A 55,566-nucleotide genomic window follows, 5' to 3' on the forward strand; every position below is an offset into this window, starting at 1 on the left:
CACGGGCCGGTGGCAGGTGTCCGGAGGCGATCCGGTGGAACTGCCCGAGAGCCTGCGCTGTGGTCGCCGCATCCAGGTTCTGCAGGTCGATGATCTCGGCGGCGACGGCCTCCGCCTCGGACTCGGAGAGGTGCTTCATCACCTCGATGGCCTGTGCGCGATCGAGGTTCATGAGCACGACGGCCGCCGTCTGCCGATCGGTCAGTCCGGTCATACCTGCTGCCTGTCGTCGATGAGGGTGCGCAGCAGGTCGGCGGTGCGCTTCGGGTCCTGCCGGGTGAGGGAGTCGATCTCCGCGCGGCGGCGCTCGAGACTCACCTGCGCGGGCTCGGGCGCCGGTTCCGGTTCGGGGTCGGGCGCCGTCTCGAGGAACGCCAGCGGCGTGGTCGGCGACTGATCGATCGCCGCGGTCGCCCCGGCGTCGAGGGCGGAGAGCGCGGGCGGGCGGGCGCCGAAGAGCTGCTCGAACTCGCTGTCGGCGCTGCTGCGTCGGCGGGCACGCATGATCAGGGCGGCGAGGGCGGCGAGCAGCGGGATGGCGATCGCGGCGGCGATGATGAGGGTGTTCAGCAGCACGGCCTGGCGTTCGGCGCCCTCGGCGTCCTTCGCGGCCTGGAGGGCGGCCTGCGCCGCTTCGGAGCTGGTCTGGTTGAACGAGACGAGCTCGACGGCGATCGAGTCGCCGCGGTCGGTGTCGATCCCGGCCGCGGTCTCGACGAGGTCGCTGAGCTGCGCCGTGCTCAGATCGCCGCCCGCCCCCGCATCGACCGCGACCGAGACCGACTGACGAAGCAGGGATCCGGCCGGCGTGGAGGTGCTCTGCGTGCTCTTGTTGACCGCGTTGGTCTTCGACGTCTCCGTGGACTCGGAAGTGCCGTCGCCGTCGGCCGACGGAACCGCGATGTTGTCGGGCCCGAGCACTCCGGCATTCGAGCTGGAGCCGTTCTGCGTGTCGGTCCTGGTCTGCTCGGTGAGCGGGGGAGCGCCCTCGGCCGGGGTGTAGGTCTCTTCGACGCGCTCGTTGACGGAGTGGTCGATCTCGGCGACGACGGTCACCTTGGCGTTGCCCGGTCCGACGACGGTGTCCAGCATCTGCTGCACGTTCGCCGTCACGCGCGCCTCGTAGTCGCTCGCCTGCTGGTCGATGCCGCCGGTGGTCCCGACTCCCGCGGCCGAGAGGGTCTGACCGCTCTGGTCCACGACGGCGACGTTCTCCGGCTTCATGCCGCTCACCGCTGCGGAGGTCAGATGCACGATCGCCTCGACCTGCTTCGGCGAGAGCGTCGAGCTGCCGGAGGTCTCCACGAACACGGAGGCGGTGGGGTCGACGGTCTCCGAGACGAAGACGCTCTCCTCGGGGATCGCGAGCTGGACCGATGCCGCCGTCACGCCCTTGATCGATGAGATCGTCGCGGCGAGTTCCCCCTCGATCGCGCGCTTGAAGGTCACGGACTGCTGGAACTCGCTCGTGGTGACGCCCATCTTGTCCAGCAGCGAATAGCCGCCGGAGCTGGTGCCCGGGAGTCCTGCCGAAGCGGCGGCGAGTCGCTGGTCGTAGACGTCCTTCTCGGGCACGAGCACCGTCGCACCGCCGTCGGCCAGTTCGTAGGGCACCGACGAGGACCGCAGCTGCTCGACCACGGCGTTCGCATCCGAGGCGCTCATCCCGGAGAACAGCGGCGTGTACGTCGGGCGGCTGAGCCAGCTGGAGAGGGCGACGATCCCGAGCGCGAGCACGGCGACGCCGATGATGGCGATCGTGCGCTGCGCGAGCGAGAAGCCCGCGATCACGCGCCCGATCCGCTGGAACACGTTGGTGACGGCCTGGGGCATCAGGCTTGCATCCGCATGATCTCGTTGAACGCGTCGACGCCCTTGTTGCGCACGGCGGCGACGAGTTCGAGGGTGACCGCCGCGCGGGAGGACGCGATCATCGCGGAGTGGATGTCATCGAGGTCGCCGGTGACCGCGGCGACCTTGAGCGTGTCCGACTCGGACTGCAGCGACCTCAGCTCGTCGATGGCACCGGTCACGCTGCTCGCGAAGGCGCTGTCGTCGGTGGCCTTCGCCGATGCGGGGGCGGGCGCGGCGAGCGTGAACCCGGAGGAGATGGCTTCGATGCCGGCGAGTGAGGCCATCAGCTGCGTCCGATCTGCAGGGCGGATTCGTAGGAGTTGCGTGCGCGGTCCACGATGGCCGCGCTGGCCTGGTAGCCGCGCTGGGCGAGGATGAGCTGGCTCATCTGGTCACCGAGATCGATGTCGGGGTAGCGCACGTAGCCGTCCGCGTCTGCGAGGGGATGGTCGGGCTGGTGCACGAGCCGTCCCTGCGCGCTGCCCTGCGCGGTGCCGGCCACGTAGACGCCGGGGGACTGATCGCTCGTCTGGGCGAGGATGTACCGGGCACGGAACGCCGCACCGTCGCTCGGAGCGGCGGTGTTGATGTTGGCGATGTTGTCGCTGATGGCGTCGAGCCATTTGCGGTGCACCGTCAGTCCGGTGCCGGCGATGCCGATCGCGTCGAAGGTCATGAGGTCCTCATCGCGGTGCGCATCGATGTGAACGAGCCGTTCACGGCCTGCGTCGCGAACTGGTAGCGCAGCATCGTGTCGATGCTGGAAAGCGTCTCGGTGTCGAGGTTGACGTTGTTGCCGTTCAGGCGTGTGGGCTCGAGCGAGGTGCCGACCGTCGCCGCGACCCGACCGTCCCCCGCATCGATCGAGCGTGCGAGCGCCTCTTCGAACTGCACACGCTTGGCGTGGTAGTTCGGGGTGTTGATGTTGGCGATGTTGTCGGAGATCGCGCGCTGGCGCTGCGCGAGGCCGTCGAGCGCGCTCGTCAGCGCGTTGATGGTCACAGAATCGAACACGAACCGGCTCCCCGTGTGTGGCTGGTGTGGCCGATCCATGGCCGAGTCTTGCGAGCCATCCGTGCTCTCCCTGCTCTATCGGCAGGATCTTCCGCGATGTTAGAGAGCGGTCTCACCCGTCGACGTCGAGATAGGCGGGCTCCTCCGGGCGGCGGGTGCTCGGGATCCGGCTCACGGCGCCCAGATGCTGACGCAGGCCGTCGAGGTCGGCCCGCGTGCGCTCCATCGCCGCACGCTGGAGCTCGACGACGTGCCTGGCGCGGTCGGCGAGAGCGGCGGGCAGCGGTGTGGTCGGCGGGGTCCACGGGGCGATGTCGGTGTCGGCAGCGGTCCCGGGGGCGGCGGCGAGGATCCGTCCGGCGTCCTGTTCCAGCCGGTCGAGCATCGCCGTCCACTCGTCGAGGCTCATGATCGCGCCTCGGCGACCGTGCGGGCGGCCTCGTGCCACGCCTCCCGCAGGGGGGCGATGATCTCGTGACAGGCACGTGTGCGCTCGGGGTCGCGACCGATGTTCGCTCCGATGAGGGTCTGCGAGAGGAACACGTACAGCGAGCGCAGGCCGGCGCTGCCGCTCCACTCGTCGGTGAGCGACGACGACAGTTCCGAGACGATCGCCTGTGCATGCTGGAGCTGGGCGTTGGCTTCCTCCCAGTCCTCGGAGCGCTGCGCGCTCTCCCCGCGCTCGATGTCGAGCAGGAGACGGTCGTAGAGCATCGTCACCAGGCGCTCGGGCGGTGCGGACAGCACGGCGTCGTCGCGGTAGCGCTGTTGGGCGCGCAGGGCGGCGTTCATGCTCACTTCCCCGAGTTCGAGCTCGAGCCCGGCAGGGCGGCGATCTGCGACGACAGGTAGGAGGACTGCGACTGCAGCTGCGACAGCATGACCTCGAGGCGCGCGTAGGTGCGCTCGAGAGTGGACTTGCGCTGCGCGAGACGTACGTCCCACCGCTCCATCTGCTCGCCGAGACCCTTGACCTCGCTCTCCTGCCCGGTGATGCGTGTGGTGAGCAGGCCGTCGTACTTGTCGGAGTAGACCTTCGAGGTGTCCTGCACCCGCGCGGCGATGTCGGAGAACAACCCGGCGACGGCGTCCGGGTCCTTCGCGAGCGCCTCGGCGAACTTCTCCTCATCGAAGCTCAGCACGCCGTACATGTCGGTCGAGATGCCGATCGTCGAGGGGGAGACACCGTTCACCGGGTGCTGCACCGCGTCGGCGAGGGCCGTCCGGAGCCCGCGGACCGCGCTGTCGCCGGTGAAGACGCCCAGCGTGGTCTTGTCTCCCTGTTTCGCGGCGACGGTGGCCTTCGAGCCGTTGTCGATCCGGGTCAGGATGTCCTTGACCGCGGCGACGAAGTCGGCGGAGGCCTTGGTGCGCGCAGCGGTGTCGACCGCGACGCCGATGGTGACGGGGGCGGTCGAGACAGCGGAGACGGTCACGTCGACACCGTCGAACAGGTCGGTGAAGGTGTTGCTCGATGAGGTCAGCACCTGCTCGGCGCTGGTGCCGGCCCACAGCCGCACCTGGGCGTCGGCGCCGACATCGATCACGGCTGCTCCCGCTTCGGCGGAGATGTCGGAGGCTGTGCCCGCCGCGACGGCGGCGATGTCTGCGCTGTAGGCGCGGAACTGTCCGGCTTCTCCGGAATCGGCGGCGCGCAGTTGCAGGCGGTGCTGCATGTTCCCGGCAGCATCGCGCCCGGCGGGAACGGCGGTGGCGACGATCCCGAAGCCGGCTTCGTTCACCGCGCGTGCGACGTCCTGCATCGAGGAGGAGTCGGCCGTCACCTGCCGGCGCTCGCCCTTCGCGTTCTCCAGGGTGATCACGGGAGGGTCTGCGGGCCAGCCGGTGGAGACGGCGGAGACGATGGTGTGGTTCTTGGCGACCTTGTCGACGACGATGTCGGCGGAGAGCGCAGCGGCGCCGGTGCGGGTGGCGACGGTGACGGTGGGGGACGACGACGTGGTCGTGAAGCGGGCCAGCCCGTCGCGCGTCGCGGCCTTCTCTGCGGCCGTGGCGAGGTTCTGCACCGCGGTGTTCAGCGTCCGGAGCTGGGTGACGACGCCGTTCTTGTCGTCCATCTTCGCCTTGAGCAGCGAACGGGGGATGGCCGCGACATCCATCAGCGCCTTGATGACCTCGGTGGTCTTCAGGCCGGAGACGAGTCCGTCGAGCGAGAGGGACATGATCGCCTTTCCGTGTCGGGGGCGGACAGGGTCCGGGCGCCGGTGGGCGCCCGGACCCTATGGCGTGGTTCAGCGCAGGAGCTGGAGCACGCCCTGGTTGGCCTGGTTGGCCTGGGCCAGCATCGCCGTACCTGCCTGGGACAGGATGTTCTTCGACGTGAACTTGACCATCTCGGACGCCATGTCGGTGTCGCGGATCCGGCTCTCGGCGGCGGCGAGGTTCTCCGCCGACACGTTGAGGCTGTTGATGGTCGACTCGAAGCGGTTCTGCAGCGCACCGTAGCCGGCACGTGCGGTCGAGACCGCCTGGATCTGCGTGTCGATACCGGCCAGCGCGGTGCCGTACGTCGCCGCGTCCGTCATGGTCGCCGCGAGCGTCTTGATGTCGGCACCGAGGGTGGCGAAGTCGGTCAGGGCGACCGAGATCTGGTCCTCGGCGGCGACGGAGCCCGCACCGACCTGGAACGTCAGCGTGTCGCCGCCCGAGAGCAGCTTGATGCCGTTGAAGTTCGTGCTGCCGGCGATCCGGGTGAGCTCATCACCGAGGGTGTTGATCTCCTTCTGGATCGCGTCGCGCGACTTCGCGTTGTTCGAGTCGTTCGCACCCTGAGCGGTCAGGTCGCGAACGCGCTGCAGGATCGAGTGGACCTCGGTCAGGGCGCCTTCCGCGGTCTGGATGACCGAGATGCCGTCCTGGGCGTTGCGTGCCGCGACGTTCAGGCCGTTGACCTGCGAGCGCAGGCCCTCGGAGATCGCGAGGCCTGCCGCGTCGTCGGCCGCGCGGTTGATGCGGAAGCCGCTGGACAGCTTCTCGAGCGACTTCGACACGTCGTTCTGCGTGTTGGACAGGTTGCGGTAGGCGTTGAGTGCCGACACGTTCGTGCTGATCTGCATACCCATAAGGGTTCTCCTCCGTGAATGGTGTTGTGCGGGAGACCATCCGTGGTCTCCCGGTCACACCTATCGGCGGAGGGTGAGCTCGCGTTAGCCGTGCGCGCCGGTGATCGTTTCAGACGGCGGCCGATTCGCGGAAGGCGCCGGCGATCCGGGAACCGGCGCCGTCGGCGATCCGTGTGAAGTACGCTTCACGGGCGCCGGGGGAGACCCGGGTCGTGGCAGCCGGTGTCGGGCCCTCGGCGAAGTATCGATCCAGGGCGTCGCGCAGGAGTCGGATCGCCTCCGAACGCTGCTGCGACACCGCGGAGTGCGTCACCCCCAGCTCCTCGGCGATCTCCTTGACGGGGCGTTCGTCGAAGTAGACGGCCAGAACGATGCGGCGCATGCGCTCGGGAAGGGCGGCGACGGCCTGTTCGAGCACTTCGCGCCGTTCGCCGACCAGCGCCGATTCCTCGGGGAGGGGGATCTCCGCGGCGACATCGCGTGCCGAAGGCTCATCGAGCGTCGTCAGGGTCCTGGCGGCATCGCCGAGCGCTTCGACGACGACGTCTTTCGGCACACCCATCGCCGTGGCGACCTCGGCGGCCGTCGCTGTCCTGCCGAAGCCGGCGGTCAGGGCGTCGCGCACGGCGACGGTCTCCTTGATGCGCTTGCGGATGCCGCGTGACGCCCAGTCCATCGAGCGCATCTCGTCGGCGAACGCCCCGAGGATGCGGCGGCGGGCGTAGGCGCCGAAGGGCACGCCGAGTTCGGGATCGAAGGCTTCGGCGGCGGTCACGAGCGCGAGCGCTCCGACGGCGGCGAGTTCGTCGCGGGGGATGTGGGTGGCTCGGGAGTGGGTCTCGGCGGCGAGGTATCCGACCAGAGGGAGGTTGCTCTCGATGAGCAGATTGCGCTCAGCGCGCGACGACATGGGGGATGATCCACCTCTCTGGATGCACTCCGGAAGTTCCAAGGAGACGGACAGATGCGCATATCACACTTATTGTGATCTGTACATGGGGAGAACTGCCTATCGCCGTTCCACATAGTAACGTTAGGCAAGCGCTGGCCGATAGTGACCTTTGGCCGCGTGGTCACGCGTGGCGATCACTGGGGAAAAGGGGATCATGGGAGCCAACGAACTATCGATACAGCTGTGGCGCGAGCGTGAACTGCTCGAGATGCTGCTGTTCAAACTCGACGAGCAGCAGCTTCTTCTCGCCGCAGGTCGATCCCAATGGATCCAGTTTGCCGCGCGGGAGATCGATCAGGTCCTCGACAGGCTGCGCGGCGCGGGACTCGCCCGCACCGTCGAGGTCGTGACCGTCGCGGAGGAGTGGGGAGCTAAGGAGGCCTCGACCATCCGTGAACTGATCGAGCACGCGCCCGAGGGGGCATGGCAGGAGGTCTTCGCCGACCATCTGCGTGCGCTCACCAAGCTCGCCGCCGAGGTCGAGCAGATGCGCGACGCCAACGCGGAGCAGCTCAGTGGAGTGCTCCGCGCCACGCAGGAGACGATCGCCGCACTCGGGCACGACACCGGCGAGTACACGACCAAGGGTGACCGCGCCCGCGACGACGCCGCGCGCATCATCGACACCGAGATGTGACCGAGAGGGGATCATGTCGACCTTCAGTGGACTGAACACGGCGGCCAGCGCCCTGGCCGCCGCGCGGCGCGGGATGGACGTGGTCGGGCAGAACATCGCCAACCAGAAGACCGAGGGGTACACGCGTCAGCGTGTGACGACCTCGGCGGTCGCCGCGATCGCGCAGACCGGACGGTTCAGCGTCGGCGCCCTGCCAGGGCACGGCGTCTCGATCGACGGCGTCGCGCGACTCGGCGACGCACTGCTCGATGCCAGGGTGCGCGACGCCCTCGGCGCCTCGGGCTACTGGTCCACGAGGGCGCTCGCGGCGACCACCGTCGAGGCGTCGCTGGCCGAGCCCACGGCGAACGGGCTCGCAGCCCGGCTGTCGAAGTTCTGGTCCGGCTGGCAGGATCTCGCGAACACCCCTGATTCGGGGGCCGCGGCATCGAGCATCCTGGAATCGGCGAAAGAGCTCGCCTCCCACATCGCCGGCGGATACCGCAACGTCGCCACGCAGTGGACCAACGCGCGTGACTCCGCCGACCGCACGGTCTCGCAGGTGAATGCGACCGCCGACCAGATCGCGGTGCTCAACGACGAGATCCGCGACGCCCTCGCGTCCGGCCGCTCGGCGAACGAGCTGATGGACCAGCGCAGCGTCCTCGCGCAGAACGTCGCCAGGATGTCGGGCGCGGCGGCCACGATCGAGAGCGACGGCACCATGACCGTCCGCCTCGGCGGCAACGCGCTCGTCTCCGGTTCCGATTCCCGTCATCTCGTGCTCACAGGGCCGGCGTCCATCGACTCGGGCCAGCGCTTCCGCCTCTCCTGGGCATCCGCACCGGATCTTCCCGTCTCGATCGACGGCGGTGAGCTCGGCGCTTCACTCTCGGTTCTCGCACCGGCAGCCGACGGCGGCATGCTCGCGGGGCTCGCGGGCACCTACGACAAGGTGGCGACGGCGCTCGCGGAGGCGATGAACGCCCAGCACCGCGCTGGCGTCACCTCCACCGGCCAGGCCGGCGGGGACTTCTTCACCGTCCCGGTCACCGGGTCGGCAGCGCTCGGTCTCCAGGTCGCCGTCGCCACGGCGGCCGAGCTCGCGCTCGCCGCACCGGGGGCGGGACCGCTGGATGCGACGAATGCCGACCTGATCTCCCAGATCGGCCGGCGTGCAGGCTCTCCCGATGCGCTCTGGTCTGATCAGGTCACCCGGTTCGGGGTCGCGACGGCGGCCGATGTGCAGCGCGCGAAGCTCTCCGATTCCGCAGCGGTCGCCGCCGTCGGTGCACAGCAGTCGGTCGCCGCCGTCGACGGCGACGAGGAGACGATCAGCCTGCTCACCTACCAGACCGCCTACCAGGCCGCAGCCCGAGTGATGACGGCGGTGGATGAGGCGCTCGACGTGCTCATCAACCGCACGGGTCTCGTCGGACGCTGAGCGAAGGAGCCTCATGATCTCTCGAGTGACCTCGTCCGCGATGACGCAGACGGCCATGCGCCAACTGCAGTCCAACCTCTCCGAGCTGGCGCGTCTGCAGGAGCAGGCGACATCTCAACGTGCGTTCGCCGCTCCGTCGGACGACCCCGCAGCAGCCGCAGCGGCCCTCGCGCTGCATGCCGAGCAGCGCCGCACCGAGCAGTACGCCCGCAACATCGACGACGGTCTGGCCTGGGTCACCGCAGCCGACACCGCGATCACCGCGAGCACGGCCCTGCTGGGGCGGATTCGCGACCTGACCGCGCAGGGCGCGAACGACGGCGCTCTCGACGCCACCGCCAAGGAGGCTCTGGCGGTCGAGCTCGAAGGCATCGGCCGGGAGCTTCTCGCCCAGGCGAACACGCGGCTGCTCGGCCGCTCCGTGTTCGCCGGCACGTCCGACACGGCGGCCTTCGCCGCGGACTACAGCCACAGCGGTGTGCCAGGAGCCGAGGTCACCCGCCGTGTCTCCGATGCGGCATCCGTCCGTGTCGACACCGACGGTGCCGCGGTCTTCGGCACCGGAGACGACTCGGTCTTCGCGCTCGTGGACAAGATCGTCGCCGACCTCCGCTCCGGCACCAACGTCGGCCCCCGTCTGGGCGAGATCGACAGCCGCCGCACGGCCATGCTCGGCGTGCAGGGCTCGGTGGGAACCAGACAGTCGCAGATCGAACGCGCCAAGGAGGCGGCAGTGCACAATTCCGTGTCCCTCGAGTCCCGCAGGACGGCGGTGGAGGACGTCGATTCGATCGAGGTGCTCGTGCGCCTGCAGGCGCAGGAGCTCGTGTACCGCTCCGCGCTCGCGGTGAATGCGCGCGTGCTCCAGCCCTCACTCATGGACTTCCTCCGATGACCGCCGCACTGACCTTCCTCGCCCCGCCGCCAGGACTCGCCCCCCACGTCGATTTCGCTCTGACCCCCGTCGACGGTGCCGACGGGCTGTTCTCGCTGCGGGCCGTGGACGACGCCGAGCTGCGTCTGTACCTGGTGGATCCTCGAACGGTGCTGAGCGCGTACGCGCCGACCCTCACCGACGAGCAGGCAGACGGTCTGGCGCTCGCATCGCCGGACGACGCGCTGATCCTCGTCGTCGCCCATCCGTCCTCCGAGGGCGTGAGCGTGAACCTCCTCGCCCCCGTGATCGTCAACCAGACGACGGGAGCCGCCTCGCAGGTGATCCTGGAGGATCAGGACTACCCGCTGCGCGCTCCGCTCGGCTGACCCCGGGGCCTCCAGCGCCTGCGGGGAGCTCCCTGGCGGGACGGCGGCTAATCTGGAGTCGTGATCCTTGCCGTCGACACTTCCCTGGGCACGGCTGTCGCCCTCATCGATGCCGACGGGGAGCGACGCGCCGAAGCCGGTGCCGTCGACCCTCTCGGCCACGCCGAGGTCATCGGCGACCTCCTCGTCGACGTGCTCCGCGAGGTGGGTGACGCGAAGATCACCCACGTCGTCGCCGGCATGGGGCCCGGCCCCTTCACCGGCTTGCGTATCGGCATCGCCGCGGCGCGTGCCTTCGCACTCGGACGCGGCCTTCCCGTCGTCCCCGTCCCCAGCCACTTCGGCGCGGCTCTGACGGCGCTGGAGAGCGAGACCGCTCCCTTCGCGATCGTCACCGACGCCCGTCGGCGCGAGGTCGCCATCACCGTGTTCGACGGTCTCGACGACGACGGCATCCCGGTCGTCGTCGCCGACACCGTGCTCGTGCGGGCCGCCGACGCCGACGCGCATCTCGACGGCATCCGACGCATCGATGTGACGACGCTCTCCGCATCGGATCTCGCGCGGGTCGGGGTCCGTGCGCTCGCCGCCGGTCGTACGCTCGCCGGCGAGGAACCTCTCTACATGCGTCACCCCGATGTGACGCTTCCCGGTGCGCCGAAGAAGGTGGGGACATGACCCTCCGCGACGCGACGGTCGAAGACCTCGACGCGATCATGGCGATCGAGAACCGGTCCTTCCCGACAGACGCCTGGAGCGCGGAGACCATGGCCGCCGAGCTCGCGAGCCCACACGGCCGCTACCTCGTGGACGAGCACGACGGTGCGGTGATCGGATACGGCGGAGTGCGCGCCCTCCACGGCAGCGCCGACGCCGACATCCAGACCATCGCCCTGCTCGCCGAGCACCGCGGCCAGGGGCGGGGCAGGATCCTGCTGCGCGCGCTGCTCGCGGCGGCCGCAGCACGCGGTGCACGAGAGGTGTTCCTCGAGGTGCGCGCCGACAACCCTTCGGCCGAGGGACTCTACCTCGCCGAGGGATTCGAGGAGATCGCCCGCCGTCCCCACTACTATCAGCCCGACGACGTCGACGCGATCGTGATGCGTCTGGATCTGCGCCGTCGCACGGTGCCCGTCACCGCCACCGAGGAGGCGAAGGCATGAGCGAGCCGCTGGTTCTGGGCATCGAGACGAGTTGCGACGAGACGGGCATCGGCATCGTGCGCGGACGCACCCTGCTGTCGAACACCATCGCGTCGAGCATGGACGAGCACGCCAGGTACGGCGGGGTCGTACCGGAGGTCGCCGCCAGGGCACACCTGGAGGCGCTGCAGCCCGCGATCGATGCCGCCCTCGCCGAGGCGGGTGTGCGCCTGGACGATCTCGATGCCGTCGCGGTCACGAGCGGCCCAGGACTCGCCGGAGCACTGATGGTCGGCGTGGGGGCGGCGAAGGGCCTCGCCGTCTCGATCGACAAGCCCCTCTACGCCGTGAACCACCTCGTCGGCCACATCGCCGCCGACATCCTCACCGCCGACTCCGCTCCGCTCGAGTACCCCACGATCGCCCTGCTCGTATCCGGCGGTCACACCTCGCTGCTTCATGTGCGCGACCTCACCACCGACGTCGAACTGCTGGGGGAGACGATGGACGACGCCGCGGGCGAGGCCTTCGACAAGGTCGCCCGCCTTCTGTCGTTGCCGTACCCGGGTGGTCCGGAGATCGACCGTGCAGCCGCCGACGGCGACCCGGAGGCGATCCGGTTCCCCCGTGGCCTGTCCCGTGCTTCCGATCTGGCGAAGCACCGCTACGACTTCTCGTTCTCGGGGCTGAAGACGGCCGTGGCCCGCTGGGTCGAGCGCTGCGAAGCCGAGGGGGTCGAGGTTCCCCTCGCCGATGTCGCCGCGAGCTTCCGTGAGGCGGTCGTCGACGTTCTGGTCACGAAGGCGCTCGCCGCCTGTGCCGACCTCGGTGTGCCGCGACTGCTGCTCGGCGGGGGAGTCATCGCGAACCGGCGTCTGCGCGAGGTCGCTCTGGAGCGCGCCGAGGCTGCAGGCGTCACGGTGCGCATCCCGCCGTTGTCGCTGTGCACCGACAACGGCGCGATGATCGCCGCCCTCGCATCCGAGCTCATCTCCTCCGGCCGGCGCCCATCCACCCTGGCGTTCGGCGCGGACTCGACGCTGCCCGTGACCGAGATCCAGATCGCGCAAGCGGTGTCGGTATGAGCGACGTCCCCGGTACTCCCGAGGCGCGGTCCTCGGCGACGCCGGCGGCGCGTATCGAGGGCCCCAGCGACGAGGTCGAGCACCCGGCAGGGTCCGCCCGTCTTCCCGGTGCCCGCCGAGACGGATACACCAGGCTGCCGACGGGTCCGGTCGGCATCGAGCCGGTCGTCGCGACCGGTCCCGACATCGATGCTCCCGACGACACGGAGTGGGAGCCGTCGACGGGATCCATGCCGGTCGACGACACCCGATTGGCGCCGTGGGCGCTGCTGGCGGCGATCGTCGCGCTCGGGGCGTCGTTCTTCGTCGGCTGGGGCATCCCGGTCGCCGTGGTCGCGGTCGTCGCAGCGATCATGTCTCTGCGTCGCCCTGTCGAGAGTCGCGCGATCGCCCGCTGGGCGCTCGTGCTCGGACTCTGCGCGACGGTCTACAGCCTGGGCTGGCTGGTCTGGGCCGGCATGCAGTTCGAGAGGCTCGGCTGAGCCGATGCTGGACGCGGACGAGCTCGAGGAACTGCGCTCCCTGCAGGCGCGGGCCTACGGCCGCGAGGCGTCGCTCAGCGATGCCGACGCCGTGCGACTGCGCGTGCTGGAGGAGCGCCGTGTCGCCCCGGGTGTCGAACCCGTGGGGCTCGACTTCGCCCCGACCGCCGATGCGGTGTCCCCTCCCGACTCCGGGGAGTCGCCGGATGACGCTGATTCCGCGAGCGCTGAGGCTGGGCATCAGGGCGTCGAGGCCGCGGCACTCGATGCTGCGGAGCCGCGCCCGTCGCCTGTCGCAGAGGGCTCACCGGGGACCGGGGAGTCCGTGAGATCCCTGTGGCGCGCGCATTGGCGGCCCGCCGTGCTCGCCGTCGCGGCATTGCTCATCGTCGGGGTCGGCGTGGGCTGGCTGCTGTTCGGCCGGTCGGCTGCGACCTCGGTCGCCCTGAGCGCGCAGCAGCAGGAATGGCAGAGCGCGTTGATCGCCGGAGGGCGCTACGACCCGGGATCGGTGCGCGCCCTCGCCGTCGAGCAGGGGGCGGTCATCTCCGCGGCGACCAAGGACGACGGCGCGATCACCTGCCTGCTCGTGGCGACCTCCGCGTCGGCGCTGCCCAACTGCGAGCGCACGCAGACCGTCGAGGGCTCGGGGCTCTTCGGGGCGGTCACGGTGGAGTCGAAGGACGACATCCGGCGCGAGCTCAACGTGCAGATGATGTTCACCGCGTCCGGCGAACCCGCCGTATCCACCCACACGGCGGAGTACGGACCCGGTACCACCAACGGTGTGACATACGCGAACGCCGGTGAGGCGGAGAAGGCGAAGCGCATCGCGGCGCAGGGGTTCGAGATCAACTCGCTCTGGGTCATCGGCTACGACGGTGAGGTGCCGGTGTGGACGGGGATGGCGCTCGATTCGTTTCAGACCTGTCTGATCTACGACGGCTCGGATGACCGGTTCCCTCGGGTCTGCGCCGATGCGCTCACCCTGCAGGAGCAGCGCGCCACGCTGGTGCTGAACGTGGTCGATGAGGAGAGCGGCGAGGTCGCACGCCTGGAGGTTCCGACCTGGAGCGACGGGAGCTCCTCGCTCATGATCACACGTGAGGGGGGTGCCGACGGTGCCGGCGGAGACGGACGCTGACGAGCTGCGGGCGCTCCAGCGCCGCGCCTATGGCCGTGACGGCATCCTCACGGCTGCCGAGACCCGGCGGCTGCGGGAGCTGGAGGATGCGAGACGGTCGTCGGCGACGCCTTCCGCTGTCGAGACCCGTGTGGAATCGTCGCCAGAGCAGTCGTCCCCCGCTCCGGCCGATGTTCCCGATGATGATGGCGAGCCCGCCTTCGTCGACGCTCCCGAGCCTGAGGAGATCACCGAGGATCGGCGCTCGCTCCGCGCCTTTCGTCGTGTCCTGCGGAGGTACCGGGTGGGCGTGTCGGCGCTCGCGGTGGTGACGGTGGCACTCGGCATCGGCATCGGCGGAGCGCTGTTCGCGACACGCGCCGACGGCATCGCCCTGTCCGCCGCGCAGCAGGAGCGCCGTGATGCGCTCGCCGCCGCCGACTTCGACAGCGGATCACTCCTTGCGGTCGCCCAGGACGAGGATGCGGTGGCCTGGTACGCGACCAAGGACGATGGCGGCGTCGTGTGCCTGATCCTCGACATCGGCGACCGTTCGCAGTCGAACTGCCTTCCCACCGGCGACATCGGGCGTGGCCTGAGCGTGTCCTTCCCCGTTCCGATCGACGATCCTGAAGGCGACACCCAGGGTCTGGGGGGTGTGAGCGCGACGATGCTCGTGTCGACAGCGGGGGAGCCGATGGTCGCTCTCCAGCGGTGGTCGATGTCGTCGGCCCTGTCCTCGCAGTACGCCGGCGCAGAGCGCGCACGGGCCGAGGAACTGGCCGACGACGGTTTCGCCTTCTCCCTCACGATCGTCGGATCATTCCGGACGCAGCCGGTATGGGTCGGCGACCGCGTGTCGGAGCAGGGCGAGGTCGAGAAGTGCCTCATCGTCGACGCCGGTGATCTGACGACGTGCGAGTCTCCCAGCGATGCGGGGGAGTCGGGGATCGAAGCGCGGATCGACGGCGTCGGTGGCGCGGAGGTCGGCTCGACGGTGGTCGAGGCGCGATTCACGAGGTGGCAGACGCCGTATCTGGTCATCCGCGAGGCGCCAGCCTCCTCAGGAGTGCCGCAGGAGACCGTACGGGTCGAAGCGCCTCCGGGTGACCCGATCGTGGTCGAGCCGCCGGGCCGCGACCCCGACGGCTGAGCGGATCTCAGCCCGCCGCGGGTACCCGGTCGGCGAGGATCGCGCGACGCTGATCGCCGATACGGGCGAGGATCAGCGTCGCCTCCTGGTCGCCGCGCAGCGTCAGCTTCTTGCGGAAGGCCGCGGGATCGACGTCGACGCCGCGCTTCTTGATCTCCAGGCGTCCGATGCCGTGCGCCTTGAGAGCGGCGCTGATCGCTTTCGGGTTCGCCGGCAGGGTCTCCCGCACGCGGAAGGACTGCACGAACGGGCTCGTCAGCGCGGCATCCGAGGTCAGGTAGGCGATGTGCTCGTCGAGCATCCCCGCGTCGAGACTTCGAGCGACCTCGCCGATCAGACGCGCACGGATCACGGCGCCATCTGGTTCGTGCAGGAAGGCGCCGAGCTCGCGCACCGGCTCGTCGGCGGCGTCCGCCGGGGCGGTGAGCTCGTGCGAGCGCTCGTCGCGGATCACCAGGGCCGCGCGGCGGACCCCTTCTCGGGTGAGCGCGCCGCTCCAGACGACGAGTTCGACGACGCTGCCGTCGGCGCTCACCCACTGCGCTTCGGCGTCGGCCGGCAGCGCGTCGCGGTCGTGCGCGGGTCCGAGTTTGATGCCGGTCGGATGGCTCGCTGCCACATCGAACGCCCAGTCCAGCGAGGGGGAGTAGTCGTCGGCGGAGACTCGTCGTGTCTCGCTGTGCCCCGAGGTGCGTCGGGCCGGATCCATCCAGATCGCACTTCCCGCTTCCACCGACGAGAGGGCGTCTTCCGCCGTGAGGTGGCCCACCGCGGCGCTGTCGCCGAAGGGCGCCAGGTTGTAGGCGGCGATGGCCGAGGTGACCTCATCGGCGTCGACGGCGTGCACGTCGAGCGCCGCTCCGGCAAAGGCGAGCGCGTCGCCGCCGATGCCGCAGCCGAGGTCGGCGACGCGGGTGAATCCGGCGTGCCGGATCCGCTGCGCGTGACGGGCTGCGACCCCGAGTCTCGTCGCCTGCTCGAGCCCGGCGCGGGTGAACAGCATGCGTGCGGCGAAGGGCCCGAACTTCGCTGCGGCCCTGGATCGCAGGTGCGCCTGTCCGACGACGGCGGAGACGAGCTCGGGGGAGTGGCCGGCCGCGCGCAGCCGCGAGACGGTGCGGGCCACGTCGGCGGTCGATTCGATGGGCCCGACCGCGTCGAGCAGCTCGAGACCGTCGGGGGTCAGCAGGGCGCGCAGCTCGGACATCTCCACGTGCTCAGCCTAATTGCCCGTCCGGCGGGACTGCCCGCGCCGCACGCTGGCACTCGCATTGCGTGAGTGCCAGCCGAGCGCCTAGACTGGATTAGCACTCTCGGGTTGAGAGTGCGAACAAGTCTTTCGTGTCAGCGTCAAGAAAGAAGAGGTAGACCGTGTCGGTTTCCATCAAGCCGCTCGAGGACCGCATCGTCATCAAGCAGGTCGAGGCCGAGCAGACCACCGCGAGTGGCCTGGTCATCCCCGACACCGCCAAGGAGAAGCCCCAGGAGGGCGAGGTCGTGGCGGTCGGCCCCGGCCGCATCGACGACAACGGCAACCGTGTTCCGCTCGACGTCGCCGTCGGCGACCGTGTGCTCTACAGCAAGTACGGCGGCACCGAGGTGAAGTTCGGCGCAGACGAGTTCCTCGTCCTGTCGGCTCGCGACGTCCTGGCGGTCGTCGTCCGCTGATCTGCGGAATCTGATTCGCACCCCTCGTGCAGGGGTGAGGTCAACGTCCTCGAAGGGGCCCGGATGCGCTTCGCATCCGGGCCCCTTCTGCGTCCGCCACCGGGCATCGGTTTCCTGCCGAACTCTGCCCCAGCGGCCGGCGGCCGAGGGCACGATGCCGCCGCGGGCGTAGGGTTGTGCGGTGCCCCCAGAGACGACTCGTGCCACGCAGACCGCCGGAGTGGCCTATGCCGGTGCCGCGTACCTCCTCTGGGGAGTGCTTCCGCTCTACTTCCTGCTCCTCGTTCCGACGGGGCCGTGGGAGGTCGTGGCCTGGCGCGTGCTGCTGTCGTTCGTGTTCTGCCTCCTGCTGCTCACGTTCACGCGCGGCTGGGCGGCATTCGGCGTCATCCTCCGACAGCCGAAGCTGCTGGGGTGGACGGCCCTGGCCGGTCTTCTGATCTACGTCAACTGGCAGGTGTTCCTGATCGGAACCCTCAGCGAGAACGTCGTCGAGACGAGCCTGGGCTACTTCATCAATCCGATCACGACCGTGCTGCTGGGCGTCTTCGTGCTGAAGGAGCGCATCCGCAGGTTGCAGTGGGCCGCGATCGCGATCGCGGCGATCGCGGTCGTCGTCATCGTCGTCGCCTACGGCGATTTCCCCTGGATCGCCCTGTCGTTGACGGCGTCCTTCGGGGTCTACGGGCTCATCAAGAAGAAGATCGGTCCCGCCGTCGATGCGGTCAGCGGTCTGACGCTGGAGTCCTTCTGGCTCATCCCGATCGCCGTGGTGCAGCTGATCGTCGTCGCCCAGACGACGGGGATCACGATGGGGGCGAACGGGTGGCCGCACGCGCTGCTGCTGGCATTCGCCGGCGTCGCCACAGCGGTGCCCCTGCTGCTCTTCGCCGCAGGAACCCGACGCATCCACCTCACCGTGATCGGAATGATCCAGTTCATCACCCCCGTGATGCAGTTCCTCATCGGCGTCGTCGTCCTGCACGAGCCGATGCCCCCGGAGCGTTGGGCGGGCTTCATCATCGTGTGGATCGCGATCGGGGTGTTCGTCGTCGACCTGCTGCTCGCCGCGCGTCGGGGGCGCAGGATTCCGCGTGTCGAAGCGGCCTGAGCCCGAGGGTCATCCGTCGGGGAACCCGGTGTCGGATCGTTAACGCACCGAGATACTTGCGACCCCTGCGCGCAGGACTCACGGCCTAGTGTTAGAGCACCCGATTGTGGCCCGAATCCAGGTTCGGTCGCAATCCACGTTCAGTTACGCAAGGGAGCATCATGAACGCATTGAAGGGCTCGCGCACAGCGAAGGTCTTCGCCGGGATCGCACTGATCAGTGCATCCGCCATCGTCATCGCCGGCTGCAGCAGTACTCCGAGCTCGGAGAGCGGCGGCAGCGACAAGCCCGCAGCCGATCTGACGCTCAAGCTCGGATCGCTGCTTCCGCAGACGGGGTCGCTGGCATTCCTCGGCCCGCCCATGGAATCCGGCGTCGGACTCGCGGTCCAGGAGGTCAACGACGCCGCTGCCGGTGTCACGATCGACCTGACGGCCGAGGACGAGGGCGACACCGACACCAAGGCCTACGAGACCTCGATCACCAAGCTGCAGGGCGCCGGCGTCTCCGCCATCGTCGGAGCCGCCGCATCGGGCGTCTCCAAGCTCATCCTCGACGGGAACGTGAGCGCGGGGATCCTTCAGATCTCGGCGTCGAACACGTCTCCCGACTTCACCACGTGGGATGACAACGGCCTGTACTTCCGCACCGCCCCCAGCGACCTGCTGCAGGGAGAGGTGCTCGGCAACCTGATCGCCGAGGACGGCGCCAAGACCCTCGGCATCATCTACCAGAACGACGCCTACGGCACCGGCCTGAACGACGCCATCACGACGACGTTCGAGGGCACCGGCGGCGAGGTCGTCGAGTCGGTCTCGTTCAACGTCGGCGACGCGCAGTTCGACGCTCAGGTCGAGTCGATCAAGGCTCAGAACCCCGACGCTGTCGCGATCGTGTCGTTCGACCAGTTCAAGACCATCGCGCCGCTGCTGGTGAACGCCGGAATCTCGGCCGACAAGTTCTACATGGTCGACGGCAACCTGTCCGACTACGGCTCGGAGATCCCGGTCTCGCTCGAGGGCGCGCAGGGAACCAAGGCCGGTCCTGCTCTCGCGGACGACTTCACCACCCGTCTCCAGGACTACTGGACCGGCGAAGGCAACCCCGAGGTCAAGGACTTCACCTACGCGGCAGAGGCGTACGACGCCGTCATCCTCGTGGCTCTGGCCTCGCTCGCGGCCGGCTCCACCGAGGGCGCGGACATCGCGGCCAAGATGCAGGAGGTCTCGGGCGGTTCGGGCGACGGCAAGAAGTGCACCAGCTTCGCCGAGTGCGCCAAGATCATCAACGACGGCGGCGTGGCCGACTACGACGGCTACTCCGGCGACATCACGTTCGATGAGGCCGGCGACCCCCAGGGTGCCTCGATCGGTATCTACAAGTACGGTGCCGACAACATGATCACCCGCACCAACTGATCACACGATCACATGACGAAGGCCCCGGATCCGATCCGGGGCCTTTGTCGTGGTGTCGAGTCGGTGGCTCAGGCCGCGTCGGTGCCGAGGGTTCCGAGGTAGAGACCGATCACCTTCGGGTCGTTGAGCAGATCACGGCCGGTGCCCTCGTGGGCGTCCCTGCCCTGATCGAGCACGTACCCGCGGTCGCAGATCTGCAGGCAGCGTCGGGCGTTCTGCTCGACCATGATCGTCGTGACGCCGGCCTTGTTGATGTCGGACACCCGGATGAACGCGTCGTCCTGCCGCACGGGGGAGAGCCCGGCCGACGGCTCGTCGAGGAGCAGCACCGACGGATCCATCATGAGCGCGCGCGACATGGCGACCATCTGCCGCTCACCGCCGGAGAGGGATCCGGCGCGCTGCTTGAGGCGCTTGCCCAGCTCGGCGAAGATGCCGGTGACGAACTCGAGCCGTTCCGTGTAGATCTTGGGGTTCTGGTAGAGCCCCATCTGCAGGTTCTCCTCGATCGACAGCGACGGGAAGACGTTGTTCGTCTGCGGCACGAAAGCGACCCCGCGTCGGACCAGCTTGTCGGCCTTCAGACCGACGATGCTCTCGCCCTTGACCGTGATGTCGCCGCTGCGCACGTTCACGAGCCCGAAGATCGCCTTCAGCAGGGTCGACTTGCCGGCGCCGTTCGGGCCGATGATCCCGATCAGCTCGCCCTGGCGGGCGACGAGGTTCGCGCCGTTGAGGATGTTCACCCCGGGGAGATAACCGGCGTGGACGTCGGTCAACTCGACCACGACGTCGTCCTGAGGCGCGCTCTGCGGTGCGTTCGTCGGCGATTCCGCGCTCATGCGGTGCCCTTCCCCTCTGTGTCGGAGGCGGGATCGCTCGCTTCGAGCTCGGCCTCCGCCTCTGCTTCGATCTTCTCGCGGAGTCGGATCGCGGCGGCGTCCTCGAGCACCGGGATGCGTCCGGTGACCGCGCCCAGGTCGAGATCCTGGTGCGCACCGAGGTAGGCATCCACGACCGCGGGGTTCTCCATGACCTCGTCGGGTGGTCCCTCCGCGACGACGCGTCCCTCGGCCATGACGACCACCCAGTCCGCGATGTGGCGGACCATGTGCATGTCATGCTCGACGAACAGCACCGTCATCCCCTGCTCCTTCAGATCGAGGATGTGGTCGAGGAGCGACTGCGTGAGAGCGGGGTTGACGCCGGCCATGGGCTCGTCGAGCATCACCAGCGTCGGGTCGCTCATCAGCGCCCTGGCCATCTCGAGGAGCTTGCGCTGGCCTCCAGAGAGCGACGCCGCGAAGTCCTTCTCCTTGGCATCGAGCTTGAAGCGCGCGAGCAGTTCGCGCGCCTTGCCTTCGATCTCGGTGTCCTGCGCTCGCCAGAGGAAGGGGAACAGGCTCGACCAGAAGCCCTCCCCGCGCTGATGCGGTGCTCCGAGCTTCATGTTCTCGAGGACCGTGAGCAGCGAGAGCGACTTGGTCAGCTGGAACGTGCGGACCTGTCCCATCCTCGCCACCTTGAACGACGGCACTCCCGAGAGGCTCGTTCCGTCGAAGGACCAGGTACCGCTGTTGGGCTTGTCGAAGCCGCAGAGCAGGTTGAACAGCGTGGTCTTGCCTGCTCCGTTCGGGCCGATCAGCGCGGTGATCGCTCCTCGCGGGACTTCGAGGTGGTCGACGTCGACGGCGGTCAGACCGCCGAAGCGACGCTGGACCGCATCGACGACGAGGATCGGATCGACCTTGGCGACCCCCGGCTTCACCTCGCCCTTGGTCAGACCGGTCGTCTTCGGGCGGCGGATGCTCCCTGTGGCGGGCGCGGCGTTAGCCGTGCCCTCGACAGAGCCGGGGACCTGTTCCGGGGTCAGTTCATTTGACAAAGGTCATCTCCCTCTTGTCTCCGAGGATGCCCTGCGGGCGGAAGATCACGAGCAGCATCAGAGCGATGCCGACGAAGACGAAGACGAGCGTCGATGCCTGGCTGTCGGACATCGGCAGCAGGCCTGCTTTCGCCATGGAGGGCAGGAGGTTGGCCATGAAGGCGAACACCACCCAGAACAGCACGGCGCCCAGCGTCGGTCCGAACACCGTGGCCGCACCGCCCAGAAGGAGGATGGTCCACAGGAAGAACGTCAGCGACGTCGAGTAGCTGCCGGGGACGACGGCGGAGGGGAGGACGAAGATGATCCCGCCCGCGGCCCCGATCACGCCACCCACCACGAGCGCCTGCATCTTGTAGGCGAAGACGTTCTTGCCGAGCGAGCGCACGGCGTCCTCGTCTTCACGGATGCCCTTGAGGACGCGACCCCAGGGGCTGCGCATCAGCGCCCACACCAAGAGGATGGCCGCGGCGAGCACGATCACGCCGAAGACCCGGTTCCAGAGGTCGTTGGCGCTGTACGTCCAGGGTCCGAACCCGTAGGTTCCGGGGGGAATGGGGTTCGCGTCGCGGAACCCGCCGTTGTACTGGGCCAGGCCGTCGGCGCTGTTGGTCCATTCGTCGAACAGCTGCGTCGTGAACAGCAGGCGCACGATCTCACCGGCGGCGATCGTCGCGATCGCCAGGTAGTCGGCGCGAAGTCGCAGCGTCGGGATGCCGAGCAGGACGGCGAAGAGTGCGCCGCCGAGCAGACCGATGAGCATGCCGATCCACCAGGGCAGACCGAAGCTCAGCACCGAGATGGCGTAGCCGTAGCCGCCGATGGCCATGAAGGCGGCCATGCCGAAGTTGAGCAGTCCCGCGTATCCGAAGTGCACGGCCAGGCCGGTCGCCGCGAGGGCGTAGGCGATGGTGACAGGGCTGAACAGGTAGACGGCCGTGTTCGAGAAGATGCTTCCGAAGTCCATGGCGATCAGCCCAACCTTTCCCTGCGTCCGAGCAGCCCTTGCGGTCTCACGAGGAGGATGACGATGAGCACCACGAGGGCGCTCGCATACTTCAGGTCGGACGGGATCCACAGGGTGGAGACCTCGACCGCCATCCCGACGATGAGGGAGCCCACCAGAGCACCGAATGCGGTGCCGAGGCCGCCGAGCGTGATGGCCGCGAAGATCAGCAGCAGCATCTGCATGCCCATGTCCCACTTCACGCCGGGACGGAAGTAGGCCCAGAGGATGCCGGAGATGGCAGCCAGGGTGCCGGAGAGGATCCAGACGTAGCGGATGACCTTGTCCACATCGATCCCGGAGGCGGCGGCGAGCTGCGGGTTGTCGGAGATCGCGCGCGTCGCCTTGCCGATGCGGGTGCGCGTCAGGAAGAAGGCCACGGCCAGGATCACCACGATGCTCACCCCCATCGCGATCATGTCGATGTAGGACAGCGAGATCGGCCCGAACTGGATCGGTGTGGGGCTGGCGCCGGGGAGCTGGTAGGTGCCGCCGCCGATCATGAACTGGAAGGCGTAGCGCAGCGCCAGCGAGAGTCCGATGCTGACGATCATCAGCTGCACGACGCCGAGACCGCGTCGTCGCAGGGGACGCCAGATGCCGGCATCCAACGCCCACCCGAACAGGCCGCCGCCGATGACGGCTGCGGCGACGCCGAGCCACAACGGGAGGTGCCAGAACGTGGTCGTGACGAGGGCGACGAGGCCGCCCCAGGTCACCATCTCGGCGTGCGCGAAGTTCGACAGCCGCGTGGTGCCGTAGATGAGAGCGGCACCCATCGAGGCCAGTGCCAGCAGCAGGCCGAAGTTCAGGCCGCCGACCAGTCGCGAGAGCAGCTGATCGATGAACGAGACGGTGATCCGCTGGCCCTCACCGAGGAACAGATTCATGATCTTGGTCCCCGTGAGACCGAACTCGACCTCGAAGGAGGCGGTCGTTCCCGCGATCGGCTGCGTGCCCGGTGGCAGCAGGCTCGCGTCGACGATCACACCGTCGGGGAGAGTCGACTCGTCGACCGTCAGCGTGTACTTCTCCTTCTCGGGCACGTACAGGCGCCATTTGCCTTCGGCGTCGGTCTCGGTCTCGCCCTTGAAACCGTTGCCTTCGATCGCCATGACGACGCCTTCGACGGGTTCGTCATCGAAGGTGACGACGCCGGCCAGGTAGAAGTCCGTGACTTCCTGCCCGTCGTCTGTCGTCTCGGCCGAGGCCGATGAGGGGGGCATGAACACGAACGCGCTGAGCGCCATGAGGACAGCGAGCAGCGCGACCACCCAGGGGCGCTTTCGCTGCACGGCGATTGTTGTGGGTCCCACGCAACCTCCACTTTGAGTGCTGTGTCTCTGCGATGTCGGGTTCGACCGCAGGGATGGACGACGCACTTGAGCGTAATGCGCGATCGGCGATTCACCTACGGTCCGTGTCAACAGTCCGATAACGGCGGGGCTCTGGGAATGTTCTCGGGCGTGTCTCGCTTAGAATCTTCATACGGGCCGCGGCCCCGCACCGGCCGACGTCGACCACCCCCTCGCACTCGGACATGCGCGACTCGCGCAGAAGGAGAATCCATGGAACAGCACGATCCCTTCGGCTTCGTCGGACTGACGTACGATGACGTGCTGCTGCTCCCCGGGCACACCGATGTGATCCCCAGCGAGGCCGACACCTCGTCGCGGATCACGCGCCGCATCTCGGTCGCCACCCCGCTGCTCTCGAGCGCGATGGACACGGTCACCGAGTCGCGCATGGCGATCGCGATGGCGCGAGAGGGCGGCATCGGCATCCTCCACCGCAACCTCTCCATCGCCGACCAGGCCGCGCACGTCGACCGCGTCAAGCGCAGCGAGTCCGGCATGATCACCGACCCCATCACGACGACGCAGGACGCGACGGTCGAAGAGGTCGACAACCTCTGCGCGAAGTACCGCATCTCGGGTCTTCCCGTCGTCGACGACGAGGGCAAGCTCGTCGGCATCATCACGAACCGCGACATGCGATTCGTCTCGGGCTTCGAGCGTCAGACCACCTTCGTCAAGGACGTCATGACCAGGGAGAACCTGGTCACGGCCCCGGTCGGCGTGGCCGCGGGCGAGGTCATCGCCCTGTTCGCGAAGCACCGCGTCGAGAAGCTGCCGCTCATCGACGGCGACGGCAAGCTCGCCGGCCTCATCACGATCAAGGACTTCGACAAGAGCGAGAAGTACCCGCTGGCCACCAAGGACGACCAGGGTCGTCTGCGCGTCGGCGCAGCCATCGGCTTCTTCGGCGATGCCTGGGAGCGTGCCGAGGCGCTGCGCGACGCCGGCGTCGACGTTCTCGTGGTCGACACCGCCAACGGGCAGTCGCAGGGCGTGATCGATCTCGTTCGCAGGCTGAAGGCCGACGAGTCCTTCGCCCACATCGACATCATCGGCGGCAACGTCGCGACCCGCGAAGGCGCCCAGGCCCTGATCGACGCCGGCGTCGACGCCGTCAAGGTCGGAGTGGGCCCCGGGTCGATCTGCACCACACGCGTCGTCGCCGGTGTCGGAGTGCCCCAGGTCACCGCTGTCTACGAGGCGTCTCTCGCCGCCCGCCCCGCCGGCGTCCCCGTGATCGCCGACGGCGGCCTGCAGTATTCGGGCGACATCGCCAAGGCGCTGGTCGCCGGTGCCGACGCCGTGATGCTCGGCTCGCTCCTGGCCGGAACCGACGAGTCTCCCGGCGAGATCGTGTTCCAGTCCGGCAAGCAGTTCAAGCAGTACCGCGGCATGGGTTCGCTGGGTGCGATGCAGACCCGCGGCAAGCAGACCTCGTACTCGAAGGACCGCTATTTCCAGGCCGACGTTCCCAGTGACGACAAGCTGATCCCGGAGGGCATCGAGGGGCAGGTGCCCTACCGCGGACCGCTCTCCGCCGTCGCCTATCAGCTGGTCGGCGGACTGCGACAGTCGATGTTCTACGTCGGCGCGCGCACCATCGAGGAGCTCAAGACGCGCGGCAAGTTCGTGCGCATCACGTCTGCGGGTCTCAAGGAATCGCACCCGCACGACGTGCAGATCGTGGTCGAGGCTCCGAACTACAAGAAGTAGTCGTCAGCCTAAGCACGAGGGACCGGATGCATTTCGCATCCGGTCCCTCGTGCTTCGTGCGTCGCGCACGGGTCAGCCGCAGGTATAGGTGACCCCGTTGACCTCCCAGACGCCCGTGCCGAGTTCGGCGCACATGCCGAAGATGGCGGCGAAGAAGGCGATGAAGAGAATGATCCCGATGATCTCGATGATCGTCAGGACCGCGCCGACGACGATGCCGGCGATCGCGAGCCCCTTCGGCTGTCCGCCCTTGCCGAGCTTCACGGCGGCGACGATGCTCAGGATGAGGCCGATCGGGGCCGCCACGAACGCGAGGACGAGTCCGATGATCGACAGCACGCGCCCCGGTGGGCTCGGCTCGGGCTGCGGATACGCAGGCGCGGCGGGCGCCGCATAGCCGGCGGCGGGCGCGGCACCCGGCCCGGCGTCCCACGTCGGAGGTGCGGCCGGAGGTGCGGCCGGAGGTGCCGGGGGCGCGGTCGGTGGTGGTGTCGCCGGGTTCGAGGAATTCGGGACGGGCGGTTCGGGGAACGGGGGATTCGTCATGTTCTGTCCTGTCGACGGGGTGAGAGGTCACGCGCAGGCGGTTCCGGTAGCCCCGAGCGTAGCGAGGGCCCTCCGCTCGCACCATCCCCCACGGTGCGCGGCCGGTGGGCCGGGGCGGGCTCCGGTTCCTGCCCTTCCGTCGATCGGCGAGCGGGCGTAGCGTGCGGGTATGTGTCGGAACATCGTCCCGTTGAACAATCTCGAACCCGCAGCCACCGATGAGGAATGCCACGATGCCGCCCTGCAGTTCGTGCGCAAGATCGCCGGGACCACGGCGCCGTCCCGCGCCAACCAGGCCGCCTTCGACAGTGCGGTCGGCGAGATCGCCCACGTCGTGAGCCGTCTTCTGAGCGAACTCGTGACCACCGCGCCACCGAAGAACCGCGAAGACGAAGCGGCGAAGCGGCGGGCGAGGTCCGCGGAGCGCTACGAGGCGATCCGGGTCTTCCAGCAGGAGAAGCGTGCCGCTCGCGCGGGAGGGTAGGGGAAGCGCCGTCGGCGACGGCGACGCCGTATGCCAGAATCGACATACCCCGCTCGACTTTCCCTGCGGTCCCGGTGTTGAAGGCGCCGAGATCGCGTGACCGATCCCCATCGGTCAGGGAACCTCCCCAAGGAGAGCTGTAGAAAATGTCTGAGGATTCTCCTCGCGTACTCGTCGTCGATGACGATCCAGACGTCGCCTTGCTCGTGAAGACCGTGCTCGAGCGGCGCGCCGGATGCATCGTCGATGTCGCCGGAGATGGTCTGTCGGCTGTGGAGCGCGTCGCCGCCGTGCGTCCCGACGTCGTCGTGACCGACATCGAGATGCCGGGGCTCAGCGGTCTGGAGCTGCTGGCCGAGCTGCGGCGCACGGTGCCCTCGGTTCCGGTCGTGGTGATGACCGCTCACGTCTCCGTCGAGTACGCGGTCTCCGCACTGCGGGCGCAGGCCGATGAGTTCCTGACCAAGCCGCTCGACAACGGCAAGCTCGTCGAGGCGGTCATGCGTCTCGTCGAGGAGGGCCGTCGTCGTCGCGAAGAGACCCGCAAGCCCGAGCGCGTGCTCGCGATCGGAGCGCACCCCGACGATGTCGAGATCGGCGTCGGAGGACTGCTCGCCGCGCATGCCAGGGCTCAGGACGAGATCACGATCCTCACTCTCTCCCGCGGAGCCAGAGGGGGAGATGCCGACAGCCGGCAGAACGAGTCCCTGGCGTCTGCCGACATGCTGGGCGCCCGTCTCTTCCTGAAGGATCTCGTCGACACCGAGATCTCGGGAGGCGGCTCCACCGTCCGGATCATCGAAGAGGTCGTGCAGGAGGTCCAGCCGACGATCGTCTACACCCACTCGAGCCACGACCGCCATCAGGATCACCGCGCCGTGAGCGAGGCGACCATCGTGGCCACGCGGCGCGTGGGAACGGTGGCCTGCTACCAGAGCCCGTCCTCGACGATCGACTTCCGCCCCACGCGGTTCGTGCGCATCGATCACTTCCTCGACGACAAGCTCCGGCTGCTCGAACGCTTCGGCTCCCAGACCGCGAGTCGTGACTACCTGGAACCCGAGTTCGTCACGGCGACGGCGCGGTACTGGTCGAGGTTCGGCGGGGGCACCGCCGTCGAACCCCTGGAAGTGGTGCGCGAGACAGCCGAGTTCATCGGCGCCCACGAACTCACACGACGGGAGAGCTGATGACCACGCGTGTGCTGGTGACGGGTGCGGGCGGACCGGCGGGCGTCGCCGTCATCCGATCGCTGCTTCGCCGATCCGACCTGACCGTGTTCGCCGCCGACATGGACGGCTGGGCGAGCGGCATCTACCTCGTGCCTCCGGCGCAGCGTCGTCTGGTGCCGCCGGGGAGGGATGACGACTTCGTGCCGGCGATCGCCCGGATGGTCGCGGAAGACGACCTCGACCTGGTGATCTCGACCGTCGACGTCGAACTCATCGCCCTCGCGGGGCGCCGCGACGAGCTGGCTCCCGCGGTCCTGGCGGCGCCGTCGGCGGAGACTCTGCACACCGCGCTCGACAAGCTCGCTCTCGCCGAGCGCTGCGCACCGACCGGGCTCACCCCGCGCACCGTCCTCGCCGGACCGGACGCCGAGGCTGTCGACTGGGAGTTCCCGGTCTTCGCCAAGCCGCGTCAGGGGGCGGGCAGCCGCGGTGTGCGGCTGGTCCCCGATCGTGCAGCCCTCGAGGCGCTGCCGGGTGACGAGGGGCTCATCGTGCAGGACTTCCTCCCGGGGGAGGAGTATTCGGTCGATGTCATCGCCGACGCCGCTGGCGCCATCGTCGCCGCCGTGCCCCGCACCCGCGCCAGAGTCGATTCCGGTGTGGCGATCGCCGGACGCACCGTGCGCGACCCCGAGCTTGAGGAGACGGCGGCATCGATCGCGCGCGCGATCGGGCTCGTCGGCGTCGCGAACGTGCAGCTGCGTCGCGATCGCACCGGCCGGGCCGTGCTGCTCGAGGTCAATCCACGCTTCCCCGGTGCCCTGCCCCTGACGATCGCGGCCGGCGTCGACATCCCGTCGCTCGTCGCCGATCTGTTCCTCGGACGCGAGCTGCCCGTGCGTATCCCGTTCCGCGAGATCGCCTCGGTGCGCTTCCTGGAGGATGTGATCGTCGAGATCAACGACGTGCTGGTCTCCGACCATGCGGGGCACCAGGAGGAGCTGTGAGCCACGCGCTGCTTCGCGGCGACCACCATGTGCATTCGACGTACTCGGACGATGCGGTCTCGACGCTCGCGCAGAACGTCGAGGCGGCGGCATCGGCCGGGTTGACGACGCTGCGGCTGGTCGATCACGTGCGTCGGAGCACCACCTGGGTGCCGGAGTACCTCGCCGCCGTGCGTGCCCTCAGGGTTCCCGACGGCCTCACCGTGCTCACCGGGGTGGAGGCGAAGATCCTCGACGTCGCCGGCGCACTCGACGTGCCGCCGCTTCCGGACGGGATCGATCGGATCCTCATCGCCGACCACCAGTTCCCCGGCGTCGACGGCCCTCTCGGCCCCTCCGCCGTGCGGGAGCGGATCGCCGCAGGCTGGGCGAACGACGACGTGCTCGATCAGTTCGTCGACGCGCTCATCGCGACGATGCGTCGGTACCCGGGGAACCAGCTCGCGCATTGCTTCTCTATCCTCCCGAAGATCGGGCTGTCGGAGGCCGACGTGGGCGCAGAGCGGACGGATGCCTGGGCACGAGCCGCCGCCGAGACCGACACGCTCGTCGAGGTGAACGAGAAGTGGGGCTGCCCCGGGGCCGGGGCCTTGGCCGCATTGCGTCGTGCCGGCGCGACGATCGTCGCCTCCACCGACAGCCATGACGCCTCGGAGGTCGGCCGATACTCCCGGATCCTCCCGTTGCTCGACGCGGGGGAGGCATCCTGATGACGGACCTCTCGGTGCTGGAGACCGTGCTGGTCATCCTCCTCCTGCTGTGCGTCCTGGTCGGCACACTGCCCGTGATCAACACCGGATTGCAGTTCCTCGCGCTGCCTCTGCACGCGTTCCGCAACCACTACGGCAAGGCTGCGCCGTACCACCCGAACGTCGCCGTCATCATCCCGGCGTGGAACGAGGGGGCGGTGATCGGCCCCGCGATCGAACGTCTGCTGCAGTTGGAGTACCCCGCCGAGCGCCTCCGGATCTTCGTCGTCGACGACGCCTCCACGGACGACACCCCCGCGATCGTCGGCGCGAAGGCGCAGTCCCACCCCGGTCGCGTCGTGCATCTGCGGCGCGAGAAGGGCGGCGAGGGCAAGGCGCACACTCTCAATCACGGCCTCGACGTGGTCCTGGCCGACTCCTGGACCGAGTCCGTGCTGATCATGGACGCGGATGTGATCTTCGCGCGCGACTCGCTGCGCAAACTCACCAGGCACCTCGCCGATGAGAAGGTCGGCGCCGTCACCGCGTACATCGCGGAGGGCAGCCGCGACCGCAACTACCTCACGCGGTTCATCGCTATCGAGTACGTGATCGGGCAGCTCTCCGCCCGTCGCGTGCAGAACGTGGGCGGCGCGATCGCCTGCCTCGCCGGCGGTGCGCAGCTGCACTCGCGGGCGAACCTCGAGGCCATCGGCGGACGGATCCCCACGGGAACACTCGCCGAGGACACGATGACGACGTTCGAGGGGCAGCTCAAGGGGCGGCGGATGGTGTTCGAGCCGCACGCGGTGGTGCTGGCCGAGGAGCCGCGGACGATCGACAGCCTGTGGAAGCAGCGGCTGCGCTGGGCGCGCGGGAACGTGCAGCTCACCTCGATCTACCGCAAGCTCTGGTTCCGTCCGAGCCGGGAGCACAACCTGGGCAGCTTCGGGTTCGGTCTCGCGTGGTTCACGATCCTGCTGCTGCCCGCCTTCATGCTCCTGGCCGCGGCGGGGATGCTCGCACTGCTCGTCCTGCACAGCGACATCGCCGAGTTCGTCTTCCGCTTCATGTGGATCTCCGCAGCCTGCATCTACCTCTTCTCGATGCTGTACTCGGTGCAGCTCGATCCGCGGACGGGCCGGCATTCCTGGCGCGAGGCGATCATGTTCCCGGGGCTCGGGGCGTTGATCCTGATGGCCATCGCACTGTTCCCCTGGGCGTTCGAGTCGCTCCTCACCGTGATCGGGCTGGGGCTCACGGATCAGTCGCGCTTCATGTGGGCCGTGATCTTCTACCTGTGGGGACCGATCTCGATGCTCGGCATCTGGCTGGCGCGTGCCGTGGAGCCCCTTCCCGGCGGCCGGTTCTTCGCCGGCCTGCTGCTCTACGTCTGCGGGTACGGCTCCCTGCTGTGCGCGATCACGGTCGATTCCTACATCAAAGAGTGGCGTCGGGCTGATGCCTCCTGGATCAAGACCGAGAAGATCGGACGTGTCGACTCATGACCGAAACCCCGCCGCATGATGCCGAGGAGGACGAGATCGTCGAGGACGCCAGACGAGAGCGCCGGCTCATCCCGCAGGCGCTGCTCGCCCTCGCCGTCGTGGTCGTCGTCGTCGTGGTGCGAGAGCTGTTGCTTCGATGACCGGCAGGCCGCTGGCCCTCGTCGTCGAGGACGCCCCTGACCAGGCCGCGCTGCTGCGCCGCTACCTCGATCGCGAGGGCTTCGACGTCTTCGTCGCCCGCGACGCGGAGTCGGCGATCGCGGAGTTCCCCGAGATCGACCCCGCCCTGGCTGTGCTCGACCTCCTCCTTCCCGGCATCTCGGGTCAGGAGTGCGCGCGCGCAGTCCGGGAACGCTTCCCGGAGTGCTTCCTCGTGATCAGTTCGGTGCTCGACGCCGCCGACTATCCGCCGGCCGACGCCGTCCTGCCGAAGCCGATCACGGGCTCCGATCTGCATGCCATCGTGGAGAGGGCTCGACGATGAGGGCGACACCGCTGGATCGCGCGGAGAACCGCTGGTACCAGGTCTTCGACAACCCGAGCCCGCTGCTCAAGCAGGCGCCGACGGTCATCGCGACGGTCGTCGCGGCGATCCTGACCTGGTGGGTCCCCGATCTTCCGATCTCTCGCATCGCACCGGCGGTGGCAGGGGTCGCCGTCGTCCTCGTCGCCACGGTGGTCGCGGCCGTCCTCACGGTGCGCGGGGTCCATGAGGGCTGGGTCGTGCTGCTCATCCCCATCGTCGACATCGCCGGCCTCGGGCTCTTCCGCACCGGCACCGGGGGTCCTGCCTCGCTCTTCTCGTCACTCGTGCTGCTGCCCGTGGTCTGGCTGGCTGCGGCCCCCGGCATCCGGTGGGTGTTCGTCGTCGGCGGATTGACCTCCATCGCCCTGCTGATGCCCTACTTCACCGACCCGCCCGAGACCTCGGTCGAGTGGCTGCGCGGGGTGGTGGGTCCCCTGGTCTTCTCCGCGGTGGCCGCCGTCATCAACCAGCTCTCGCGGCAGCAGCGCATGCGCGTCGAGCAGGCGGAGGAACTCGTCGCCGAGCGCACCAGGTCGCTGTCGGAGAACGTCGCGATGATCGTGCAGCTGCGCGACAAGGAGCGTCAGTACCGAGAGCTGTTGGACTCCTTCGAGAGCCTGTGGTCATCGATCACGGCGCAGGCGGTGATCGCCACGGACCGCGGCGGCATCGTGACGGCCTGGAACCCCGGGGCCGTCCGGCTTCTCGGTCTGCCGGTCGACGAGGCGCTCGGCGGTATCCGCATCGATCGCTTCTTCTCGAGCGCCGCGCTGTCGATGCTGGCGGCGGACAACGCGGAGTCCCCGCACGCGGTCGACGGCCTGCCGATGGCAGACGGCGCGCTCGCCCCCGGCATCAGGGCTCTGTTCGCCCAGGCCGACGCGGGGCTCACCGTCGACGGCGACATCGAGGTGGTCACGGCCGGAGGCACCACGGTTCCGGCGCGCGTGACCGTCAGCCCGCATAAGGACGGCGCCGGCGCGCAGCAGGGCTATCTGTTCGTGCTCACCGACGAGACCAGGGCCGTCGAGGTCGCCCGCATGAAGGACGAGTTCGTCGGGATGATCTCGCACGAGCTGCGCACGCCCCTGAGCGCGATCATCGGCTTCCTCGACCTCCTCCAGAACGATCCGGCGCAGCCGCTCACCGACGATCAGCAGGAGTTCGTCGGCATCATCGAGCGCAACGCGCAGCGTCTGCTCAACCTCGTCGGCGATCTGCTCTTCACCGCTCAGGTCGAATCCGGGCGATTCCCGCTCGAACGCGAGGAGGCCGACGTCGCCGCGCTGGTCCGGTCGGCGGTGGCGTCGGCCGGCCCGCACGCGCAGCGAGAGGGGATCGAGCTCGTGGCCGAGGTCGAGCCGGGTGCCGTGCCCGTCTTCATCGACGCCGGCAGGGTGGGGCAGGCCATCGACAACCTGCTCTCCAACGCCATCAAGTTCACCCCGCGCGGGGGCACGGTCACCGCCCGCGTGCGCGCGGTCGACGGCGGTGTGGAGTTCTCGATCGCCGACACCGGGGTCGGCATCCCCGAGGACGAGCAGGGGATGCTCTTCACCCGCTTCTTCCGCGCATCGACCGCGACACGCAATGCGGTGCCGGGGGTGGGGCTCGGTCTCACGATCACCCGGGCGATCGTCCTGGCGCACGGCGGGACGATGGAGGTCTCGAGTCAGGAGGGCGTGGGAACGGAGTTCCGCTTCATCCTGCCGGCGGCTCCCCGCACCGAGGTGCTGATGAGTCTGAGCCGCGCCGACTGATCGCAGTTCCGGAGGCGAGGACACCGCCGTGACGCCGTGTGTCCGGGTGTGAAGCCCGATGACGGACGGCAGGCGCCACGCGGGCGCTGCTCGCTAGCGTCGGGCCATGACTCTTCTCCAGGAACAGCTCGCGGGTGTCGCCGACGTCACCGCGGCCGAGCGTGCACAGCGACTCACCGACGCCGGAACGGCGTGGAACGAGCGGATCGCGGCGGACGACGCGAACGCCCAGCTCACCTACCGGGTCAGCGGTCGGGGCATCGGGTCCGTGGCGACCGAGATCCGTGCGGGAAAGCACCGCTTCCTCGTCGACGAACCGGGTGCGCTCGCCGGTGACGATGTGGCGGCGAGCCCGGTCGAGTACGCGCTGGGCGCGCTGGTCTCGTGCCAGGTCGTCGTCTACCGGCTGTACGCGCAGGCTCTCGGACTCACGATCGACGAGATCGAGATCACGGCCGAGGGCGACCTCGATGTGCGCAAGCTCTTCGGCATCGATGAGTCGGGGCGCGCCGGATTCCACGACGTGCGGGTGTCGGTCGACATCACGGGCCCGGACGGTGCGGAGCAGTACGAGAACCTGCGCGCCGTCGTCGATGCGCACTGCCCGGTGCTCGACCTGTTCGCCGCGCCCGTTCCGACGTCCAGCGTTCTCGCCTGAGCGGAGTTCGGAGCATCGCTGCTCCGCCTGATAGCCTGGTCGGCTCGGCATGCGCGGGCGGAAGGACGGCCACGCACCGTGGGCTCTATCGATGTATCCAGCGTCTCCTTGACGCTTCCTGACGGCAGACCGCTTCTCGATGAGGCGAGCTTCCGTGTCGGCGCCGGCTCGACGAGCGCGCTGATCGGCCCGAACGGCGCAGGCAAGACCACCATGCTGCGGATCATCCGCGGCGACCAGGCCGCCGATGACGGCGTCGTCACGATCGACGGCGGGCTCGGCGTCATGGACCAGTTCGTCGGCCACGGCGAGGCCGGGGAGACGGTGCACCAGCTTCTGGTGCGCGTCGCCCCTGCACGCATCCGCGGGGCTGCCGAGGCGCTCGAGTCCGCCGAGAACGCGCTGATCGAACGCGACGAGCACGACACGCAGATGGCCTACGCCTCGGCGATCGCCGAGTACGCGGATGCGGGCGGCTACGAGCACGAGACCGTCTGGGACCAGTGCACGATCGCAGCCCTCGGTGTGCCGTACGAGCGCGCCAGGTATCGCGAGCTCACCACCCTCTCCGGCGGAGAGCAGAAGCGGCTCGCACTCGAGGCCCTGCTGCGCGGCCCGGATGAGGTGCTGCTTCTCGACGAGCCGGACAACTACCTCGACGTGCCCACCAAGAGGTGGCTGGAGGAGCAGTTGCGGCAGACCTCGAAGACCGTGCTGCTGGTTTCGCACGACCGGGAACTGCTCGCACGCGCCGCCGATCGGCTCATCACGCTCGAGCCCGGAGGCGCCGGTGCCACGGCCTGGGTGCACGGCGGCGGATTCGGCACGTACCAGCAGGCGAGGACCGACCGGATGGACCGGCTGGACGAGCTGCGCCGGCGCTGGGACGAGCAGCACGAGAAGCTGCGCACCCTGGTGGCGAACCTCAAGGTGAAGGCCTCGGCGAACGACGGTTTCGCCTCGCGCTATCAGGCCGCCCAGACCCGCCTGCGCAAGTTCGAGGAGGTCGGCCCTCCCGAGGAGCGCCCGCCCGCCCAGGAGTTCGACATGAGGTTGCGCGGCGCCCGCACGGGCAAGCGGGCCGTGGTCGCGCAGCGCCTGGAACTGACCGGGCTCATGCGTCCGTTCGACACCGAGGTCTGGTACGGCGATCGGGTGGCCGTGCTCGGATCGAACGGATCGGGCAAGTCGCACTTCCTGCGTCTGCTGGCCCGCGGCGGCAGCGACCCCGACTCGACGCTGGGCCATGTCACCTCGACGGGCGAGCAGCTCGGCCCGGTGGAGCACACGGGCACCGCCACCCTCGGAGCGCGGGTCGTTCCCGGACTGTTCGCGCAGACGCACGCGCATCCTGAGTTCGTCGGGCGCACGCTGCTGGAGATCCTGCACCGCGGAGACGATCGTCGTGCCGGGATGCCGCGGGACGCCGCGAGCTCGGCTCTGGACCGCTACGGACTCGTGCGGCAGGCCCAGCAGACGTTCGACTCGCTCTCGGGAGGACAGCAGGCGCGGTTCCAGGTGCTCCTGCTCGAGCTCTCCGGTGCGACGCTGCTGCTGTTGGACGAGCCGACCGACAACCTCGACCTGGAATCGGCCGAGGCGCTCGAACAGGCACTCGCGCGCTTTGCGGGCACGGTGCTCGCGGTCACGCACGACCGCTGGTTCGCGCGGTCCTTCGACCGGTTCCTGGTGTTCGGAGGAGACGGCGAGGTCTACGAGTCGGATGAGCCGGTGTGGGACGAGAAGCGGGTGACGCGCACGCGGTGATGCCTCCGGGCGCTCAGGGCAGCCGGAAGGGCTCAGCGGCGCGCGCGTCGGGGTCGGTGGCGAGGTCGGCGAGCACTGCACCGACGCCCGGTGCGAACTTGAAGCCGTGGCCGGAGAATCCGGCTCCGACGACGATCCGGCCTTTCCGGTCGAGCACGAAGGTCCCGTCGTCGGTCGAGGTGTAGGTGCAGCTGATCGGCACCGCGGATGCCGGGTCGAGGCCGGGCATCCACTCCCGCACGTAGTCGGAGAGCGCGCGCTGGTGCGTCGGCAGGTGCGGCCGGGCATCCGGGTCGACGGCGTCGCCGACACCGTGGAACCCCACCTTGACCCCTTCGCCGGGTGTCGGCATGCCGTACACGGCCGCGGGGTACACCTCCGGGTCGACGTCGTGGTTGAACGACGGCCACGGGGCCTCCGTCAGCGGCAGGAAGTGCGCCGGCGTCTCTTCGGTGACGGTGAGGGCCGGCAGGTCGAGGCGCGGGAGGAGCGTGCGCGTCCACGCGCCGGCCGTCACGACGAGGGTCTGCGCGCGCAGCCGGGTGCCGTCGGCGAGGCTGACCTGCGCACCGTCCGCCGTCTCGGCGATGTGCGCGACCGGAGTGCTCCAACGCACTTCGCCGCCGTCGGCGACGATGCGCCGCTCCAACTCCCGCAGCGTCTCGGTCGCTCGTACGACCCCGCCATCCGAGGACCACAGCACGTCGCCGTCGAAGCGCATGCCCGGCCACCGGGTGCCCGCCTCGACGGGGGAGAGGACCGTGTTCGGGATGCCGCGGGCATCGAGCCCCTCCTGCACGGCTGCCATGTCGATACGGCCGTGCGTGACGAGTCCGTGCAGACGCAGAAGCGGCTCGCCGTCGACGTCTCCGAGCGCATCCCAGCCGGCACGGGCGCGCACGAGCAGGTCGAGGTAGTGCTCCTCGCCATAGGCGTTGTTGAAGTTGCGGGTCGCGCCGTGCGATGCGCCTTCGTGGTGTCCGCGGGCGAATCGCTCCAGCACCACGGGTCGAAGGCCTCGGCGCACCAGCTCCCAGGCGGTGGCCAGGCCCATGACGCCCGCGCCCACGACCACGATGTCCACGTCGTCGGTCCTCATGCTGCCTCCCGGTCTCGGATCCAGTCTCCCAGCACGGGCGACGGCGGCCGCCGGGTAGGCTGGAGGGGTGACCATGGAGATCGAGCTCGGCCGAGGAAAGCGTGCACGTCGCGCGTACACGTTCGATGACATCGCGGTGGTGCCTTCCCGGCGCACGCGCAACCCGGAGGATGTGTCCACCGCCTGGACGATCGACGCCTTCGGCTTCGGCATCCCGGTGCTCGGCGCACCGATGGACTCGGTCGTGAGCCCGCAGACGGCGATCATGCTCGGTCAGCTCGGCGGTCTGGGCGTGCTCGACCTCGAGGGTCTGTGGACGCGCTACGAGAACCCCGAGCCGCTGCTGGCGGAGATCGCCGGCCTCGACGCGGCGACGGCCACCGTCCGCATGCAGGAGCTGTACTCCGAGCCGATCAGGCCCGAGCTCATCACCCGTCGCCTCGCCGAGATCCGCGAGGCCGGCGTCACCGTCGCCGGGTCCCTGACCCCCCAGCGCACCCAGGAGTTCTACGACACCGTCGCCGCCGCCGGCGTCGACCTGTTCGTGATCCGCGGCACCACGGTGTCGGCCGAGCACGTGTCGAGCGTGGCAGAGCCCCTCAACCTCAAGAAGTTCATCTACGACCTCGACGTCCCCGTCATCGTGGGCGGTGCGGCGACCTACACCGCTGCCCTGCACCTGATGCGCACGGGAGCCGCCGGTGTGCTCGTCGGCTTCGGCGGGGGAGCGGCATCGACCACCCGCGCGACCCTCGGCATCCACGCGCCGATGGCGACCGCGGTCTCCGACGTCGCCGCCGCACGCCGCGACTACCTCGACGAATCCGGTGGACGCTACGTGCACGTGATCGCCGACGGCGGCGTCGGCACGTCCGGCGACATCGTCAAGGCGCTCGCGATGGGCGCCGATGCGGTCATGCTCGGTGTCGCGCTCGCCCGCGCCACCGACGCGCCGGGCCGCGGGTTCCACTGGGGCCCCGAGGCCCATCACCCCAAGCTGCCGCGCGGTCACCGTGTCGAGGTCGGCGGTATCGGCACGCTCGAGGAGATCCTCTACGGTCCTGCGCCCGTCGCAGACGGCACCGCGAACCTCATCGGTGCGCTGCGCAAGTCGATGGCGACCACCGGGTACTCCGACCTCAAGGAGTTCCAGCGGGTCGAGGTCGTGCTCGCACCGTACGAGGCCTGAGGTCCTGCGCTTCACCGTGACCACTCCTGCCCTGTTCCCCCCGACGCTCCGCGAGGTCATGCTCCGGGGACGCTGGATCGCGATGCTCCTGCTCTGCCTGCTCGTGGCCGGAGTCTTCGCCTGGCTCGGTCAGTGGCAGCTGGAGCGTGCGATCGAGACCGACCCGCCCGCGCCCGGTGCCACCGAAGAGGTGCAGCAGCTCACGGATGTCCTCGAGCCCGGCCAGTATCTCCCCGAGCCGCTGGTGGGCCAGCGCGTCGAGACCACGGGGGCCTGGGTCCCCGGCGACTTCATCGTCGTGTCGAGTCGGTTCAACGACGACGTCCAGGGGTACTGGGTCACCGGTCAGCTCCGGGTCGACGACCGTGTCTCCATCGCCGTCGCGATCGGCTGGGCGCCGGACCGTGAGACCGCGGATGCGGCCGTGAAGGACCTCGAGGCCGGCGCCGACGGCTCCGAGGTCGACATCACCGGACGCATCATCTCGGACGAGGGCCCTCGGGTGCCGCCGCATTCCGATCCGCAGCAGCTGGACCGGATGTCTCCCGCTGCTCTCCTCAGCCGCTGGCACGATGCCGACGGTCTCGACGTGTATCGTCCGTACCTCGCCTCCACGACCGCCACCGCCGGGCTGGTCGACATCTCGTCGCCGGCTCCCGATGAGATGTCGCCGGTCAACTGGCTCAACGTGTTCTATGCGGTCGAGTGGGCGATCTTCGCCGGCTTCGCCTTCTACCTCTGGTACCGCCTCGCGAAGGACGCCTGGGAACGCGAGGTCGAGGAGTTCGAAGACGAGGCTGAGGCCAGAGCCACTGCCGGATAACCCGCGCATTCGCGCGCCCCGAGCTGCGCAATTGTGCGGCGCGGCAGGTCGTTAGCGACCTTCGTCAGGGGTCGCTCGGGCCATCCGGTGATCGCTCGATGACGAATCGGAAAACTCCGTTGAGGATGTGGGGACCGCTCCGTATGCTCGCACCATGTGAGCATGCTGGGAGTTTCCCCTGTGTGCCGTGACAGTCCTGAGAAGTGTCGAACCCGATCGAGGAGACAGCACCGATGATGTCCGCTCCAGAGGACGAGAACCGCGCGGTTCCCGTCTCGCACCGTAGAAGTCGGGGGCGCATCGGCGCTCTCGCCGTGACCTGCGTCGCCGCGCTGAGCCTCGGCTCGCTGGCCGCGGTTCCCGCCACAGCCGACACCACGGGCACGGGGGTGGTGATCAACGAGGCGTATCTCTCCGGCGGCAGCGCAGGGGCCGCGTTCAAGAACAAGTTCGTCGAGCTGTACAACCCCACCTCTGCCCCGATCACCCTGGACGGGATGTCGCTGCAGTATCGATCGGCCACCGGCTCGGCCGCCTTCAACGGTGTGGCTCCGCTCACCGGCGTGATCCCGGCCGGCGGCTACTACCTGGTGCAGGGCAACAGCAACGGTGCGAACGGCGCCGAGCTGCCTGCGCCCGATGCCGTCAGCGCCCTGACCCCGAGCGGCACCAACGGCACGCTCGCGCTCGTCGAGGGCACTGCGGCTGTGAGCCTCGCCCCCGGTTCCGTCGTGGGCGTCGACGGCGTCGTCGACCTGCTCGGCTACGGCTCCTCCAACACCTTCGAGGGCACCGCCGCCACCGCACCGGCGGGCAACACCGACGTCAAGTCGCTCAACCGCACGGGCGGCGTCGACACCGACGTGAACAGCGCGGACTTCACTCTCTCCGCCACGATCACCCCGCAGAACTCCGGCGACACCGACCCGGGGACCGGCCCGGGCACCGACCCGACCACGGCCACAATCGCCGAGGTCCAGGGAACGACCGACGTCTCCCCGCTGAACGGGCAGACCGTGCAGGTCGAGGGCGTCGTCACCGCCGACTACCGCACCGGCGGCTACAAGGGCATCGTCATCCAGACGCAGGGCTCCGGCGGCGCGACGGATGCCACTCCCGGCGCCTCGGACGGCGTGTTCGTCTTCCTCAACGCCTTCAACCCCACTCTCGCGATCGGCGACCTCGTCTCGGTGACGGGCGCTGTGAGCGAGTACTTCGGGCAGACGCAGATCAACCCGGCCGCGGCCGGTGATGTCTCCGTCGTCACCGCCGGCGTCGGCGTTCCCGCCGTCACCCCGCTGCCCGCCGCGGTGCAGGGTGCCGACCGTGAGCAGTACGAGAACATGTACGTGGCGCCGGAGGGGACCTACCGTCTCGCCTCCAGTCACCAGCTGTTCAACTTCGGCACGCTCTGGCTGAACGCCGGCGACGCACTCGCCGTCAAGAGCACCGAGACCACGCGTCCGGGCGACGCGGCCGCAGCGATTGCTGCAGCGAACCGCGCCAACCGCATCCTGCTCGATGACGGCTGGTCCATCCAGGTCACGAACAACGGCCACCCCGGCGAGCAGCCCTACTTCACCAAGGACACGGTGGTCCGCAACGGCGACACCGTCGACTTCGGCGACAACGGCTACGTGCTGCAGTGGGGCTTCAACGACTGGCGCCTGCAGCCGGTCGTGCCGATCGACGACTCCTCGTCGGCCGACCTCAAGGTCGGCTTCGAGGCGATGAACCCGCGTACCGACAGCGCACCGTCCGTGGGCGGCGACGTCCAGGTGGCATCCTTCAACGTCTACAACTACTTCACGACGCTGAAGAGCGAGAATTCGAGCGCTCGGGGCGCGGCGAACGCGGCGCAGTTCGCGATCCAGAAGTCCAAGATCGTCGCGGCGATCAACGGACTCGACGCCGACATCGTCTCGCTCATGGAGATCGAGAACTCGGTCAAGCTGGGCAAGCCCATCGACACGGCCCTCAAGGACCTGGTCGCCGGGCTCAACGCCGACGCCGGCAGCGACGTGTGGGGTTACGTGCCCACGCCCTCCGCGTTGAACGACGCGGCGACGACCGACTTCATCACCAACGCGATCATCTACAAGAAGGATGCGGTCAAGCGGGTCGGCGACAGCGCCACCGTCACCGACGAGACCGTGTGGGGCAACGCCCGCGAGCCGATCGCCCAGGCGTTCGACATCGACGGCCGCGTCGTCACCGTCGTCGCGAACCACCTGAAGTCGAAGTCGCCGCCCGAGGGCGCGGGGGCGGAGCCGGCCGACGGCCAGGGCTTCTTCAACGCCGACCGCGTGAAGCAGGCGAACGCGATCCTCGCTTTCACCGCTGAGCTCGAGCAGACGACCGGCAGCGGCGACATGCTGCTGATCGGCGACTTCAACGCCTACGGCAAGGAAGACCCGATCGACGTCTTCACCTCCAACGGGTGGAGCGACCTCGTCGCCGACAAGGCCTCCGGTCAGTACACGTACACGTTCGACGGCGAGCTCGGCTCGCTCGACCATGTGATCGCGTCGCCGTCGCTCGCCTCGTCGATCACGGGCGCGGGCGTGTGGGGCATCAACTCGCCGGAGTGGAGCGATCGCGGCTACGCGTTCGGTGCCACCGAGCAGGGAACGCCCTACCGCTCCAGCGACCACGACCCGATCATCGTGGGCGTCTCCTCGGAGATCCCGCCGGTGAGCATCGACGTCGTCACGGTCAACGACTTCCACGGTCGGATCGAGGCCGACGGCGCCGCCGCGGGTGCTGCGGTCCTCGCCGGTGCGGTCAAGCAGTTCCGCGAGGCGAACCCGAACACGATCTTCGCCGGAGCCGGCGATCTGATCGGTGCATCCACGTTCACCTCCTTCATCAACGATGACAACCCCACGATCGACGCGCTCAACGCGGCTGGCCTCGACGTCAGTGCGGCGGGCAACCACGAGTTCGACCAGGGCTGGGAAGACCTTCGCGACCGCGTGCAGGAGCGCGCGGACTGGGAGTACATCTCCTCGAACGTGTTCGTCACCGAGACCGGCGAGCCCGCGCTCGCACCGGCTTGGGTGAAGGAGCTCGACGGGGTCAGGGTCGGATTCGTCGGTGCGGTCACCGAAGACCTCGACTCGCTGGTCTCGCCCGAGGGCATCAAGGACCTCGAGGTCCGCAGCATCGTCGACTCCGTGAACGCGGTGGCCGACGATCTGCGAGACGGCGACGAGTCCAACGGCGAGGCGGATGTCGTCATCCTGCTCGTCCACGAGGGCGCTTCCAGCGTCGAGCTGTCCAGCATCACGCCGGACTCGCCCCTGGGCGAGATCGTCTACGGCGTCGATGACGACGTGGATGCCATCGTGTCGGCGCACACCCACCTCGCCTACAACCACGTGATCGACGGCCGCCCGGTCGTCTCCGCGGGGCAGTACGGCGAGAACCTGGGCCTGATGAACATCCAGGTCGACCCGAAGACGAAGGACCTGATCTCGATCACCAACGAGATCAAGCCCCTCACCGCTGCGGGCAAGCCGCTGTATCCGGCCGTCCCCGAGGTGGCCGACATCGTCGCCAAGGCGAAGGCCGAGGCCGATGTGCTGGGCGCGATCAAGGTCGGAGACATCACCGCCGACTTCAACCGCGCGCGGCAGACGAACGGATCCGAGAACCGCGGTGGCGAGTCCACCATCGGCAACTTCGTCGCCGACGTGCAGAAGTGGTCCACGGGTGCCGATGTGGCGATCATGAACCCGGGTGGTATCCGGGCGAACCTCACGTACGCGTCGGCCGGAGCATCCGATCCCGACGGCAACGTCACCTACCGCGAGGCGGCGACGGTCCAACCGTTCGCGAACACGCTGGTGACGCTGACGCTCACGGGTGCGCAGCTGAAGGGCGTTCTCGAGGAGCAGTGGCAGCCGGCGGGTTCGGCTCGCCCGTTCCTGAAGCTCGGCGTCTCGGAGGGACTGGTCTACACCTACGACCCCGCCGCGGCACAGGGTTCGAGGATCACCTCGATCACGCTCAACGGCACACCGCTCGACCCGGCGGCGAACTACACCGTCGCTGCCAACTCGTTCCTCGCGGCCGGTGGAGACAACTTCTTCACCTTCAAGCAGGGCACGGGCAAGCGCGACACCGGCAAGATCGACCTGCAGTCCATGGTCGACTGGTTCGACGCGAACAAGACCGCGAGCCCCGACTACGCCCAGCGCGCGGTCGGCGTGACGGTCACCCCCGCGGACGCCGACGGCTACAGCGCCGGCGACCAGGTCACCGTGTCGCTCTCCTCGCTGGCGTTCAGCGCCGGCGAGCCGGCCCCGGGTGAGGTGTCGCTGTCGCTCGGCGGCACGCAGCTCGCGGCCGGTGCGATCGACCCGGCGGTGGTGGACACCACCGACGAGGGCGGGCGCGCCAGCCTGACCTTCACGGTGCCGTCCGGCGTCTTCGGGGAGCAGGTGCTCACGGTCGCCGTGGCCGGCACCGGAACGACGGTGCAGGTGCCGTTCACGATCGCCGGCGAAGAGGAGTTCGCGGGAACGATCGCGCTCGGCTCGTCCAAGGTGACCGCGGGCAAGAGCCTCAAGGTCACTGGTGAGGGCTACGTGCCCGGCGAGACCGTGAGCATCGAGCTGCGTCCGAAGAAGGGCAAGCCGGTCCAGGTCGGCACGGTCCAGGTGCGCGCAGACGGCACGTTCAGCGCCTCGGTCACCGTGCCCAAGAGCGCCCCGTCGGGCAAGTACACCGTCGCGGCGTCGCAGGCCGACGGAGACGCGGCGACAGCCACCGTCACCGTCAACCGCGCCGGAGGCATCATCGGTGCGATCCTCGACTGGCTCTGGGAACTGCTGACCCGGTGGTTCTGATCCGGGAAGAACGGTTCTGATCCGAGAGCCGGATGTCACAGCCGAAGGCCGTCGGGAGCGATCCCGGCGGCCTTCGGGGTGCAGAGAGCGCGCCGCGCCCGGCTGCTAGAGTTCCCCGCATGGGGGTAACTGTCGAGGTCGACTTCGACCAGATGCAGACGATGATCGATGTTCTTCTTGCGGCGCTGTCCGATCTTCACGGGGCGGGGGCATCGCTCTCGCGCGAATCGCAGCTTCTGCTCGGTGGCTGGGACGGCGAAGCCGCCGACGCCTATGCGGGCAGGCACGCGAGCTGGCAGACCGCACACGGTTACACCGCCGACGAACTCACGAGCGCGATCACGTCGCTGAAGCGCGCACTCGCGAGGTACCAGGACGCTGAGGCGACGATCCTCGATCTCGTCGTCTGACCATCGAGCCGACGGAAGAGCAGACCATGAATTCCTCTGGAGACAGCACCGCGCGCCTGGAGCACCTGCGCCAGCGTTCCCGCCAGGTGGCTGCGACCTTCGCCGCCGAGATGGAGCGACTCACGAGTGAGGTGACGCGGCAGGTCGCCTCCGTCACGATTCGCGTCGACGAACGGGGAAGAGTCGCAGGCGTCGAGGTGGATCCGGCCGCCTTCGGTCGGATCGCTCCGACGGCGCTCGCTGCCGCCACGACCTCGGCGCTCGCATCCGCCGGCGTCTCGGCGATGCCCGACTACTCCGCGGAGGCGCGGCGGGTCATGGCGATGCTCGAAGAGGGCATCAGCGCGACCGAGGCGCTCCGAGCCGTCACGGACGAGGCGACTCCGGAAGCGCTCGATCACCATCGATTCGAGGAGATGACTGTCGACGTCGACGGCAGAGGCGCGTTCTCGGTGGTGATCGAGGGGGGATGGCTCGAGCGCTCCACCGCAGCCGAGTACGCAATGGCCGTGCAGGAGAACGTGAACGCCGTACTGGCTCGGCGAGAGCCGACCGAGAGGAACGATCATGGGTGACGGGTTCACGGTCGAGACCGGCGCGTTGCGCGCTGATGCCGCACTGTGGGAGGGCTGGGGAGATGCCCTGGCGGAGGGGGCCGCGAGCATCTCCGACCAGTTCGAGTACTGGGCATTCTCCGATCAGCCGGGTTTCGAGACTCTGCGTGACGAGTACTTCGCCGCCGCAGCCGACCTGCGGCAGAAGGTGCAGGACGGCAGTCGCATCATGCAGGCGATGGGGAAGCGCTTGGAGCAGATCGCCACCATCTACGAGAACGTCGAAGACGAGAACCGTCTCGACATCCAGGGAGCGTGAGCACATGCATCCGGAAGCCATGGGGCAGTGGATCATCGACGTCGTCGACGACGGACTCAGCGAACTCGACAAGGCGGAGCGGGGGGCGCCCGTCGTCGCCCGGGCATGGGCGGACAACCTCGAGACCTTCGGGGTGCCGTGGCCGGACTGGGCCAAGGACGCGGCGTACCATGCCGCGATGGCGGCGTTGCTGGCGAACATCGGCATCATGCGAGAGATCCTCAACGCGATGCGCGATGCCGTGGCCAAGATGGGGTTGCCCACAGTGCTCCGCTCCCAGGCGACTGCTCTGGAAGCCGGTATCGGCACCGTGCAGAGCAGGATATCGCGGGAGTGCTCGTCGGCCCGGCTGCAGGCTCTCGCCGCCGACAGCTGGGACTCCGATGCGTCGCCGCATTACCTCGCCGCCTACGAGGGGCAGGAAGACCAGATCGACGACCTCGAGAAGTCGGTGAACGGATTGGTCCGTGTGCTTCGTGACGCGGCGGCGTCTCAGGATGCGTGGTACTCGTCGAACCTGTTCAATGCGATCGGCGGTGTGGTCGGCATCGCCGGACTCGTCGTCGCCGTCATCGGCGGGTTCGCCACCCCGGTGGCCTGGGTCGGTCTCGCGATCGGCGTCATCGGACTGCTGCTCAATGTCATCGGCTACTTCATCGGACGGGGCGACTCGGAGGCGAGAGCGACCGTGCTGTCGGATGTGCTGTCGTCGACGAGCATGACTCCGTGGGCCAAGCCCTCCTTCGCCCTATGAACGCCGCCATGCCGACCGGCGCCGGCTGGTACGAGGTCGCACGGCAGACGCAGCGGTGGTGGGACGGTCATCGCTGGGGCGAGGATGTCATGCGGCAGGGACGGCGGACCACGGTGACCGAGGTGCGACGAGGGGCGACCCGCATGCAGTGGGCGACGGTCGTGATCGGCATCGCCGCGTGGGTGGTCTTCCTCGCGCTGTCGTTCAGCTTCGGCGTCAGCGCCGCCTTCGCGCTCGCGGTGCTGCCCCTCTTCGGCAGCGCTGCGATCGTCTTCGGGGCGATCGCCGGTTCGAGGCTGATCGCCGCCCTTCCTCCCACCTCGGGCGAGGGCACGCCACCACAGCAGGCGCCATAGCCCTCAGGCACTCATCGCGACAGGAGTCCACACGAAGCCGTCGGGATCGCCGGTCGCACCCCGCACGCCGGTGACCGTGATCCGGTGCGAGCCGGAGCAGTCCGCCGGCACACCCGCGTCCAGCCGGCGGCGTCTCCATCGAGCACGTCGTGGGTCAGGGAATCGATGGGGGTGTTCCTGTCGGCGACGCCGCGGCTGCGGCCCCGCGCACGCTTCTCGGTTCCTGTCCGATGCGCGGGCGCCCGGATTCGACGCGATGTCCCGGCGGCTAGACTGGAGGCATGCCCGAACCGAAAGTCGCCAGCTTTCCGGCGATCCGCGGTGCGCTGAAGTTCTACCAGATCGCGTCGATCATCACAGGAGTCATGCTGCTCCTGCTGCTCGCCGAGATGGTGCTGAAGTACACGCCGATCCACCTCGAGCTCTTCCTCGGAGGCTCCGGGGGGCCGCTCTGGTTCGCCGGCGTCCTCGCCGGGCCCGACTGCCAGTGGTGGTCGCTCTTCGCCCCGTGGACGAACTCGTGCGAGATGACCTCGCTCGGCGACGGGTTCAACCTGTCGCTGTTCATCCTCGTGGCGCACGGCTGGTTCTACGTCGTGTACCTGTTCTCCTGCTTCCGCATGTGGAGCCTGATGCGCTGGCCGTTCCCGCGCTTCATCCTGCTCGCGCTCGGCGGTGTCATCCCGCTGCTGTCGTTCTTCATGGAGGCGATCGTCGCCCGTGAAGTGAAGACCTATCTCGCCACCAGGGAGTCCGAAGCGACTTCCGCCCCCGCCCCGGAAGGTGTCCGTTGACCGAACAGTTCGAGACCCAGCAGCGCCCTGCGCTCGTCGTCGACTTCGGCGCGCAGTACGCGCAGCTGATCGCCCGTCGCGTCCGCGAGGCGGGTGTCTACAGCGAGATCGTGCCGCACACCGCCACGGCCGAGGAGATCGCCGCCAAGAACCCGGTCGCGATCATCCTCTCCGGTGGTCCTTCGTCGGTGTACGAAGAGGGGGCTCCGCGCCTGGACCCGGCGGTCTTCGACCTCGGTGTGCCGACCCTCGGCATCTGCTACGGCTTCCAGTACATGGCCCAGACCCTCGGCGGCGAGGTCGCGAACACCGGCCTGCGCGAGTACGGGGCGACGGATGCTGTGATCACGGGTGACGGCGGAACACTGCTGGGTGGCCAGCCCGCGCAGCAGAACGTCTGGATGAGCCACGGCGACCAGGTCGCCAAGGCCCCGGAGGGCTTCGACGTGCTCGCGACGACGGATGCGACCAAGGTCGCGGCGTTCGCGAACGAGGAGCGCGGCTTCTACGGCGTGCAGTGGCACCCCGAGGTCAAGCACTCGGACCACGGCCAGCGCGTGCTCGAGAACTTCCTGCACAAGGGGGCGGGCCTCGCCTCGGACTGGAACAGCGGCAACGTGATCGCCGAGCAGATCGAGCGCATCCGTGAGCAGGTCGGCGACGCTCGCGTGATCTCGGCCCTCTCCGGAGGGGTCGACTCCGCCGTCTCCACGGCCCTCGTGCACAAGGCGATCGGCGACCAGCTCACGGCGGTCTTCGTCGACCACGGCCTGCTCCGCAAGGGCGAGCGCGAGCAGGTCGAGAAGGACTACGTGGAGTCCACCGGTGTGCGACTGATCACGGTCGACGCGGCCGACACCTTCCTCGGCCACCTCGAGGGTGTGACCGACCCCGAGGAGAAGCGCAAGATCATCGGGCGCGAGTTCATCCGCGCGTTCGAGAAGGTGCAGCTCGACCTCGTCGCCGAGGCCAAAGCCTCGGGCGGCGCCCCGGTGAAGTTCCTCGTGCAGGGCACTCTCTACCCCGACGTGGTCGAGTCCGGCGGCGGTGCGGGTACGGCGAACATCAAGTCGCACCACAACGTGGGCGGTCTTCCCGACGACCTCGACTTCGAGCTGATCGAACCGCTGCGCGCCCTGTTCAAGGACGAGGTGCGTGCGATCGGTCGCGAGCTCGGCATCCCCGAGGCGATCGTCGGACGCCAGCCGTTTCCGGGGCCCGGTCTCGGCATCCGGATCATCGGCGAGGTCACCGCTGACCGTCTCGAGATTCTGCGTGAGGCCGACGCCATCGCCCGCGAGGAGCTGACGAAGGCCGGTCTCGACCAGGAGATCTGGCAGTGCCCCGTCGTACTGCTGGCAGACGTGCGCTCGGTGGGCGTGCAGGGCGACGGCCGCACCTACGGTCACCCGATCGTGCTGCGCCCGGTGTCGAGCGAAGACGCCATGACGGCCGACTGGACCAGGCTGCCCTACGACGTTCTGTCGAAGATCTCCAATCGCATCACCAACGGCGTCCGTGACGTCAACCGCGTCGTGCTCGACGTCACGTCGAAGCCGCCGGGGACGATCGAGTGGGAGTAGGGAGCGCGACGCTCCCCGACGCGGCGCCGGCTCTTCCCGACGCCGCGTACGTGGTGCTGTCCAGCCGGCTGATCCCCGGCATGGACGGCGGCTACACGATCGCTACCCTCGCACGTGCGCGTCAGCTCGCCGGCGCCGGTGTCGCCGACGGCACGGGACCGCAGCTGCTCACCTTCGATCCGGGAACAGCCTCCGACCATGCCGAGCACCGGCGGGCTTTCGCGGAGCAGGGCGCACTCGCCGACCCTTCGCGTCTGCGCAATCTGTTCGATGAAGCGGTTGCGCAGGACGGGGGAGCGGCCGACTGGCTGCGTGCCGCCGCCGACGACGCCGTGAGTGCCGATCCCGACGTCGAGTACCGGGTGCTGGCTGATCCCGAGGGCCGACCCTTCGTCGCCCTGCCGGTGATCCCGGGGAACCCGGATTGGCATCTGACCGAGGAGCCCGTGCTCGTGTACGACGCCGCGGGTGCGGTGGCCGGGGCTCTGCACGGGTTTCGCGGCCTCTACCGGGCCTGGCTCGACACGGTGACCGAGGCGTTCGGCGACCGGCAGATCATCGTGATCTGCGAGTCCCGACAGCTGGGCGAGCTCATCGCCGACTGGTCCGACCCGCGCGTGCGCATCCTGCACACGATCCACACCATGCACGTGGAGGCGCCGTACACCCCGGATGCGCCGATGAACACGCTCTGGACGCGGTGGTTCCGCGTGGCGGACAGGTTCGACGCCGTGATCTGGCCGACCGCCACGCAGCGTGACGACGTGGTGGCACGGTTCGGCTCCTCGGCCTCTCACGTCCTGGTCCCGAACCCCATCGCGCCGGTCGAACGCCGCGATGATCTGCGCGAAGACGGCCTGGTGGTCGTGCTCGGCCGCCTTGCACCCGGAAAGCGCATCGATCATGCCATCCGCGCGTTCCTCGCCGCAGGCGTTCCCGGCACCCGGATGGAGATCTGGGGCGGCGGCCCCGAAGAGGACCGACTGCGGGCACTGATCGAAGAGCTCGACGCCGGCGACCGCGTGCTGCTCGCCGGCTACACCGATTCACCGGGGACCGTGCTCGACCGGGCATCGATGGTCGTCACCGCGACCGCCTTCGAGGGGCAGCCGTTGTCGATCGTGGAAGCGCTCCTGCACGGTGCGCCCGTCGTGTCGTACGACGCCCGTTACGGCATCCGCGACGTGCTGGAGCAGGGCGGCGGCGTGCTGGTGCCCAGCGGCGACGTCGATGCGCTCGCCGAGGCGATCCGCGCACTCCTGACCGCCCCGGAGCGACTCGCGGCGCTGAGCGCCGAGGCCCCGTCGGTCGCTGCCGCGTGGAGTCCTCGGCGTTCGCTCGACGCGCTCGCCGCCGTGATCGCCGATGCCGCCGCGCGCCCGTCGCGTCGCGCCTGACCGTCATCGAGCGATCCCTCGTCGAGGGACCATCCCGCACCACGACGCCCGTGAGAAGTTTCTTCGGAGAGAATTCCGGGATGATGTCGATCCTGGCCGTTCCCGTTCGACGTCATTGATGAGAGGGTCGAGAGACGGCCCTTCGAACAAGGAGAACATCATGAAGTTCATGCTCATCATGCGCGCGACCGACGAGGCCGTCGAGGCGTACAAGGAGATGCCGTTCGAGCAGGTCATCGAGGCCATGGGCAAGTACAACGAGTCGATGATGAAGGCCGGAGTGCTCGTCGCCGGCGAGGGTCTGACCGACGCCGCCGAGGGTTTCGTGGTCGACTTCAGCGCCGAGAAGCCGCTCATCACCGACGGCCCCTACGGCGAGACCAAGGAGCTGTTCAACGGCTTCTGGATCCTCGAGGTCTCTTCCCGCGAAGAGGCTGCGGAGTGGGCCAGCCGCGCGCCTCTCGGACGCGGTTCGTACCTCGAGGTGCGCAGGGTGACCGGAGTCGAGGACTTCCCCGCCGACAACGAGTGGATCGAGAAGGAAGCCGGCTGGCGCGAGGAGCAGGCCCAGCGCGCTCAGCAGTGAGGCGATAGCGGCGATGCACGCTTCCGCTTACGGTGAGACGGCGCGTCCGGCACCCGACGCCGGGTCTGCGCAGCGCGCCGTCGCCGCCGTCTGGCGCATCGAGTCCGCCCGTATCGTCGGCGCTCTCACCCGGATGGTCGGCGACTTCGGTCTTGCAGAGGATCTGGCCCAGGAAGCGCTCGTCGATGCGCTGCAGCAGTGGCCGACGGAGGGGGTTCCTCGCAACGCCGGTGCCTGGCTCACGGCGGTGGCCAAGCGCAGGGCCGTCGACCGGTGGCGACGGCAGGAGCGCCTCGAGGGGCGTCTCGCCCTGCTCGCGCACGACCTGGAGCAGGAACAGGGGAAGGGCGGAGAGCTGCTGTGGGACCCGGATGCCGTCGATGACGACGTGCTGCGTCTGATCTTCATCTCCTGCCACCCTGTGCTCTCTCGGGAGGCGCAGGTCGCTCTGACCCTGCGTGTCGTGGGAGGGCTGTCCAGCGAGGAGATCGCGCGCGCCTTCCTGGTGCCGACGGCCACCGTGCAACAGCGCATCGTCCGCGCGAAGAAGACGCTCGCCGCCGCGAACGCCCCGTTCGAAGTTCCCCGTCGTGAGGAACGCGCCCAGCGCATCGGTGCGATCCTCGGCGTGCTGTACCTGATCTTCAACGAAGCTCATGCCGCCAGCAGCGGTCCTGAGTGGATGCGTCCGGAGCTGAGTGACGAGGCCATCCGCCTGGGCCGGGTGCTCACCGCACTGATGCCGCAGGAGCCCGAGGTGCACGGGCTGCTGGCACTGATGGAGCTGACGGCGGCGCGGTTCGCCGCGCGGGTGGATCGCCACGGCGACCCCGTGTTGCTGGCCGACCAGGACCGCAGGCGCTGGGACCGCAGCCGCATCGCGCGGGGGCGGGCGTCCCTGGCGAGAGCGGACGCGCTCGGACGCGGACGCGGCGCCTACTGCCTGCAGGCGGCGATCGCAGAATGTCATGCGGTTGCCCCGTCGGTCGACGAGACCGACTGGGACCGGGTCGTGCTCCTGTACGAGGCGCTCGGCCGCATCTCCCCGTCGCCGGTCGTGGAGCTCAACCGTGCCGCAGCCGTCGCGATGGCCACCGGGCCCGCGTCCGCGCTGCGCATCGTCGATGAGCTGACGGGTTCGGGGGCGCTGCGCGGCTACCACCTGCTGCCGGCGACGCGGGGCGAACTGCTGCGTCGGCTCGGGCGGGAGGAGGAGGCGAGGAGCGAGTTCGTCGTCGCCGCCGGTCTCGCGGGTAACGATCGGGAGCGAGCGCTGCTGAAGCGGAAGGCGAGCGGGGCCGAGAAATGACTCGTCCCCCTCGGAAGACGGAGCTGCCGAGGGGGACGAGCGGTGGGGTCGACGTGCAGGACGTCGATTCCACGGTGGGTCAGTTGCGCGCCTTCTGGCCGCGACCGGCGATCAGGCCGTAGATCAGGAGCACGATGATGGAACCCCCGATAGCGAGGAGCCAGGTGCCGAGGTCCCAGAACTCGGTGAGCGGACGGTTGAGGATCAGACTGCCGAGCCAGCCGCCGAGCAGCGCACCGACGACGCCGAGGAGCAGCGTGATGAACCAGCCGCCACCCTGCTTGCCGGGAAGGATCAGCTTGGCGATGGCACCGGCGATGAGGCCGAGAAGAAGAAAGCCGAGAAAACTCATGGTCAGCTCCTGTGGATCGGGAGCCCCGGGGTGCCGGGGCTTCTGACATCCACATTGCCGATGTCGACGCCCGAGTGCCAACCCCTTGCGCACACGCCCCCGGGTATGCAAAGAGGCCCGCCTCCCTCGGGAGACGGACCTCTTCGTGATCTCGTGACGTGCGACGTCAGTTGTTGCCGCGGACGATCGCGATGATGCGCAGGATCTCGATGTAGAGCCAGACGACCGTGACCATGATGCCGAAGGCGCCGAGCCAGCCGTACTGGCGGGGAGCGCCGTTACGGACGCCCTGCTGGATCTGGTCGAAGTCGAGCACGAGCGAGTACGCCGCCATGATGACGACGAGGACGCCGATGATGACACCGAGCGGGATGCCCATGATGTTGGCGCTGAGCATTCCGAACGCCTGTCCCTCAGGCAGCACGCCGGTCCACATGAGCACGACGTTCAGCAGCGAGAAGACCAGGTAGCCGATCATGGCGATCATGAAGATCTTGGTCGCCTTCTTCGACGCGCGGATCTTGCCGCTCGCGAAGAGGGCCAGGGTCACACCGACGACCGAGACGGTCGCGAGGGTCGCCTGGAAGACGATGCCGGGGTAGATGACCTCGAAGAAAGACGAGATGCCACCGATGAAGAGGCCCTCGAACGCGGCGTAGGCGAAGATCAGCGCGGGCCGGACCTTCTTGCGCGACGTGAACGTGATGACCATCGCGAGCACGAAGCCGCCGAGTGCGCCGACGATCCACGGCAGCATGTTGGGCTGGAAGTCGCTGTACGGGTTGTACTTCGGCACATCCAGGCCACCGAGCGTCAGCACCCAGCCGATCGCGGCGGTGACGAGAAGGATGCCGAACAGGCCGGCGGTCTTCCACACCGTGTCCTCGACCGACATGCGGTCGGTCTCGATGGCACCGGCCGGCGGGGCGGCGTACATGCCTTCGAGCTGTGCGTTGGCCGCGGCGTCCATCGCCCCGTGCTGGAGCGAGGCGCTCTGCGCGCCCTGGGCAGCCTGAGGTCCGCCCGGGTACGTCGCGACGTTGCGCGGGTCCTGCTGCTGGAAAGCAGGGTTGTTGAAAGCGAAGTTGCTCATTGGTGGGCCTCACTCCAAAGGGGGGTAGTAGGTCTCTTCCCTCAACGATACTCGGGAGGGGGCGTCGACGGGGTGTTCTACGCTGAGAGCGTGCCCAGGAAATCGCCCCTCGTCATCGGGCACCGCGGTGCGCCCGGCTACCGTCCGGAGCACAGCCGCTCCTCCTACGAGCTCGCGCTCGCCATGGGAGTCGATGCGGTCGAGCCCGACGTCGTGGCGACGAAGGACGGTGTGCTCATCGTGCGGCACGAGAACGAGATCTCGGGCACGACCGATGTGGCCGAGCATCCCGAGTTCGCCGACCGCAAGACGACCAAGCGCGTCGACGGGCAGGCGCTGACCGGATGGTTCAGCGAGGACTTCACCTGGGCCGAGCTGTCCACCCTGCGTATCCGCGAACGGCTGCCGGAGGTGCGGACGTCGAGTGCGAGCTTCGATGGCGCCCAGCCGATCCTGCGCCTGCGGGACGTGCTCGACATCGTGCGCGACGGGTCGGCGGAGCACGGACGCGAGATCGGTGTGGTGCTCGAGGTCAAGCACGCCACGTACTTCGCGAGCATCGGCCTCGACCTGGCCCCGCTGATCGACCGCGAGCTGCGCGAGGCCGGATGGGCGGAGGGCGAGCTGCCGCTGGTGATCGAATGCTTCGAGTCGACGGTGCTCGGTCAGCTGCGCGAGCGCGGGATCTCTGCGTCGTACATCTATCTGATCGAGGCATCGGGGCGTCCGTACGACCTCCTGACGGCCGAGGGCTCGCACGCGCTCACGTACAAGGCGACGGTGAAAGCCCAGGGACTCGACGGCCTCGTCGGGCGCGTCGACGGCATCAGCGTGAGCAAGAAGATGCTGCTCGACCGCGGCAACACGATCGTCGCCGACGCCCACGCACGAGGCCTCCAGGTGTTCACCTGGACGTGCCGCCCGGAGAACGCCTTCCTGGCGGCGGAGTTCCGCGGCCAGGGCGGACGCGGCGACTACGGCGACTACGAGGCGGAGTGGGGAGTCATCGCCCGCCAGGGCATCGACGGCGTGTTCGTCGATCATCCGGATCTGGGCGTCGCCTTCTTCCGCAGCTGACCTGCGCGCGGGCTCGGAGTGCGTGGAGCCCGCTCAGAGCGTGCGGTCGAAGGCGCCCCTGCGGGTGGAGACGATCTCCTTGCCGAGCGGCATGAGAGAGACCGGCACCATCTTGAAGTCGGCGATGCCCATCGGGATGCCGATGATCGTGATGCACAGCAGGATGCCCGAGACGATGTGGCCGATCGCGAGCCACCACCCAGCGAGGATCACCCACAGCACGTTGCCGAGGAACGACCCGACGCCCGCGGTGGGCTTGCTGATGACCTCGCGGCCGAACGGCCAGATCGCGTAGGCGGCGATGCGGAAGGAGGCGATCGCCCACGGGATCGTGATGATCGGGATGCACAACAGGACGCCGGCCAGGACGTACCCGAGGAAGAGGGCCCATCCGGCCAGGATGACCCAGATGATGTTGAGGATCGTGCGCATGAGCTGATTGTGTCACCTGTGTTCGGGTGGGCCTGAGCATCCGCCCCGAGGTCCGGGGTGCGACGGCTCCCCGATGCCAGACTGACCGCATGACCGGAATCGTGGTGCAAGACGTCAGTAGAGCGTTCGGGACGGTGCAGGCGGTGAGGGGGGCCACTCTTCGGGCCGAGCCCGGCCGCGTGACCGGCCTCGTGGGGCCGAACGGAGCGGGCAAGACGACGCTGCTCCTGATGCTCGCCTCACTCCTCGCCCCCGACACCGGGACGATCAGCATCGGGGGTGTCGATCCATCCGTCGATCCGCTGGCGGCGAGACGTCTTCTCGGATGGATGCCGGACGCTCTCGGCGCCTGGCCGTCGCTCACGGCGCGGGAGACCATCGTCACGACCGCCCGCCTGTACGGCATCGACAAGCCCGAGGCCGCGGTCCGTGCCGAGCAGCTGCTGGCGCTCGTCGGGCTTGCCGACCTCGCCGATTCCCCCGCGAAGGTGCTGTCCCGCGGGCAGAAGCAGAAGCTCGGACTGGCCCGTGCCCTCGTGCACGACCCGAAGGTGCTGCTCCTCGACGAGCCGGCTTCCGGCCTCGACCCGGAGGCGCGTGTGCAGCTGCGCGTGCTGCTGCGCCGTTTCGCGGCGGAGGGCCGCACGGTGCTGATCTCGAGCCACATCCTCTCGGAGCTCGAGGAGGTCGTCGACGACGCGGTGTTCCTCGTCGCCGGTGCCGTCGTCGATGCCGCTCCCGCGCTGAGCATGGTGCGCGCCTGGCGGGTGCGCCTCGCCGGCGCGACCGAGGAGCGGATGAAGGCCGATGCCTGGCAGGTGGCCTCGAACCTCGGCATCGCCCCCGAGTCGCTCGCCCAGGATCGTGGCGCTGTGCTCGTCGGGTTCGAGGGGGAGGACGCCGCGGCGCAGGCCCTGCGGCATCTCGTCGAAGCGGGACTCCCTGTCGTGGAGTTCGCACCGGCGCAGAGCCAGCTGGAGCACACGTTCCTGAACCTGCAGCACGCGACACCACACCAGGCACCCAGCGGAACGGAGGCGGGCGCATGAGTCTCGCGAACATCGGCATCATCGCCCGACTCGAACTGACCCAGCGCCTG

The 55,566-nt window shown here is 68.9% G+C and carries 60 protein-coding genes (2 of these 60 cut by a window edge); 40 read left to right on the forward strand and 20 right to left on the reverse strand.

What is annotated here, in order from left to right; translation table 11 throughout:
* The 10 genes from fliG to D514_RS21145 all read right to left on the reverse strand — a co-directional run.
* A protein-coding gene (fliG, locus tag D514_RS21100; protein ID WP_017828247.1) for a flagellar motor switch protein FliG crosses the window boundary here: on the reverse strand, positions 1-214 show its start. The gene continues 791 nt to the left of window position 1, outside the view; 214 of the gene's 1,005 nt are visible here — the first part of the coding sequence; its start codon is at positions 212-214; its stop codon lies off the left edge, out of view.
* Entirely contained in the window at positions 211-1,833 is a 1,623-nt protein-coding gene (gene fliF, locus D514_RS21105) for a flagellar basal-body MS-ring/collar protein FliF (RefSeq protein WP_017828248.1), read from the reverse strand. Before fliF ends, fliG begins: the two co-directional genes overlap by 4 nt.
* Positions 1,833-2,138, reverse strand: coding sequence for a flagellar hook-basal body complex protein FliE (fliE, locus tag D514_RS21110; RefSeq protein ID WP_017828249.1), 306 nt, complete (start codon positions 2,136-2,138; stop codon positions 1,833-1,835). The genes fliF and fliE overlap by 1 nt, the downstream gene beginning before the upstream one ends.
* Positions 2,138-2,530, reverse strand: coding sequence for a flagellar basal body rod protein FlgC (locus D514_RS21115; protein ID WP_017828250.1), 393 nt, complete (start codon positions 2,528-2,530; stop codon positions 2,138-2,140). The genes fliE and D514_RS21115 overlap by 1 nt, the downstream gene beginning before the upstream one ends.
* Entirely contained in the window at positions 2,527-2,868 is a 342-nt protein-coding gene (locus D514_RS21120) for a flagellar basal body protein (protein ID WP_017828251.1), read from the reverse strand. The genes D514_RS21115 and D514_RS21120 overlap by 4 nt, the downstream gene beginning before the upstream one ends.
* A gap of 112 nt (positions 2,869-2,980) precedes the next feature.
* A complete protein-coding gene (locus D514_RS21125; RefSeq protein ID WP_017828252.1) occupies positions 2,981-3,277 on the reverse strand; it encodes a hypothetical protein in 297 nt (98 codons plus the stop codon).
* On the reverse strand, positions 3,274-3,660 hold the full coding sequence (fliS, locus tag D514_RS21130; RefSeq protein ID WP_017828253.1) for a flagellar export chaperone FliS: 387 nt from the start codon (positions 3,658-3,660) through the stop codon (positions 3,274-3,276). The genes D514_RS21125 and fliS overlap by 4 nt, the downstream gene beginning before the upstream one ends.
* Positions 3,661-3,662: 2 nt before the next feature.
* Entirely contained in the window at positions 3,663-5,051 is a 1,389-nt protein-coding gene (gene fliD, locus D514_RS21135; RefSeq protein WP_017828254.1) for a flagellar filament capping protein FliD, read from the reverse strand.
* Positions 5,052-5,120: 69 nt separating this feature from the next.
* Entirely contained in the window at positions 5,121-5,951 is an 831-nt protein-coding gene (locus D514_RS21140) for a flagellin (RefSeq protein ID WP_017828255.1), read from the reverse strand.
* A gap of 109 nt (positions 5,952-6,060) precedes the next feature.
* Positions 6,061-6,861: a sigma-70 family RNA polymerase sigma factor gene (locus tag D514_RS21145; RefSeq protein ID WP_017828256.1), complete on the reverse strand. Its 801-nt coding sequence runs from the start codon at positions 6,859-6,861 to the stop codon at positions 6,061-6,063.
* Between the two features lie 196 nt (positions 6,862-7,057).
* On the opposite strand from D514_RS21145, the gene flgN reads away from it, so the two are divergent.
* From flgN to D514_RS21195, 10 genes are read left to right on the forward strand one after another with little or no spacing between them, the layout of a single operon-like run.
* The gene (gene flgN / locus D514_RS21150; RefSeq protein ID WP_017828257.1) at positions 7,058-7,540 is read left to right on the forward strand and encodes a flagellar export chaperone FlgN; all 483 of its coding nucleotides are present in this window, start codon (positions 7,058-7,060) and stop codon (positions 7,538-7,540) included.
* 13 nt (positions 7,541-7,553) lie between these two features.
* On the forward strand, positions 7,554-8,963 hold the full coding sequence (gene flgK / locus D514_RS21155; protein ID WP_017828258.1) for a flagellar hook-associated protein FlgK: 1,410 nt from the start codon (positions 7,554-7,556) through the stop codon (positions 8,961-8,963).
* Between the two features lie 13 nt (positions 8,964-8,976).
* Positions 8,977-9,858, forward strand: a complete 882-nt coding sequence (locus D514_RS21160; RefSeq protein WP_017828259.1) for a flagellin — start codon at positions 8,977-8,979, stop codon at positions 9,856-9,858.
* Positions 9,855-10,226 (forward strand): flagellar assembly protein FliW, encoded by a 372-nt coding sequence (locus tag D514_RS21165; RefSeq protein WP_017828260.1) that lies wholly within the window; start codon positions 9,855-9,857, stop codon positions 10,224-10,226. The genes D514_RS21160 and D514_RS21165 overlap by 4 nt, the downstream gene beginning before the upstream one ends.
* Positions 10,227-10,286: 60 nt before the next feature.
* The gene (gene tsaB, locus D514_RS21170; RefSeq protein ID WP_017828261.1) at positions 10,287-10,904 is read left to right on the forward strand and encodes a tRNA (adenosine(37)-N6)-threonylcarbamoyltransferase complex dimerization subunit type 1 TsaB; all 618 of its coding nucleotides are present in this window, start codon (positions 10,287-10,289) and stop codon (positions 10,902-10,904) included.
* Positions 10,901-11,389, forward strand: a complete 489-nt coding sequence (gene rimI, locus D514_RS21175) for a ribosomal protein S18-alanine N-acetyltransferase (protein ID WP_017828262.1) — start codon at positions 10,901-10,903, stop codon at positions 11,387-11,389. Before tsaB ends, rimI begins: the two co-directional genes overlap by 4 nt.
* Positions 11,386-12,453 (forward strand): tRNA (adenosine(37)-N6)-threonylcarbamoyltransferase complex transferase subunit TsaD, encoded by a 1,068-nt coding sequence (gene tsaD / locus D514_RS21180; protein ID WP_017828263.1) that lies wholly within the window; start codon positions 11,386-11,388, stop codon positions 12,451-12,453. The genes rimI and tsaD overlap by 4 nt, the downstream gene beginning before the upstream one ends.
* On the forward strand, positions 12,450-12,935 hold the full coding sequence (locus tag D514_RS21185) for a hypothetical protein (protein ID WP_017828264.1): 486 nt from the start codon (positions 12,450-12,452) through the stop codon (positions 12,933-12,935). The genes tsaD and D514_RS21185 overlap by 4 nt, the downstream gene beginning before the upstream one ends.
* Positions 12,936-12,939: 4 nt before the next feature.
* Positions 12,940-14,079: a hypothetical protein gene (locus tag D514_RS21190; protein WP_017828265.1), complete on the forward strand. Its 1,140-nt coding sequence runs from the start codon at positions 12,940-12,942 to the stop codon at positions 14,077-14,079.
* Positions 14,057-15,211 carry a hypothetical protein gene (locus tag D514_RS21195; protein ID WP_144052909.1) on the forward strand — a complete coding sequence of 385 codons (1,155 nt, stop codon included), beginning with the start codon at positions 14,057-14,059 and terminating at the stop codon, positions 15,209-15,211. The genes D514_RS21190 and D514_RS21195 overlap by 23 nt, the downstream gene beginning before the upstream one ends.
* Before the next feature lie 7 nt (positions 15,212-15,218).
* Here D514_RS21195 and D514_RS21200 read toward each other — a convergent pair whose 3' ends face one another.
* On the reverse strand, positions 15,219-16,424 hold the full coding sequence (locus tag D514_RS21200; RefSeq protein WP_031205364.1) for a class I SAM-dependent methyltransferase: 1,206 nt from the start codon (positions 16,422-16,424) through the stop codon (positions 15,219-15,221).
* Between the two features lie 158 nt (positions 16,425-16,582).
* Here D514_RS21200 and groES point away from each other — a divergent pair, with 158 nt between their 5' ends.
* The 3 genes from groES (at position 16,583) to D514_RS21215 (ending at position 19,408) form a co-directional block, all read left to right on the forward strand.
* Positions 16,583-16,879 carry a co-chaperone GroES gene (gene groES / locus D514_RS21205; RefSeq protein WP_017203655.1) on the forward strand — a complete coding sequence of 99 codons (297 nt, stop codon included), beginning with the start codon at positions 16,583-16,585 and terminating at the stop codon, positions 16,877-16,879.
* Between the two features lie 181 nt (positions 16,880-17,060).
* Complete coding sequence (gene rarD / locus D514_RS21210) at positions 17,061-17,990, forward strand: EamA family transporter RarD (RefSeq protein WP_017828268.1); 930 nt, start codon at positions 17,061-17,063, stop codon at positions 17,988-17,990.
* Positions 17,991-18,151: 161 nt separating this feature from the next.
* Entirely contained in the window at positions 18,152-19,408 is a 1,257-nt protein-coding gene (locus D514_RS21215) for an ABC transporter substrate-binding protein (protein WP_017828269.1), read from the forward strand.
* A 68-nt stretch (positions 19,409-19,476) separates the two neighbouring features.
* On the opposite strand, the gene D514_RS21220 is transcribed toward D514_RS21215, so the two are convergent.
* From D514_RS21220 to D514_RS21235, 4 genes are all read right to left on the reverse strand, one after another.
* On the reverse strand, positions 19,477-20,250 hold the full coding sequence (locus D514_RS21220; RefSeq protein ID WP_017828270.1) for an ABC transporter ATP-binding protein: 774 nt from the start codon (positions 20,248-20,250) through the stop codon (positions 19,477-19,479).
* On the reverse strand, positions 20,247-21,215 hold the full coding sequence (locus D514_RS21225) for an ABC transporter ATP-binding protein (protein WP_051056540.1): 969 nt from the start codon (positions 21,213-21,215) through the stop codon (positions 20,247-20,249). The genes D514_RS21220 and D514_RS21225 overlap by 4 nt, the downstream gene beginning before the upstream one ends.
* 67 nt (positions 21,216-21,282) lie before the next feature.
* Entirely contained in the window at positions 21,283-22,260 is a 978-nt protein-coding gene (locus D514_RS21230; RefSeq protein WP_017828272.1) for a branched-chain amino acid ABC transporter permease, read from the reverse strand.
* 5 nt (positions 22,261-22,265) lie between these two features.
* Positions 22,266-23,525 carry a branched-chain amino acid ABC transporter permease gene (locus D514_RS21235; RefSeq protein WP_229778988.1) on the reverse strand — a complete coding sequence of 420 codons (1,260 nt, stop codon included), beginning with the start codon at positions 23,523-23,525 and terminating at the stop codon, positions 22,266-22,268.
* Positions 23,526-23,867: 342 nt separating this feature from the next.
* On the opposite strand from D514_RS21235, the gene guaB reads away from it, so the two are divergent.
* Complete coding sequence (gene guaB / locus D514_RS21240) at positions 23,868-25,370, forward strand: IMP dehydrogenase (RefSeq protein ID WP_017828274.1); 1,503 nt, start codon at positions 23,868-23,870, stop codon at positions 25,368-25,370.
* Positions 25,371-25,442: 72 nt separating this feature from the next.
* Here guaB and D514_RS38330 read toward each other — a convergent pair whose 3' ends face one another.
* The gene (locus D514_RS38330; protein ID WP_081603823.1) at positions 25,443-25,916 is read right to left on the reverse strand and encodes a DUF4190 domain-containing protein; all 474 of its coding nucleotides are present in this window, start codon (positions 25,914-25,916) and stop codon (positions 25,443-25,445) included.
* Between the two features lie 169 nt (positions 25,917-26,085).
* Here D514_RS38330 and D514_RS21250 point away from each other — a divergent pair, with 169 nt between their 5' ends.
* The 10 genes from D514_RS21250 to D514_RS21290 all read left to right on the forward strand — a co-directional run bounded on the left by D514_RS21250 (position 26,086) and on the right by D514_RS21290 (position 35,487).
* Positions 26,086-26,400, forward strand: coding sequence for a DUF2277 domain-containing protein (locus D514_RS21250; RefSeq protein ID WP_017828276.1), 315 nt, complete (start codon positions 26,086-26,088; stop codon positions 26,398-26,400).
* Positions 26,401-26,546: 146 nt separating this feature from the next.
* Positions 26,547-27,590, forward strand: coding sequence for a response regulator (locus D514_RS21255; RefSeq protein WP_017828277.1), 1,044 nt, complete (start codon positions 26,547-26,549; stop codon positions 27,588-27,590).
* The gene (locus tag D514_RS21260) at positions 27,590-28,579 is read left to right on the forward strand and encodes an ATP-grasp domain-containing protein (protein ID WP_017828278.1); all 990 of its coding nucleotides are present in this window, start codon (positions 27,590-27,592) and stop codon (positions 28,577-28,579) included. Before D514_RS21255 ends, D514_RS21260 begins: the two co-directional genes overlap by 1 nt.
* Complete coding sequence (locus tag D514_RS21265; protein WP_017828279.1) at positions 28,576-29,289, forward strand: PHP domain-containing protein; 714 nt, start codon at positions 28,576-28,578, stop codon at positions 29,287-29,289. Before D514_RS21260 ends, D514_RS21265 begins: the two co-directional genes overlap by 4 nt.
* Entirely contained in the window at positions 29,289-30,776 is a 1,488-nt protein-coding gene (locus D514_RS21270) for a glycosyltransferase (protein ID WP_017828280.1), read from the forward strand. Before D514_RS21265 ends, D514_RS21270 begins: the two co-directional genes overlap by 1 nt.
* Complete coding sequence (locus D514_RS38815) at positions 30,773-30,916, forward strand: hypothetical protein (protein WP_017828281.1); 144 nt, start codon at positions 30,773-30,775, stop codon at positions 30,914-30,916. Before D514_RS21270 ends, D514_RS38815 begins: the two co-directional genes overlap by 4 nt.
* Entirely contained in the window at positions 30,913-31,260 is a 348-nt protein-coding gene (locus tag D514_RS21275) for a response regulator transcription factor (RefSeq protein ID WP_017828282.1), read from the forward strand. The genes D514_RS38815 and D514_RS21275 overlap by 4 nt, the downstream gene beginning before the upstream one ends.
* Complete coding sequence (locus tag D514_RS21280) at positions 31,257-33,062, forward strand: ATP-binding protein (protein ID WP_017828283.1); 1,806 nt, start codon at positions 31,257-31,259, stop codon at positions 33,060-33,062. Before D514_RS21275 ends, D514_RS21280 begins: the two co-directional genes overlap by 4 nt.
* A 106-nt stretch (positions 33,063-33,168) precedes the next feature.
* Positions 33,169-33,720 (forward strand): OsmC family protein, encoded by a 552-nt coding sequence (locus D514_RS21285; protein ID WP_017828284.1) that lies wholly within the window; start codon positions 33,169-33,171, stop codon positions 33,718-33,720.
* 78 nt (positions 33,721-33,798) lie between these two features.
* Complete coding sequence (locus D514_RS21290) at positions 33,799-35,487, forward strand: ABC-F family ATP-binding cassette domain-containing protein (protein WP_031205372.1); 1,689 nt, start codon at positions 33,799-33,801, stop codon at positions 35,485-35,487.
* A 13-nt stretch (positions 35,488-35,500) separates the two neighbouring features.
* Here D514_RS21290 and D514_RS21295 read toward each other — a convergent pair whose 3' ends face one another.
* Positions 35,501-36,586 (reverse strand): FAD-dependent oxidoreductase, encoded by a 1,086-nt coding sequence (locus D514_RS21295; protein WP_017828286.1) that lies wholly within the window; start codon positions 36,584-36,586, stop codon positions 35,501-35,503.
* A gap of 73 nt (positions 36,587-36,659) precedes the next feature.
* Here D514_RS21295 and D514_RS21300 point away from each other — a divergent pair, with 73 nt between their 5' ends.
* The 13 genes from D514_RS21300 to D514_RS21355 all read left to right on the forward strand — a co-directional run bounded on the left by D514_RS21300 (position 36,660) and on the right by D514_RS21355 (position 51,513).
* Positions 36,660-37,775 carry a GuaB3 family IMP dehydrogenase-related protein gene (locus tag D514_RS21300; protein ID WP_017828287.1) on the forward strand — a complete coding sequence of 372 codons (1,116 nt, stop codon included), beginning with the start codon at positions 36,660-36,662 and terminating at the stop codon, positions 37,773-37,775.
* Between the two features lie 58 nt (positions 37,776-37,833).
* On the forward strand, positions 37,834-38,598 hold the full coding sequence (locus D514_RS0118865; protein ID WP_051056541.1) for an SURF1 family protein: 765 nt from the start codon (positions 37,834-37,836) through the stop codon (positions 38,596-38,598).
* Between the two features lie 233 nt (positions 38,599-38,831).
* Complete coding sequence (locus D514_RS21305) at positions 38,832-43,451, forward strand: ExeM/NucH family extracellular endonuclease (protein WP_031205373.1); 4,620 nt, start codon at positions 38,832-38,834, stop codon at positions 43,449-43,451.
* Between the two features lie 119 nt (positions 43,452-43,570).
* Complete coding sequence (locus D514_RS21310) at positions 43,571-43,861, forward strand: WXG100 family type VII secretion target (RefSeq protein WP_017828290.1); 291 nt, start codon at positions 43,571-43,573, stop codon at positions 43,859-43,861.
* Positions 43,862-43,887: 26 nt separating this feature from the next.
* Positions 43,888-44,436, forward strand: a complete 549-nt coding sequence (locus D514_RS21315) for a hypothetical protein (RefSeq protein ID WP_017828291.1) — start codon at positions 43,888-43,890, stop codon at positions 44,434-44,436.
* The gene (locus D514_RS21320; RefSeq protein ID WP_017828292.1) at positions 44,429-44,734 is read left to right on the forward strand and encodes a hypothetical protein; all 306 of its coding nucleotides are present in this window, start codon (positions 44,429-44,431) and stop codon (positions 44,732-44,734) included. Before D514_RS21315 ends, D514_RS21320 begins: the two co-directional genes overlap by 8 nt.
* Before the next feature lie 4 nt (positions 44,735-44,738).
* A complete protein-coding gene (locus D514_RS21325) occupies positions 44,739-45,488 on the forward strand; it encodes a hypothetical protein (protein ID WP_017828293.1) in 750 nt (249 codons plus the stop codon).
* A gap of 8 nt (positions 45,489-45,496) precedes the next feature.
* The gene (locus D514_RS21330) at positions 45,497-45,844 is read left to right on the forward strand and encodes a hypothetical protein (RefSeq protein WP_144052910.1); all 348 of its coding nucleotides are present in this window, start codon (positions 45,497-45,499) and stop codon (positions 45,842-45,844) included.
* Positions 45,845-46,125: 281 nt separating this feature from the next.
* Positions 46,126-46,638 (forward strand): DUF3817 domain-containing protein, encoded by a 513-nt coding sequence (locus tag D514_RS21335; protein ID WP_017828296.1) that lies wholly within the window; start codon positions 46,126-46,128, stop codon positions 46,636-46,638.
* Entirely contained in the window at positions 46,635-48,221 is a 1,587-nt protein-coding gene (gene guaA / locus D514_RS21340) for a glutamine-hydrolyzing GMP synthase (RefSeq protein ID WP_017828297.1), read from the forward strand. Before D514_RS21335 ends, guaA begins: the two co-directional genes overlap by 4 nt.
* A complete protein-coding gene (locus D514_RS21345) occupies positions 48,212-49,618 on the forward strand; it encodes a glycosyltransferase (RefSeq protein WP_017828298.1) in 1,407 nt (468 codons plus the stop codon). The genes guaA and D514_RS21345 overlap by 10 nt, the downstream gene beginning before the upstream one ends.
* Positions 49,619-49,778: 160 nt before the next feature.
* Positions 49,779-50,204: a YciI family protein gene (locus tag D514_RS21350; RefSeq protein ID WP_017828299.1), complete on the forward strand. Its 426-nt coding sequence runs from the start codon at positions 49,779-49,781 to the stop codon at positions 50,202-50,204.
* A gap of 13 nt (positions 50,205-50,217) precedes the next feature.
* Positions 50,218-51,513 (forward strand): RNA polymerase sigma factor, encoded by a 1,296-nt coding sequence (locus D514_RS21355; protein WP_017828300.1) that lies wholly within the window; start codon positions 50,218-50,220, stop codon positions 51,511-51,513.
* A 79-nt stretch (positions 51,514-51,592) separates the two neighbouring features.
* Here D514_RS21355 and D514_RS21360 read toward each other — a convergent pair whose 3' ends face one another.
* Both D514_RS21360 and D514_RS21365 read right to left on the reverse strand, forming a co-directional pair.
* Positions 51,593-51,865 carry a GlsB/YeaQ/YmgE family stress response membrane protein gene (locus tag D514_RS21360; RefSeq protein ID WP_017828301.1) on the reverse strand — a complete coding sequence of 91 codons (273 nt, stop codon included), beginning with the start codon at positions 51,863-51,865 and terminating at the stop codon, positions 51,593-51,595.
* Positions 51,866-52,031: 166 nt separating this feature from the next.
* Positions 52,032-52,958 (reverse strand): Bax inhibitor-1/YccA family protein, encoded by a 927-nt coding sequence (locus D514_RS21365; RefSeq protein ID WP_017828302.1) that lies wholly within the window; start codon positions 52,956-52,958, stop codon positions 52,032-52,034.
* Positions 52,959-53,048: 90 nt separating this feature from the next.
* Here D514_RS21365 and D514_RS21370 point away from each other — a divergent pair, with 90 nt between their 5' ends.
* Positions 53,049-54,035, forward strand: a complete 987-nt coding sequence (locus D514_RS21370; protein WP_031205375.1) for a glycerophosphodiester phosphodiesterase family protein — start codon at positions 53,049-53,051, stop codon at positions 54,033-54,035.
* Between the two features lie 33 nt (positions 54,036-54,068).
* Here the strand turns inward: D514_RS21370 and D514_RS21375 are convergent, their stop codons facing one another.
* Complete coding sequence (locus D514_RS21375) at positions 54,069-54,467, reverse strand: YccF domain-containing protein (RefSeq protein ID WP_017828304.1); 399 nt, start codon at positions 54,465-54,467, stop codon at positions 54,069-54,071.
* 89 nt (positions 54,468-54,556) lie between these two features.
* On the opposite strand from D514_RS21375, the gene D514_RS21380 reads away from it, so the two are divergent.
* Both D514_RS21380 and D514_RS21385 read left to right on the forward strand, forming a co-directional pair.
* A complete protein-coding gene (locus D514_RS21380) occupies positions 54,557-55,516 on the forward strand; it encodes an ABC transporter ATP-binding protein (RefSeq protein WP_051056533.1) in 960 nt (319 codons plus the stop codon).
* A protein-coding gene (locus tag D514_RS21385; RefSeq protein WP_017828306.1) for an ABC transporter permease crosses the window boundary here: on the forward strand, positions 55,513-55,566 show its beginning. Its footprint extends 966 nt past the window's final position; 54 of the gene's 1,020 nt are visible here — the first part of the coding sequence; the start codon lies at positions 55,513-55,515; the stop codon falls past the right edge of the window. The genes D514_RS21380 and D514_RS21385 overlap by 4 nt, the downstream gene beginning before the upstream one ends.

Source organism: Microbacterium sp. UCD-TDU (assembly GCF_000340625.1).
GTDB lineage: Bacteria > Actinomycetota > Actinomycetes > Actinomycetales > Microbacteriaceae > Microbacterium > Microbacterium maritypicum.

Excerpts from the sequence above, each read along its gene's own strand:
- fliF (WP_017828248.1), bottom strand. The coding sequence starts at position 1,833 with ATGCCCCAGGCCGTCACCAACGTGTTCCAGCGGATCGGGCGCGTGATC.
- fliE (WP_017828249.1), bottom strand. The coding sequence starts at position 2,138 with ATGGCCTCACTCGCCGGCATCGAAGCCATCTCCTCCGGGTTCACGCTC.
- D514_RS21115 (WP_017828250.1), bottom strand. The coding sequence starts at position 2,530 with ATGACCTTCGACGCGATCGGCATCGCCGGCACCGGACTGACGGTGCAC.
- D514_RS21125 (WP_017828252.1), bottom strand. The coding sequence starts at position 3,277 with ATGAGCCTCGACGAGTGGACGGCGATGCTCGACCGGCTGGAACAGGAC.
- fliS (WP_017828253.1), bottom strand. The coding sequence starts at position 3,660 with ATGAACGCCGCCCTGCGCGCCCAACAGCGCTACCGCGACGACGCCGTG.
- fliD (WP_017828254.1), bottom strand. The coding sequence starts at position 5,051 with ATGTCCCTCTCGCTCGACGGACTCGTCTCCGGCCTGAAGACCACCGAG.
- D514_RS21140 (WP_017828255.1), bottom strand. The coding sequence starts at position 5,951 with ATGGGTATGCAGATCAGCACGAACGTGTCGGCACTCAACGCCTACCGC.
- D514_RS21145 (WP_017828256.1), bottom strand. The coding sequence starts at position 6,861 with ATGTCGTCGCGCGCTGAGCGCAATCTGCTCATCGAGAGCAACCTCCCT.
- flgN (WP_017828257.1), top strand. The coding sequence starts at position 7,058 with ATGGGAGCCAACGAACTATCGATACAGCTGTGGCGCGAGCGTGAACTG.
- flgK (WP_017828258.1), top strand. The coding sequence starts at position 7,554 with ATGTCGACCTTCAGTGGACTGAACACGGCGGCCAGCGCCCTGGCCGCC.
- D514_RS21160 (WP_017828259.1), top strand. The coding sequence starts at position 8,977 with ATGATCTCTCGAGTGACCTCGTCCGCGATGACGCAGACGGCCATGCGC.
- D514_RS21165 (WP_017828260.1), top strand. The coding sequence starts at position 9,855 with ATGACCGCCGCACTGACCTTCCTCGCCCCGCCGCCAGGACTCGCCCCC.
- rimI (WP_017828262.1), top strand. The coding sequence starts at position 10,901 with ATGACCCTCCGCGACGCGACGGTCGAAGACCTCGACGCGATCATGGCG.
- tsaD (WP_017828263.1), top strand. The coding sequence starts at position 11,386 with ATGAGCGAGCCGCTGGTTCTGGGCATCGAGACGAGTTGCGACGAGACG.
- D514_RS21185 (WP_017828264.1), top strand. The coding sequence starts at position 12,450 with ATGAGCGACGTCCCCGGTACTCCCGAGGCGCGGTCCTCGGCGACGCCG.
- D514_RS21190 (WP_017828265.1), top strand. The coding sequence starts at position 12,940 with ATGCTGGACGCGGACGAGCTCGAGGAACTGCGCTCCCTGCAGGCGCGG.
- D514_RS21215 (WP_017828269.1), top strand. The coding sequence starts at position 18,152 with ATGAACGCATTGAAGGGCTCGCGCACAGCGAAGGTCTTCGCCGGGATC.
- D514_RS21220 (WP_017828270.1), bottom strand. The coding sequence starts at position 20,250 with ATGAGCGCGGAATCGCCGACGAACGCACCGCAGAGCGCGCCTCAGGAC.
- D514_RS21230 (WP_017828272.1), bottom strand. The coding sequence starts at position 22,260 with ATGGACTTCGGAAGCATCTTCTCGAACACGGCCGTCTACCTGTTCAGC.
- D514_RS21235 (WP_229778988.1), bottom strand. The coding sequence starts at position 23,525 with ATGCCCCCCTCATCGGCCTCGGCCGAGACGACAGACGACGGGCAGGAA.
- guaB (WP_017828274.1), top strand. The coding sequence starts at position 23,868 with ATGGAACAGCACGATCCCTTCGGCTTCGTCGGACTGACGTACGATGAC.
- D514_RS38330 (WP_081603823.1), bottom strand. The coding sequence starts at position 25,916 with ATGACGAATCCCCCGTTCCCCGAACCGCCCGTCCCGAATTCCTCGAAC.
- D514_RS21250 (WP_017828276.1), top strand. The coding sequence starts at position 26,086 with ATGTGTCGGAACATCGTCCCGTTGAACAATCTCGAACCCGCAGCCACC.
- D514_RS21255 (WP_017828277.1), top strand. The coding sequence starts at position 26,547 with ATGTCTGAGGATTCTCCTCGCGTACTCGTCGTCGATGACGATCCAGAC.
- D514_RS21260 (WP_017828278.1), top strand. The coding sequence starts at position 27,590 with ATGACCACGCGTGTGCTGGTGACGGGTGCGGGCGGACCGGCGGGCGTC.
- D514_RS21270 (WP_017828280.1), top strand. The coding sequence starts at position 29,289 with ATGACGGACCTCTCGGTGCTGGAGACCGTGCTGGTCATCCTCCTCCTG.
- D514_RS38815 (WP_017828281.1), top strand. The coding sequence starts at position 30,773 with ATGACCGAAACCCCGCCGCATGATGCCGAGGAGGACGAGATCGTCGAG.
- D514_RS21275 (WP_017828282.1), top strand. The coding sequence starts at position 30,913 with ATGACCGGCAGGCCGCTGGCCCTCGTCGTCGAGGACGCCCCTGACCAG.
- D514_RS21280 (WP_017828283.1), top strand. The coding sequence starts at position 31,257 with ATGAGGGCGACACCGCTGGATCGCGCGGAGAACCGCTGGTACCAGGTC.
- D514_RS21285 (WP_017828284.1), top strand. The coding sequence starts at position 33,169 with ATGACTCTTCTCCAGGAACAGCTCGCGGGTGTCGCCGACGTCACCGCG.
- D514_RS21295 (WP_017828286.1), bottom strand. The coding sequence starts at position 36,586 with ATGAGGACCGACGACGTGGACATCGTGGTCGTGGGCGCGGGCGTCATG.
- D514_RS21300 (WP_017828287.1), top strand. The coding sequence starts at position 36,660 with ATGGAGATCGAGCTCGGCCGAGGAAAGCGTGCACGTCGCGCGTACACG.
- D514_RS0118865 (WP_051056541.1), top strand. The coding sequence starts at position 37,834 with ATGCTCCGGGGACGCTGGATCGCGATGCTCCTGCTCTGCCTGCTCGTG.
- D514_RS21305 (WP_031205373.1), top strand. The coding sequence starts at position 38,832 with ATGATGTCCGCTCCAGAGGACGAGAACCGCGCGGTTCCCGTCTCGCAC.
- D514_RS21310 (WP_017828290.1), top strand. The coding sequence starts at position 43,571 with ATGGGGGTAACTGTCGAGGTCGACTTCGACCAGATGCAGACGATGATC.
- D514_RS21315 (WP_017828291.1), top strand. The coding sequence starts at position 43,888 with ATGAATTCCTCTGGAGACAGCACCGCGCGCCTGGAGCACCTGCGCCAG.
- D514_RS21320 (WP_017828292.1), top strand. The coding sequence starts at position 44,429 with ATGGGTGACGGGTTCACGGTCGAGACCGGCGCGTTGCGCGCTGATGCC.
- D514_RS21325 (WP_017828293.1), top strand. The coding sequence starts at position 44,739 with ATGCATCCGGAAGCCATGGGGCAGTGGATCATCGACGTCGTCGACGAC.
- D514_RS21330 (WP_144052910.1), top strand. The coding sequence starts at position 45,497 with ATGCCGACCGGCGCCGGCTGGTACGAGGTCGCACGGCAGACGCAGCGG.
- D514_RS21335 (WP_017828296.1), top strand. The coding sequence starts at position 46,126 with ATGCCCGAACCGAAAGTCGCCAGCTTTCCGGCGATCCGCGGTGCGCTG.
- D514_RS21350 (WP_017828299.1), top strand. The coding sequence starts at position 49,779 with ATGAAGTTCATGCTCATCATGCGCGCGACCGACGAGGCCGTCGAGGCG.
- D514_RS21355 (WP_017828300.1), top strand. The coding sequence starts at position 50,218 with ATGCACGCTTCCGCTTACGGTGAGACGGCGCGTCCGGCACCCGACGCC.
- D514_RS21360 (WP_017828301.1), bottom strand. The coding sequence starts at position 51,865 with ATGAGTTTTCTCGGCTTTCTTCTTCTCGGCCTCATCGCCGGTGCCATC.
- D514_RS21365 (WP_017828302.1), bottom strand. The coding sequence starts at position 52,958 with ATGAGCAACTTCGCTTTCAACAACCCTGCTTTCCAGCAGCAGGACCCG.
- D514_RS21375 (WP_017828304.1), bottom strand. The coding sequence starts at position 54,467 with ATGCGCACGATCCTCAACATCATCTGGGTCATCCTGGCCGGATGGGCC.
- D514_RS21380 (WP_051056533.1), top strand. The coding sequence starts at position 54,557 with ATGACCGGAATCGTGGTGCAAGACGTCAGTAGAGCGTTCGGGACGGTG.